The organism is Saccharopolyspora sp. NPDC049426, assembly GCF_040676935.1.
Classification (GTDB): domain Bacteria; phylum Actinomycetota; class Actinomycetes; order Mycobacteriales; family Pseudonocardiaceae; genus Saccharopolyspora.
The window spans coordinates 1-57,671 of sequence record NZ_JBFAPZ010000015.1 but is presented as its reverse complement, the minus strand read 5'-3'; the positions used below and the strand labels follow the sequence as shown (position 1 = coordinate 57,671).

The following is a 57,671-nucleotide window of genomic DNA, read 5'->3' as shown; positions in this document are numbered from 1 at the left end:
CAGCCCGCGGCAGTCCATTCTCCTGAGCAACCACGGCATCGCCAGCTGAGCGAGCACCGTGACCAGCATGAAAACAGCGTTCGTCGCGCCCGCTGCGATCTCGCCGGCGCCTCCGGCCACGGCCCACAACGGCACCACGGGCAGGAGCAGGGCGTACCCGGAGAACCCTCCGACCGTCGCGATCAGCAAGAAGCGGAACGAGCGCTGCCGCAGCGGGGTCCTGGATTCGTTCGAGACGGGTGTTCGCACCTGCTCTTGATAGGCGGTGGACCCTTCACGTGTCCATTCGACGCTTGGCGAGAACCTTCCGAGTTGTCCCCTCTTGGCCGATTGTGCGCTTTCTGTCGATCGACTTGTCTGGTGCCCCGTTTCGGCAACGGCAAGGAGTCCGGCAATGCAGAGATGGCAAGCACTGGCGTTGGCGGGTGTCGTGGTGGGCACCGGATTGGTCCCCGCGACCGCAGGAGCACCACCGACCATGGCCGCACCGCCCCCGTGCAGCGAGGAACCTCGGGAGAACCCGATCACCGAGTTCACCAGCTACGACGAGATGCTGGTGGAGCTCGACCGCATCGAACGCGTCAGCGCCGGCCGGGTGGCCGTTGAAGACGTGGGCGGTTCCAACAAGGGCCGCGACATGATGCTCGCGCGCGTGGGCACCGGGCCCAAGGTCGTTCTCATCACCGCCGAGATTCACGGCAACGAGAAAACGGGCCCTGACGCCCTGCTCGACATCCTCGACTACTTGGGCACGTCGGACTCCACCACCGCGCAGCAGATCCGCGACCAGGTGACGGTGGTCGCGATGCCGAAGATCAACCCGGACGCCGGTTCCCTCGACCGGCGCGGCAACGACATGACCTGGCAGGAAGTTCAGTCCCGGTTCCCCCAGCTGGCCACGTCACCGCCGCCGTGGAACTACATCACCGACCAGCGGCAGGGCGACGACTACTCGCAACGCCCGGGCTTCGACGTCAACCGCGACTACCACCCGAACCTGGCGTACCAGCCGCAGCCGCAGGACTTCCCCGGCAGCAGCGACCGGCCCGGCTGGTTCATCAGCCCGGAGACGCAGACGGTCCGCGACGTCTACACGGGGCTGCAAGCGGAGTTCGGCGCTGTTGACACCTACGTCGACCTTCATCACCAAGGAGCCTGCTACACGGTTCCCGGAACTGACAGGTTCGTGACCATGAGCCTGTCCGGCAAGTTCGTCGCTGACCCGAACACGCCCGAAGGCGCCACCTTCGCCGAGTTCGCCGACAGCTATCGCCCGGAGTACTCCAAGCAGCTCAACGTGGCGGCGTACAACGCGCTTCAAAGCGCTGCGGAGCGCAACCCCGATTTCGGCAACATCACGTTGTACCCGCAGGACATCAACCTGCCCGGTACGGGCTTGGGAGCCTTCCAGCTCAACGGCAGCGGTGCCGTGCTCTTCGAGGTGCGCGGTCAGACCCAGACGCTCGGTGAGCAGCACCGCGAAATGCTCACGCGGACGGTCTACATCGGCTTGGACGGGATCCTTTCGTCCATCGCCTCCGGCGAGGTGACCCAGCTCGACCCGGCCGCCTACGACCAGATTCCGCCGACCGACCGCGGCCAGCGGACCCTGCAGGGGACGACCGACATCGAGGGCTGATTCCCATCAGCGCTGCACTGTCGTTTACCTCCAGGCGCGCGGCCGGAGGGCCTTGGAGCTGGGAGGAGACAGAAAGGTTCCCATGCTCCGCAGGCACTCCACGCGACCTTCAGGCACGGGCGTGATGGGTTCAGGTGAGCGTGTCGTTGTCGTCCCCGCGGGGACGACAACGACTCACTCGTCGAGTTCTTCCAGTGCCGCCTCGGCGGCTTCGAGCTCGGCTCGGAGTTGTTCGACGCGCGCGCGGTGCTGTTCGCGTGCGGCGTCGATCAACGGCTCGACTGCCGCGGCGACGTCGTCGTGCAGCAGTTTCGCCGCCTGGGCCACGGCGTTGGCCGGAACCTGGGTGGGTTTGACCAGTTTCCGCTTGGCGTTGGCGACTTCGACGCTCCACTGACCGTCCTGGCCGGCGGTGAGCGTCACGACGGCACCGCCAACGGGCTGCTTGACCTGGCGCGGTTTGCGTCGTGCCGCGGAGTTGTCGGCGGGTTTGGCCGTGGCCTGGGTGCTCGACTTGGCGGCGGGAGCAGGCGCTGGTTTCGCGGCGGGCTTCTCGGCCGGCTTCGTCTCGGTCGCCCGGCTCGGTGTGCTGGCCGGGGTTTTCGCGGCGGGTTTGGCCGCCGGTTCCGGCGTCGGCTTCTTGCGGGGCGGCTTGACCTGGGTGACTTCTGCGGCGGAGAAGGACAGGACGTCCTTCGAACCGGCCGGGCGGACCTGGATGAAGTCCCCTTCGGCCGGCTCGCCGAGCGCGATCACCTTGCCGGAGCGCCCTTCTTGGACTCCGACGGCAGAGCTGGTGAACCACACCGTCGGCGTGGTTCCAGCGCTGAGCTCCTCGCGGATTGTGCGCAGTTCATCGGACGACAGCGGTGACATCGCCGCCCCTAGCTAGGGTGCGCCCCTGGGGGCTGCTCGACAGTGACTCGATCACTATATCGAACGCCCGTGCGAAGCTTCAACGGGGTTGGGCGATCCGATCACCTCAGCGCGCGGTGACCTCGTAGTCGGACAGGTCCGCCTTCCTCGTGCGCGCCCAGTACTTCCAGGTGAATCCCGGCCACAGCGTGCGGTTCACGCCGTTCTCGTCGAGGTACCAGCTCCGGCACCCGCCGACCGACCACACCCCGTCGCCCAGTTCGGACTGGAGCTCGCGGTTGAAGGCGTCCTGCACCGGCTGACGAACGTCGACCTGGCCGATCTCGCCCTTGTGGATCCGGCGGATGCAGTCGATCACGTAGTTCAGCTGCGACTCGATCATGAACACGACCGAGTTGTGGCCGAGGCCGGTGTTCGGGCCGAGGAGGAAGAACAGGTTGGGGAAGCCGGAGACGGTGATGCCGAGGTAGGTCTCGGCGCCGTCGCGCCAGGTGTCCTGGAGCTTGCGTCCCTCTCGCCCGACGATGGCGAGGTGGTCGTAGGCGTCGGTGACGTGGAAGCCGGTGCCGTAGATGATCGCGTCGACCTCGTACTCCTGGCCATCACCTGTCACCACGGAGCTCTTCCGGACCTCGGTGACGCCGCTGGTGTCGACGTCGACGTTGGACCGGTTGAGCGCGGGGTAGTAGTCGCTGGAGAGCAGGATGCGCTTGCACCCCATCGAGTAGTCCGGCGTGACGGCCTCGCGCAGCTTCGGATCCGAGATCGTCTTGCGGATGTAGCGCTTGGACAGCCATTCAGCGGCCTTGCCCAGGCGCTTGTTGAACACAGCGAAGAAGCGGGCTTCGAGGATCCAGTACATGGCGACGCGCGCCGTGCGCTGCGCCAGCGGAACGGTGCGGAACAGCTTCTTGACCGACTCCGGGATGGCCCGGTCGGGCTTGGGCTGGATCCACGGGGGCGTGCGCTGGAACAGGTGCAGCTTCTGGGCCTGCTCCGCGACGCGGGGGACGAACTGGATCGCGCTCGCGCCCGTCCCGACGACCGCGACGCGCTTTCCTCGCAGGTCGTAGTCGTGGTTCCACTCCGCCGAGTGGAAGATCTCGCCTTCGAAGTCCTGCACACCGGGCAGGTCCGGGTAGCTGGGGATGTGCAGGGCACCGACGCCGGAGACCAGGGCCCGGCCGACGTACTCGGTGCCGTCGCCGGTGGTGACCAGCCAGGTCTTGGCCTGCTCGTCGTATTCGGCGCCGGTGAACTCCACGCCGTGGTGCACGTGGTCGCGGACTTGGTACTTGTCCGCGCAGTGGCTCAGGTATTCGTTGATCTCGCCCTGCTCGGCGAACAACCGCGACCAGTTCGGGTTCTGCTCGAACGAGAACGAGTACATCAGCGAGGGCACGTCGCAGGCGCAGCCCGGGTAGGTGTTGTCCCGCCAGGTCCCGCCCAGGTCGGAGGACTTCTCCAGGACGATGAAGTCGTCGATGCCGGCCTGCTTGAGCTTGATCGCCATGCCGAGACCGGAGAACCCGGTTCCGACGATGACGACCGAGGTTTCGTATCGACGCTGGCCAGGCGACTGCTTCTGCACCATCAGAGCCCCTCCTCGGACACCGGCACCTTATCTACTCTGCAGTAGGCTACTACGAGTAGGTTACCTGCGGTAGGGTTGATTCGTGACGAGGTCTACTGCACCGGCCAGCGGCCGCAAGCGAATGTCCCGGGCCGAGCGCGAGGCGCAGATCCTGGAAGTCGCGGAGCGGGTTTTCGCCCACGCCGGTTACCAGGCGACCTCGATGGACGACATCGCCGGCCAGGTGGGCCTGTCCAAACCGATGCTCTACGAATACTTCGGTTCCAAGGAAGGCCTGCTGCTGGCCTGCCTGCAGCGGTCCAAGGCCGAACTCCTCGAAGCCACCAGCCGCGCCGCCGCCGAGGCCACCAGTCCGGAGCAGAAGCTCCACGACTGCCAGTTGGCCTTCTTCCGCTTCAGCGACGACCACGCGCAGGCGTGGGCGCTGCTGCGCAACGAGTTCTCCATCCCCAGCGCCCCGGTCAACACCGAACTGGAGGCCATCCGCGTCCAGCAGCGCTACTTCACCGCGGACCTGCTGCGAACGGTGTGCGAAGACCTCGACCACCAGCAGGCCGAGGTGTACGCCGAGGCGATCATCGGTGCCAGCGAGCGGCTCGCCGTCTGGCGGGACCACCACCCGGAGGTCACCGCCGAGAAGGCCACCGAGCACATGATCGCGCTGTTCGCTCCGGGCCTGGGTTTCTAGAACCACCACCGGGCGCGGGGCGCGAAGCGGTGCATGGGAACCTCTCTCCCGGTGCCGCACCCGCGCCCACGCACAGATCTTCACTCGTTCGGGCTGCATTCGCCGCTAGCGGCTCAAGATCCTCTAGAACGTCTCCGATGTCGAGTCAGCCGTGCCAACACCTCCGACTCGAGGAGATCCAATCTTGCGCTCCTGGACCACGCGCACAGTCAAGGCGGCCGTCATGGCCGCGGGCCTCGCCACTGTCGGCACCGGTGCCGCGAACGCGGCGGGAACCACCGACATCGAAAAGCCCGATCTGACGTCCGTTCCGGACGAGATCACCGCCGGGATCCCGGCCAACGCCTGCCAGATGCAGGAAGGGCCTTCGTTCAGCCCCACCAAGGCGCCGTGCGCCGACGCGAAGCTGGACGTGAGCTCGCCGAACGTCATCAAGAAGGTCGGCGTGGACATCACCAAGACCGGGCACGGCGTTGCCGGTGAGCTGCAGGACGGACGTCCTGTGCTCGCCCCCGGCAAGCCGAACCGCGTGCTCGGGCACGTCTTCGCCGAGACCACCCGGGTTTCGAAGATGACCAAGACCCGGCCGACCGTCGCCGGCTCGGTGACCCCGGGTCACCTCGGCATGGTGTACGAGCACACGCCCGACGCGGCGCTGCTGGACACCGAGATCGGCCCGCGCAAGCCGAACCACCAGGGCTTCTCCGCGATGGACACGGCGGTGGCGCTGACCGCCGCCCAGGGCTACGAGTCCGAGCCCATCAGCAACCCGGTGGCCCTGGTCGCACCGACCCTGCAGAACAACCCGCTGCAGACCTCCGGTGAGCCGCTGACGCTGGCCAAGCCCAGCGACGTGCTTCCCGCGACGAAGAACACCCCGGTCGTGTCCGAGGCCGACAAGGTCGTCGGCGGAGCCGCGGAAGCTCCGCTGCAGCGTGTCACCGGCGTCCTGCCGCTGAACTGAGAAAAGCGATGCAGCCGGAAATCCACAGTGGAATGTCTGATTCACCGTCACTCCATCGAGGGTATTCGGCTGAAAACGCCCTTCTGAGTTCGACTTGAGCGCGACTCATGTCGCAGACTCTGCCGCGCGACGCAGGAGAAGCGCAGAAATTCCCTGTGCCGCAAGGGTTAACGCCCTGAAGAAAAGTCATCCATAAGGAGAACCACAGTGCGTACCGCTGCACGTATCGCCGGCGTTGCCGGCGCCGCCACCGCCATGCTGGCCCTGGCCGGCCCGGCGTTCGCCGACAGCGCGGACAACGAGGGCGTCAACGGGGCGAACGACAACAACATCAGCGCCGTTCCGGTGCAGGGGTGCGGAGACAACGTCGCCGTCCTCGGCGCAGTTGTCCCGGTTCTGTCGCCGCAGACCCCGGAGTGCGTCAACGCCCCGATTGTGGACCACGCCGAGGGCTGAGCACGCTGAGCGAACGACGAGGCGCCGGGCCCCTTTCGGGTCCGGCGCCTCGTTTTTGTCAGCTCACTCGGCCGCGGTGGCCTTCACGATCTCCGCGTCCGGCTCGCCGTTGTCGAACGGCTCACCGTTGGCAGCACGCTTGACCAGCGACTCCGGAGGCTGGAACCGGTCGCCGTAGCGCTCCGCGAGTTCGCGGGAGCGAGCGACGAAACCGGCCAAGCCACCCGGGTAACCGTTCATGTACTGCACGACGCCGCCGGTCCACGGCGGGAAACCGATGCCCATGATCGAGCCGATGTTGGCGTCCGGCACGGACGTCAGCACGCCCTCGTCGAGGCACTTCACCGTTTCCAGCGCCTCGACGAACATCATCCGCTCGGTCAGGTCCGTCAGGTCGACCGAGGCGGGGTCGGTGTCGGCGGACCCGAAGTGCTCCACCAGGCCCGGCCACAGACCGGTCCGCTTGCCGTCGGCGTAGTCGTAGAAGCCGGCACCGCCGGAGCGACCGGGACGGTCGAACTCCTCCACCATGCGGTCGATGACCTGCTCGGCGGGGTGCGGAACCCACGTGCCACCAGCGGCTTCCACCGCCGCCTTCGACTCGTCGCGGATCTTGCGCGGCAGGGTCAGGGTCAGCTCGTCGAACAGCTGCAGCACCGGAGCCGGGAACCCGGCCTGCGAGGAAGCCTGCTCGATGGAAGCCGGGTGGATCCCCTCGGCCAGCATCGCCACGCCCTCGTTGATGAAGGTGCCGATGACCCGGCTGGTGAAGAACCCGCGACTGTCGTTGACCACGATCGGCGTCTTGTTGATCTGACGCACCACGTCGAACGCGCGGGCCAACGCGCGGTCGCTGGTCTGCTCGCCCGAGATGATCTCCACCAGCGGCATCTTGTCGACCGGCGAGAAGAAGTGCAGCCCGATGAAGTCCTCGCGCTTGCGGACCCCTTCCGCGAGGTCGGTGATCGGCAGCGTCGAGGTGTTCGAGCACAGCAGGGCGTCGTCGTCGATGACGTCCTGGATCTCGCCGAAGACCTGGTGCTTGAGCTTGAGGTTCTCGAAGACCGCCTCGATGACGAGGTCGCAGCCCGACAGCGGCTCGATCTGGTCGGTCGCGGTGATGCGGCCGAGCAGCTCGTCGGCCTTCTCCTGCGTGGAGCGGCCCCTGGCTACGGCCTTCTCCAGGATCTTCGCCGAGTAGTCCTTGCCCTTCTCGGCGTTCTCCAGCGAGACGTCCTTGAGGACGACCTGCATGCCGGCCTTGGCGCAGACGTAGGCGATGCCGGCGCCCATCATGCCGCCACCGAGAACCGCGACCTTCTTCGCGCGGAACTCCGGTTCACCGTCGGGACGGCTCCCACCGGCGTTGATGTGTTGCAGGTCGAAGAAGAACGCCTTGCTCATGTTCTTCGCGGTCTGGCCGCAGACCAGCTCGACGAAGTAGCGGCCCTCGATGTCCAGGGCGGTGTCGAAGTCGACCTGGCTGCCCTCGACCGCGGCGGCCATGATGTTGCGCGGCGCGGGCATGGGGGCGCCCTTGAGCTGCTTTCGCAGGTTGGCCGGGAACGCGGGCAGGTTGGCGGCGAACTTCGGGGACGACGGGGTGCCGCCGGGGATCTTGTGCCCGGGGGTGTCCCACGGCTGAGCGGCCTCCGGATTGGCCTTGATCCACTCCTTGGCCTTGGCCAGCATCTCCTCGGGAGTGTCGACCAGCTCGTGGATCAGGCCGGTCTTGAGGGCCTTGTCCGGTCGCAGCTGCTGCCCCTGCAGCAGCACGTTGAGCAACGCCTCGGCGATGCCCAGCAACCGCACGCTGCGCACCACGCCGCCGGCGCCGGGCAGCAGTCCGAGGCTGACCTCGGGGAACCCGAACCTGGCCTTGGGGTTGTTCAGCGCGACGCGGTGGTGGCAGGCCAGCGCGATCTCCAGGCCGCCGCCGAGGGCGGTGCCGTTGAGCGCGGCGACCACGGGCTTGCCGAGCGTTTCCAGTCGGCGCAGCTGCTTCTTGACGTTGGCCGTGGTCGCGGAAACGGACTCGGCGTCGCCGGCACGGGCTTGGATGAGTTCACGCAGGTCGCCCCCTGCGAAGAAGGTCTTCTTCGCGGAGGTGAGGACGACGCCGGTGATGTTGTCGCGCTCGGTTTCCAGGCGGTGCAGGATCGCGTCCATGCTGGCCTGGTAGCGCAGGTTCATGGTGTTGGCCTGCTGCTGGGGGTCGTCCAGGGTCAGCACGACGATTCCGTCGGCGTCGGACTCCCAGCGGATGGTGTTCTGCTCGCTCATGTCTGATGTGTCCCTCAGCCGATCCGTTCGACGATGGTCGCGATCCCCATGCCGCCACCGATGCACAGCGTTGCCAGGCCGTATCGGAGGTTGCGGCGTTCGAGTTCGTCGATGACGGTGCCCAGGATCATCGCCCCGGTGGCACCCAGCGGGTGGCCCATGGCGATGGCACCGCCGTTGACGTTGACCTTGTCGTGGTCAACGCCGAACTCCTTCATGAACTTCAGCGGAACCGCGGCGAAGGCCTCGTTGATCTCGATCAGATCGATCTGCTCGATGCTCATGTCGGCCTTGCCCAGCGCCTTGCGCACGGCCGGTCCGGGGCCGGTGAGCATGATCGTCGGGTCGGCGCCCGAGAGTGCCGCGGAGACGATGCGGGCGCGCGGCTTGAGCCCGGTGCGTTCACCGAGGCCCGCGCTGCCGATCAGCGCCAGCGCGGCGCCGTCGACGATGCCGGAGGAGTTCCCGGCGGTGTGCACGTGGTCGATGTTCTCGACCCAGTGGTACTTCTGCAGGGCGACGGAGTCGAAACCGCCCATCTCCCCGATGTCGGCGAACGAGGGCTTGAGACCACCGAGGGAGTCGGCCGTGGTGCCGGGGCGGATGTGCTCGTCGCGGTCGAGGACGGTCAGACCGTTGCGGTCCTTGACCGGGATCACGGAGTCGCCGAAGCGGCCGTCGGCCCACGCCTTGGCGGCGCGGTCCTGCGACTCGGCCGCGTAGGCGTCCACCGTGCCGCGGTCGAAGCCTTCGATGGTGGCGATGAGGTCGGCGCCGATGCCCTGCGGCACGAACGACGTGGCGTAGTTGGTCTCCGGGTCCATCGCCCAGGCTCCGCCGTCGGAACCCAGCGAGACACGAGACATGGACTCGACACCGCCGGCGAGGACCGCGTCCTCCCAGCCGGATCGGACCTTCTGCGCAGCGATGTTGACGGCTTCCAGACCCGAAGCGCAGAAGCGGTTCAGCTGGACGCCGGCGACCGTTTCGGGAAGGCCGGCGGCGAGCGCGGCGGTCTTGGCGATGTCGCTGCCCTGATCACCCACTGGCGAGACCACGCCGAGCACGACGTCATCGATCAGCGCGGGAGCGAGCTGCGGATGACGGCGCTGCAGCTCCTCGATCAGGCTCACGGCGAGGGTGATCGGCTTCACCCCGTGCAGCGAACCGTTTTTCTTTCCACGACCCCGCGGTGTGCGGATCGCGTCGTAGACGAACGCCTCGGACATGTGTGGCGTGCCTCCTCATTGCGGCAGGTGCTCCACCCAGAGTGTGACACCAATGCTGTCACAGTCAATGACCATCGCACTGTCGGCCGGACGGAGCAGCGCGGTGTTCCGAGCATGGGAACCTTCCGTTCACCATCCACCCACGAACCGGCCCGAGTTCAGCGATGAAGGTTCCCTTGCTCTCAACGACGAAGCGGGGCCGTCGCAACGACGGCCCCGCTCATCGACACGAACTCATCGCAGCAGTGAGTCCGCTCCCGCGCCGCGGATCGAGGCGTCCAGCACCTGCACCGTGTGCGCCATCGACATGCTCTCCCCACGCCGCTCCAGGGCGGTGCGGATCTGCATCGAGCAGCCGGGGTTGGCCGTCACCAGCAACTCCGCGCCGGTGTCGAGCACGTTCGCGGCCTTGCGGTCACCGAGCTCCCGGGCGGGCTCGGGCTGCAGCAGGTTGTAGACGCCGGCCGAACCGCAGCACAGCTCGGCCCGGTTGATCTCGCTGAGCTGCAGCTCGGGGATGGCGCGCAGCAGGTCGCGCGGTTGCGACCGGATGCCCTGCCCGTGCGCGAGGTGGCACGCGTCGTGGTAGGCGATCTTCACCGGCAGCGGGTGGCGTTCCGCCACGGGACCGAGATCCACCAGCAGTTCGGCGATGTCGCGCACCTTCGAAGAGAACCGCTCGGCCTTCTCCCGGTACTCCGGGTCGTCCTGGAGCAGTCGCGGGTACTCCTTGAGCGTCGACCCGCACCCGGCCGAGTTGATGACCACGTGGTCCACGCCGGACGCTTCGAAGGTGTCCAGCAGCTCACGGGCGAAGCCGACCGCTTCCTCCTCCCGTCCCGAGTGCTCGCTGAGCGCACCGCAGCAGCCCTGCGAGGGCGGAACGACCACGTCGCATCCTTCTGCGGCGAGGATTCGGGCCGTGGCCGCGTTGACGTCGGGGAAGAACGCCGACTGGACGCACCCGGTGATCATGCCGACGGTCGCGCGCCGCTCACCCCTGGCCGGGACCCGCTGCGGGAGCTTCTCGGCGCGACTGATGGGCGGAGCGAGGGATTCCATGACCTGGAGCCCTGCGGGGAGCTTGTCCATCAGCCCGGTGCGCTTGAGCAACCGCCCCAGCCGGGTCCGCTGGTAGAGGGCGAGCGGGCCGCGCATCGCGCGGAGCCGCTTCGGGTAGGGGAACAGCGTGAAGATGGCCGTGCGCAGCAGTTTCTCGAACCGGCTGCGCTCGTGGTGGCGTTCGACCTGCGCACGGGTCTCGGTGATCAGCGTGCCGTACTGCACGCCTGATGGGCAGGCGGTCACGCAGGCCATGCAGCCCAGGCAGGCGTCGAAGTGCTCGACCACGTTGTCGGTGAGCGGTTCGCCTTCGAGTCCTTCCTTCATCAGGTAGATGCGCCCGCGAGGGGAGTCCATCTCCTCGCCCCACAGGTCGTAGGTGGGGCAGCTGGGAAGGCAGAAGCCGCAGTGAACGCAGTCGTCGATGAGTTCGCGCTGCGGCGGGTGGAAAGCGTCGAAGGCGCCTGGGCGGGCCGGGGTCTCGGTCATCAGATTCCTCCCACGAACCGGCCGGGGGCGAGCCGGTGTTGCGGATCGAACTGGTCCTTGGTGCGGCGCATCAGCGCGAGCGGTCCGGCGGCGACGGGACCCCACGGGTCCACGACCTCCAGAACCTCGCGCGGAGCGCGTTCGAGCACCGCGTAGTCGGCGCGGTCCCGCAGTTGTGCGGTCAGCCGGGCGATCGCCGCCGGGTCCACTCCTGCCGGCAGGCCCACGTGCAGCACGCCGAGCCCGATCGCGCCGCGCACGGAAACCGGCAGGTCACCGAGGCTCTCCTCGATGGCGGTCAGCAAGGCGCGCATGGCGGCGGGCTTGGCGCCGACGCGCAGCCCGGTGCCGTCGGCGTCGAACGGGTGCTGCCCCCACCACCGCGGCGGCTGGTCGACGACCTCACCGCCGACCGCGGACGCCAGTTCCAGCGCGCGATCGTGGGTGGCAGAAGGGCGTCCTTCCAACTGCCCGCAGACCGTGAGCGCACCGCCATCCGGCCGGTCGATCTCGATGGCGGTGGGCATCGCCTGCGAATGGCGGATGGTGTCAGCGGCTTCGGCGGCCGCGGCGGGATCGTCGGCGGAGACGGTGATCCACCGGTGTTCGGCGGCCACGGGATGCAGCCGGAACACGGCTTCGGTGATCACGCCGAGGGTGCCGAACGAGCCGGTGTAGAGCTTGCAGAGGTCGTAGCCTGCGACGTTCTTGACGACCTTCCCGCCGGCTGTGGTGACGGTGCCGTCGGCGAGCACCACGGTGATGCCGATCAGCAGGTCACGAACGCCGCCGAAGAGGTGCCTGCACGGCCCGGAGGTGGCTGTGGCGATGACCCCGCCGACCGTGGCGGTGGCGAGGGGCTGGTCGATGGCGAGTTGTTGGCCGCCTTCTCGCACGACGCGGTTGATGTCGGCGATCGGGGTGCCCGCCAGCGCGTGCACGACCAGGTCGCCTGCGGCGTGCTCGACGATCTCGTTGGCCGGGGAGACGTCCAGCAGCAGGTCGACGTCACGGGGCGGGGCGCCCCAGTCGAGCTTGCTGCCCGAGCCCGTGGGCACGACGCGCAGTTGGTGTTCGGCGGCGACCTTCATCGCCGCTGCTGCTTGTTCGGTTTCCTTCACCGCGGCCACCAGCTGGTGGCCGATTCCCTTGGCGTCGTCCGCAGCAGGGCGCACGTTGTGGGCGCCGAGCGCGGCCACCAGTGCGTCGTGGGCGGCGTCGGTGGTCTTCGTGTGCATCAGAACTGCTCCGCCAATCCCGCTTCGGTCAGGGGGTGCACGCCTTTTCGCCGTCCCGGCACTTCCCCGCACAGCCTTGGTGTGGGGAAGACCTTGCCCGGGTTGCAGATCCCGACCGGGTCGAACGCGCAGCGGACCCGCTGCATGGTGTCGAGGTCATCGGCGGTGAACATGCGGCCCATGTACTTGACCTTGTCCGCACCGACTCCGTGCTCGCCGGTGATGGACCCTCCGTGCTCGATGCACAGGTCGAGGATCGCGCCGGAAACGGCCTCGGCGCGTTCACCCGCACCGGGTTCGGCGTCGTCGAAGAGCACGAGCGGATGGAGGTTCCCGTCACCGGCGTGGAAGACGTTGGCCACGCGCACGCCGGATTCGCTGGACAGGCGGGAGATGCGCCCCAGCACCTCGGGCAACGCGGTGCGCGGGATGACCCCGTCCTGAACGATGTAGTCGGGGCTGATGCGGCCCACTGCCGCGAAGGCCGATTTGCGGCCCTTCCAGATCATCGCCCGCTCCGCGTCGTCGGCCGCGACTCGGATCTCGAATGCGCCGTGCGCGCGGCAATGCCGTTCGACCTCGGCGAAGGTGTGCTCGACCTCGGCCGCCGGACCGTCGAGCTCGACGACGAGCACGGCTCCGGCCCCGTCGGGGTAGCCGCACTGCACCGCTTGTTCGGCGGCCTCGATGGCCAGGGCGTCCATCATCTCGATGGCGGCTGGGGTCACGCCGTCGGCGATGATCGCCGACACCGCCGCGCCCGCCTCGTCCGTGGAGGGGAACCCGGCGAGCAGCGTCTGCACCGCTTCCGGTTTGCGCAGGAGGCGCACGGTGATCTTGGTGACGACGCCGAGAGTCCCCTCGCTGCCGACGAAGGCCCCCATGAGGTCGTATCCGGGAACATCGCGCGCATCGGAACCGAGTTCGACGAGTTCGCCGTCAGGGGTGACCACTTCGATGCCGAGTATGTGGTTGACGGTGAAGCCGTACTTCAGGCAGTGCGCGCCTCCGGAGTTCTCGGCCACGTTGCCGCCGACCGAGCAGACCTGCTGGCTCGAGGGGTCAGGGGCGAAGTAGTAGCCCTGCGGCGCAGCGGCTTTGGTGACGTCGAGGTTGATGACGCCGGGTTCGACGACGGCCCGCTCGTTGGCGATGTCGATCTCCACGATGCGGCGCATCTTGGAGGTGACCACCAGGACTCCGGAGGAGTGCGGGAGCGCCCCACCCGACAGGCCTGTTCCAGCACCTCGCGCGACGAAGGGGATCTCGTTCGCGGCGCAGGTTCGCACGATGTCCCGGACCTGCTCGGCGGTCTCGGGGAGCACGACCACCGCCGGCACGACTCGGTGGCTGGCGAGCCCGTCGCATTCGTAGGTCCGCAGTCGCTGCGGGTCGGTGATGACCGCTACGTCCGGCAGCAACGCGCGGAACTCCTGTAGCGCGGTCTCCAGCGCGGCTGGGCTTCCCGCCGCTCGCTCGGTTTCGACACTGGCCGACTGCATTGTTCAGCCTCCCGGGAAACTTCCGCCTAGCAGAATTAAGGTTCCGTGAAAGGAAATCCTAGGTTGCTCACAACATAGATACAAGAGGTGGACAAGGCGGGTTCCTGTCTCCTCGAGTGTGCCTGAATATGCACGTCAAAGACGATCTACGCAGGTCGAGGCCGCGGTGGAACGGTGAACGAAAGGTTCCCTTGCACCACTCGATCGTTCCCAAGCCCCCACCACCACTGCCTGCGGTGAGCGGAAGGTTCCCTCCCTCCGGCCAGGGAGCCGACCTGAAGGGGCCCACCAGGTCATCAACGGCAGGGCGGGGACCGGAGCACCCGGCGAGCGACGCCGCTCGCCGACCACCGGTGCTCAGCCTCCGGTCACCAGCACCGGCACCAGTTGTTCCGCGGCGGTCAGGGAACCGTGGTGTCCCCGCAGCTTCGACTCGCCGGGCTCGACCACCGAACGGATCACCCCGGTGGTGCGCAGGATCGCCAGCACGTCACCGATGCGCGGGCTCACCGCCGCCGACACCGGACCGAAGTAGCCCTCGTCGATGGCCTGTTCCCGGGTGATCACCGCACCGCGCTCGCCGATGGTGTCCCGCCACGCGGCCAGCACGTCGTCCCGCGCGCCGGGGTGGGTGTAGACGTGGCGCACGCGCACCTCGCCACCGAGCAACCGGACGCCGTCGAGCAGTGCGGGGTCGCTGTCGGCGTCGATCGACGCTTCAGGGTCCAGGTCGACCATCCCGTGGTCGGCCACGACGCCGAGCACCACGCCGGGAGGTAGTTGCTCGGCGACCATCTGCACGAACGCGTCGATCTGCCTCAGCTGCATGCGCCACTGGATCGAACCGGGTCCGTGGATGTGTCCGAGCAGGTCAACGCCACCGTGGTAGCCGTAGCAGAGGGTGGGACCGGGACTGTCGGCCGCGTCGAGGAGCTCTGCGGCCAGCTCCCCCAACTCCCGCACTCCGCGGAAGCTCCCGCCGCGCAACGAGGCCCTGGTCAGTCCGCTCCCCTCGAAATGCGGGGGCACCGCGGTGCGGACGTCGACACCGGCGGCCACGGCTCGTTCCAGCACGGTCGTGTTGGGCTGCACCTGCTCCGGGGGCCACTGCTCCATCAGGCTGGCCCGCTCGCCGTCGGCGCCGGTGGGGGCGCTGCGCGCGGTCCAGCTCAGCGGGTGCAGCAGGCCACCGCCCGGTTCCGCGAAGGTGTAGCCGACGAGTCCGTGCTCGCCGGCGCACCGGCCGGTGGCCAGCGAGGTGATGCTGGTGACCGTGGTGGTGGGGAACCCTGCTGTCAGTGGCGGCGAGTGCTGCAGGCTCGCCAGGAACGGCGCATCGGATGCGTGGGCCCGCAGCAACTCGTGTCCGAGGCCGTCGATCAGCAGCACCAGGGCGTTGCGGCAGGGTGGGATGCCGATGGTGTCGGTGTAGCGGTCGACGCCCATCGCGGCCAGCATCGACGGCAGGACGTCGCGCAGCGCGCGACCATCGGGGTCGGGGGCGACGATCCAGTCCACGGCTCGTCTCCTTCACGGCGGGTTGCGGGAACCGGCGGGCGCCGGTTCCCGACGACGCCGTCAGAATCCCATGGATCGGCCGATGATCTCCTTCATGATCTCGGTCGTGCCGCCGTAGATGGTCTGAACCCGCGCGTCCAGGTAGGCCTTGGCGACCGGGTACTCGGTCATGTAGCCGAAGCCGCCGTGCAGCTGCAGGCAGCGGTCGATGACCCGCTTGTTGAGTTCGCTGAGCCACCACTTGGCCATGGCGGCGTGTTCGATGCTGAGCTCACCGCGCACGTGCTCCTGCACGCAGCGGTCTGCGAAGACCCGCCCGATCTGGACCTCGGTGGCCATCTCCGCGAGTTCGAAGCGAGTGTTCTGGAACTTGCCGATCGGACGACCGAAGGCGGTGCGATCACGGCAGTAGTCCTTGGTGAGCTCCAGGATCTTGGCGGCCGAGGCGATCGAGGCCACGCCGATCGACAACCGTTCCTGCGGCAGGTTCTGCATCAGGTAGATGAAGCCCTGGCCTTCCTCGCCGAGGAGGTTGCGGGCGGGCACGCGCACGTCGTTGAAGAACAGCTCGGCGGTGTCCTGGGCCTTCTGGCCGATCTTGTCGAGGTTGCGGCCGCGTTCGAATCCGGGCATGTCGCGCTCGACCACGAGCAGGCTGATCCCCTCGTGTCCCGCGTCCGGGTCGGTGCGGGCCACCACGATCACCAGGTCGGCCATGATGCCGTTGCTGATGAAGGTCTTCTGCCCGTTGATCACGTAGTCGTCGCCGTCGCGGATCGCCGTGGTGCGGATGCCCTGCAGGTCGCTGCCGGCGCCGGGCTCGGTCATGGCGATGGCGGAGATGAGCTCTCCGGAGCAGAACCCGGGCAGCCAGCGCTGCTTCTGCTCGTCGTCGGCCAGCTTCATCAGGTAGGGCGCGACGATGTCGTTGTGCAGCGGTGATCCGAACCCGGAGACACCTGCGGAGACGAGTTCCTCGTCGAAGACGACGTTGAACCGGAAGTCGTCGACGCCGCCGCCCCCGTATTCGTCGTCGACGGCGAAACCGAGCAGGCCCTGCTCACCGGCGGCTCGCCAGGATTCCCGGCTGACCTGCCCTGCGGCCTCCCACTCCTCGATGTGCGGGACGAGTTCCTTGTTGATGAAGGTCCGAGCCGTTTCGCGGAACGCCTCGTGCTCGGCCTCGAACAACTCCCTGCGCATCTTCACGCTTCCTTCCGGTTGGTGGCGGGTGGCGCGAGGAAGGGAACCTTCCTGTCATCGCCGACCTGCGGAGCGGCTGTGTCGGAACGTGCCGGTCGACCGCGCCGTGGATCATCGCGGAGCGGACTGCATCGCCCCCGAGTCGAGCAGGTCTTGGGGAAGTCCCCAGTCGCGCAGCACCTCTTCGGTGTGCGCGCCGGGGGCGGCGATGGCGCCGGGCGCGGGGTTCGGGGTTCGGCTGAACCGGGGCGCGGGCGCCGGCTGCACCCGTCCATCGCGGCGCACCAGGGTCTCGCGGGCGGCCAGGTGCGGGTGCTGTTCCGCTTCGGCCATGGACAGCACCGGTGCGACGCAGGCGTCGGAGCCGTCGAACACCTCGGTCCACTCCTGGCGCGTGCGCTGCTTGAACTTCTCGGCGAAGGCCTCCCGCAGCTCCGGCCAGTTCGTGGCGTCGTCGCGATCTGGGACCTTTCCTGTCAGTTCGAGCTTGTCCAGCAGTTCGGCGTAGAACTTGGGTTCCAGCGCGCCGACGGAGATGTATCCGCCGTCGGAGGTTTCGTAGACGTCGTAGTAGGGCGCTCCGGTGTCGAGCAGGTTCGTGCCGCGTTCCGTGCTCCACCCGCCGGATCCGAAGAAGCCCCACAGCATGGTTCCCAGGTGGGCGGTTCCGTCGACGATCGCGGCGTCGACGACTTGGCCGCGTCCGCTCACGCGGGCTTCCAGCAGTGCGGCGAGGACGCCGACCGCCAGGTACATGGCGCCGCCACCGAAGTCGCCCAGCAGGTTCGCAGGCACCTGCGGGGGTCCGTCCTTGCGGCCGATGAGGTGCAGCATTCCGGTGAGCGAGACGTAGCCGACGTCGTGGCCGGAGGTGTGGGCGAGCGGTCCTTCCTGACCCCACCCGGTCATCCGCCCGTAGACCAGCCGGGGGTTGAGCTCCCAGCACTGGTCGGGCCCGACGCCGAGGCGTTCGGTGACGCCCGGCCGCAGGCCTTCCAGCAGCACGTCGGCCTCCTGGGCCAGTGCGAGCACGGCTTGCGGGCCCTGTTCGTGCTTGAGGTCGACCTGCACCGACCGCTTGCCCCGGTTGAGCAGGTCGTCGGCGCCGCCGGCGCCGGGTCGGTCGACGCGCACGACGTCCGCGCCGAGGTCGGCCAGCAGCATCGCGCAGAAGGGTGCCGGACCGAGGCCGGCGAGCTCGACGACTTTCACTCCGGCCAAGGGGCCGCCCGTTGCGGTCACGACAGATTCCTCTCCACGACGCGCCAAGCCCGAGCCTCGGACAACGCTGTGTCACGCGACACGCGAACCACGACGCAATCAGTGTTACATCGTTGGTGTAACAGCGGTCAAGGAGTAACGTGACCCGCATGCTCCGAACTGCGGACGAAGAGCTCACCATCGACGAACTGGCCGCCCGTGCCGGAGTGACCGTGCGAACGGTCCGCTTCTACTCGTCGCGCGGCCTGCTGCCGGCTCCCCGTCTGCGCGGCCGTCTCGGACTCTACGGCGCTGAACACCTCGCGCGACTGGATCTCATCCGTGAGCTGCAGACCCTGGGTTTCACCCTGTCCGCGATCGAGCGGCACCTGCAGCGCATCCCGGAGGGTTCTTCGCCGGACGAACTCGCCTTGCAGCGCGCGCTGATCGCGCCGTGGACCGACGAGCACGCCGAAGACCTGGACCGCCACGAGCTGGACCGCCGCGCGGGCCGTCACCTCGACGACGAGCTGGTCGCGCACCTGGTGGAACTGGGGATCCTGCAACGCATCGACGATTCCGACGAGCTGCGGTTGCCCAGCCCGGCGATGCTGGGAGTGGGCCTGCAGATCCTCGACCTGGCGCTGCCGCTGGAGATGCTGGTGCAGGCCAAGGGGATCGTCGAACGGCACACCGCGCAGATCGCCACCGAGCTTCGGGAGCTGTTCGCGGAGAACGTGCTGCGGCCGTACATGGAGCACGGGCGCCCGGAGGACGAGCGCGAGCGAGTGCGCGCGGTGACCGACCAGCTCCGGCCCTTGACCATTCAGGTGCTGGTCAACGGCTTTCAGCGCGCCGTCAACGACGTCATCCGCGACCACGTCTGATTCCTCCTGATTTCTCCGGAAAATCAGCGAAGTGAACCGGTTCGTCGGAACGTGATTCCAGCTTTCGGCGCTGGCTTCGACCGGGCCTGATCAGGTTTCATCGCCTCAACGCGCGTCAATCGCAACCGCTGTTCGGGGCGAGGGGAGATCGGCTGCGATGAGCACCTTGGACGACTGGGCCGAGGCAGCACTGGAAACGACGATCCCACGACTGTTCTCCCGCAACACCGCGCAGTTCCCGGACCAGCCCGCGCTGACCGACGACGGCCGGACCCTCACCTGGAAGCAGGCGGGCGAGGAGGTGGCGCTGCTGGCCGCAGCTCTCAGCGAACTCGGTTTGCAGCGGGGCCAGACGATCCTGCTGATGATGTCCAACCGAGCCGAGCATTGGCTCGCAGACGTCGCCGCAACACATCTGGGCGCGGTTCCCAGCACCCTGCACCCGGCGCTGAGCCAGGACCAGGTGCACGCGATCGCCACCCACAGCCGCGCCCGAGTGGTGGTGCTGGAGAGCAACGACCAGCTGCGGCGGTGGGCGAAAGCGCTGCGCAACGACAGCACTGTCGAACACGTCGTGGTGCTCGACGAAGCGGTGATGATCAGCGCGGACCACCGCTTCCGAACGTGGTCCGAACTGCGAAGACACGGCGCGCAACGGCTGATCGACGACCCCGGTCTGCTGCGGCGGGAAAGCGCACCGGTCACCCCTGCGACACCGGCGGCCATCATCTACCCGAGCGAGGACAGCGATCGGCTCAAGGGCGTGGTGCTGACCCACAGCAACATCTGCTTCGCCGCCGCCGCGCTGCACCACCTCACCCGACCCGAACCGCACACCGCGCGCCTGAGCTACCTGCCGCTGAGCCACATCGCCGAACGCGTCGTGGGCGTCTACGCGGCGATCCACGACGCCGCGCACGTGCACTTCTGCGGTGATCGCGACGAGGTTCTCGACGAGCTGCCGAGAGCCCGGCCCGCGCTGTTCTTCGCCTCGCCGCAGGTGTGGTCGCAGCTTGCCGGTCTGCTGCGCAGCGTTCCAGCGGAGCAGCGCCGAACGCCCCGGGACCGCGAGCGGGTGCGGGCCCGCGTCGGGCTGGATCGGACGGTGTGGCCGTCGATCGGTTCCGGACCGCTCGACCCCGAGGTGCTGGAGCTGTTCAACGGCGTCGGGCTGGACGTCTGCGAGCTGTGGGGCCTGATCGAGACGACCGGTTGCGCCACCACGAATCGTCCCGACGCCCGCCGCACGGGCACGGTCGGCCGGGCGATGCCCGGCATGGAGGTGCGCATCGCGTCCGACGGCGAAGTGCTGCTGCGCGGACCGCTGGTGTGCGCGGGTTACCTGGAGGCCGACGGGATGGTCCGTCCCGTCACCGATGCCGAAGGGTGGCTGTCCACGGGCGACGTCGGCGAGCTGGACGCGGACGGGTACCTCACGATCACCGGGCACAAGCCGGAGCTGTTCGGCGGCGACATGCCCTTGGCCTTGTGACCGCGGGTTCCGAGCATGGGAGCCTTCCTGCCATCTCGAGCCGAGCCGTCGCCGGATTCGCGCTTCCCGCAGGGCACCGGCTCGTTGCGCCATTCGGAGGAGATAACGTGAGGCCATGGCGACCGATGGCGAAGGTGAGAGCGCGCGCTGGCCGCGGCGGCTCTACGAGGCGGGCGACGAGCCCGACCCCCGGTTCACGCTCGCCAACGAGCGGACGTTCCTGGCGTGGATCCGCACCGCGTTGGCGCTGATGGCCGGTGGGGTCGGTGTTGAGGCACTCAACGCCGTGTCCGCTGAGCCCAGCGACATCCGCACCGTGCTGGCGGTCGCGTTGCTGCTGGCCGGGGTTCTGTGCAGCGGTACGGCTTTCACCAGGTGGGTGGCCACCGAACGCGCGCTGCGCCGGGGCAAGCCGCTGCCCGCTCCGCGCCTGGCTCCGGTGCTGGGCTACGGCTTGGGTGTGATCGGTGTGGCGGCCTGCGTGCTGCTGTTCGTGACCGGGTTCTGAGGTGGGCGAGCACCAGCCCTGGGATCCGGGGTTGCAGATCGAGCGCACGACCCTCGCCTGGTTGCGCACGGCGTTGGCGTTCACCGTGAGCCTGCTGGTGCTGCTCAAGTTGATCTCGCACCACAGCGCGATGGCCGCGGTCGTGTGCGCGCTGACGACGTTGCCCGTCAGCGGGGTGGTGGCGTGGCTGGTGTGGCGGCGCCACCAGCGCAGCGATCGGCGTCTGCGCGCGAAAGCACCGCTGCCGGGCGGGGCTTTGCCCGCCGCGACAGCGGTGCTGGCGATGCTCGCCGGGGCGACCGGCGCGGTGTACGTACTGTTCGCCTAGGCGACGCGGACTTCGAGGCCGATGTTGCCGCGCACCGCGTTGGAGTACGGGCACACCGCGTCCGCGGCTTCGGCGATCTGCTGAGCCTGTTCCTCGGCAACGCCGGGCAGGTCGACGAGGAGGGAGACGTTGAGGCCGAAGCCTCCGTCACCGTTCTTGCCGATACCGACCTCGGCGGTGACCGAGGAGCCCTCGATGTCGACCTTCTGCTTGCGGGCGACCAGCTGGAGTGCGCTGTGGAAGCAGGCGGAGTAGCCGGCCGCGAACAGCTGCTCGGGGTTGGTGGCCCCGCCGGGGCCGCCCATCTCCTTGGGGATGGCCAGCTCGAGGTCGACCAAGCCGTCCGAGGTGCGCGTGCGTCCGCTGCGACCTTCGCCGGTCGCGGTGGCCTCCGCCGTGTAGAGAACTGTCATGCCTTCGTCTCCCGATTCTCGGTGACCCGGCGTGCCGCGTCGTTCAACGTGGTCGTCAGGTTTTCCAACGTGGACCGCAGCTGCTCGACCTCGCCGAGGTCCATCCCGGTCGCGGAGACCATCCGCTGCGGGATGTCGCGCGCCTGCTGCCGCAACGCGCGCCCCTCGTCGGTGACCTCGACGCGAACGGACCGCTCATCGGTCTCGCTGCGCGTGCGGACGAGCAGCCCACGGGTCTGGAGTCGTTTCAGCAGCGGCGACAACGTTCCCGAATCGAGCCGGAGGAGGCTTCCCAGTTCCTTGACCGTCAGCGACTCGCGCTCCCACAGCACCAGCATCACGAGGTACTGCGGGTAGGTCAGGCCGACCTCGTCGAGGAACGGCCGGTAGAGGTTGGTGAAGGCCCGCGACGCGCTGTGCAGCGCGAAGCAGAGCAGCCGGTCCAGCGTCGATTCCGTCGTCACGAGACAAACCGTAGCGCACAATTAAGTTGTGCACAACTAAATGGTGCGCACGCGTCCCGTCATTGATCGCATGAGATTTCGATGTCGCAGGTCAGCGCAGCAGAGCGGCCCGAGGTGATGACAGGAAGGTTCCCATCCTCACCTCGGGCCGCCGCTCAGCACTCGATGACGTTGACGGCCAATCCGCCGCGTGCGGTCTCCTTGTACTTGACCTTCATGTCGCGTCCGGTCTCCCGCATCGTCTTCATGACCTTGTCGAGGGACACGAAGTGCGTTCCGTCGCCGCGCAACGCCATCCGGGCAGCGGTGATCGCCTTGACCGAGGCCACCGCGTTGCGCTCGATACACGGGATCTGCACCAGACCGCCGATCGGATCGCAGGTGAGCCCCAGGTTGTGCTCCATCGCGATCTCCGCGGCGTTCTCCACCTGGCTCGGCGTGCCACCGAGCACTTCGGCCAAACCTGCTGCGGCCATCGAGCACGCCGAACCGACTTCACCCTGACAGCCGACCTCCGCACCCGAGATCGACGCGTTCTCCTTGAACAGCACCCCGATGGCCCCGGCCGTGAGCAGGAAGCGCACCACGCCGTCTTCGTCGGCACCCGGCACGAACCGCGCGTAGTAGTGCAGCACCGCGGGCACGATGCCCGCCGCGCCGTTGGTCGGCGCGGTCACCACGCGCCCGCCCGCGGCGTTCTCCTCGTTGACCGCCAGCGCGAACAGGGTGACCCACTCCAGCGGATCGTCCTGAGCGGTCAGCTTCGCGGCCAACTCGGCCGCGCGCCTGCGCACCTTCAAGCCGCCGGGCAGCTCACCGGTGTTGCGGCAACCGTTGTCGACGCATTCCCGCATCACCCGCCAGATGTCCAGCAGCCCCGCCCGCACCGCGGGTTCCTCCCGCCAGGACAGCTCGTTGGCGAGCATCACCCCGCTGATCGGCAGACCCGACTCGGCGCTTTGGATCAGCAGATCGGCGCCCGTGCTGAAGGGCATGGGAACCGCTGTGTCATCCGCTTTGATCCGATCGGCGCCGGCCGCGTCCTCATCGACGACGAAGCCGCCGCCCACCGAGTAGTAGACCGCCGACTCCAGCTCGCTCCCGTCGTTGCCGAGGGCGGTGAAGCGCATGCCGTTGGGATGGTCCGGTAGCGATTTGCGCCGGTGCAGCACCAGGTCTCGCGCACTGGTGAACGACAGCACGTGATCACCGCCGAGCCGCAGCAGCCCGCTCTCGTCGATCTCGTCGACGCGCTGCGCGCCGGCCACCGGATCCACCGACTCCGGGCGATGCCCTTCCAGCCCGAGCAGGACCGCGTTCGGACTGCCGTGACCGCGACCGGTCGCGCCAAGGGAACCGAACAACTCCGCATTGACCCTGTTGACCTTGGAGATGGTCCCGTTCGCCCGCAGCTTCGCGGTGAACCGCTGCGCTGCGCGCATGGGCCCCACCGTGTGCGAACTGGACGGGCCGATCCCCACCGAGAACAGGTCGAAGACACTGATCGTCATTGATCGCCTCGCCTCGTTCCGGGCTCCGCGGCTACTCGTTGATCAATTCGGAGTACTGCTCTGCGGTGAGGGTCGCGCCCGTCTCGGTGACGCGCACCTCGATCAGCCAGCCCTCGCCGTAGGGGTCGGAGTTGACCACGGCCGGGTCGTCCACAACGGACTCGTTGATGGCCACGACCTCGCCGGTGACGGGCGCGAACAGGTCGCTGACGGACTTGGTGGACTCCAGCTCACCACACGCCTGGCCGGACTCGATCTGGTCACCGACCTCGGGGAGCTGGACGAAGACGATGTCACCCAGGGCGCTGGCGGCGTGCTCGGTGATGCCGATGCGCGCGACCTCGCCGCGGTCGTCGATCCACTCGTGCTCTTCGGTGTAGGACAGGTTCGTGGGCAGCGTCATGAGGGAGGCTCCATAGCTGTTTCGAAGGGACGTCGGTCCCCGGTTTCGGCTGGGCCTCCCCCTCTGTTGCGGAACCTGAGAGCTTCGCCGCGCGAGCGGCTTGCACCGTGGGTGGCCCGTCGGTGACGACGGACGCTTTCCAGAGTTGCCTCGCCCGAGCGGTCATGGGTGCCTGAGAGTTTGCTGGGGAGTGTTGCTCCTTCGGCGCCCTGCACTGATGGCAGGGTCTCTCCCGCACGGGGTCGATGGCCGGTATGCGATTGTCGGCTTGCTCAGCAACGATAAACGGGCCAGCGAGACTGTCAATGCACATGTGATCTCCGCCGGCACGCCCTTGGTCGAGGAGGACCCTTCGATGCTCGACATCCGGGCACTGGTCGAGAGGGTGGGCCCGGCCCTGCTGCGCACCGTGATCAGCCCGGAGCCCAACACCGTCGCCGGTGACGTGGTGATCGCCGAACCGGATCAGCCCACGACGGCGACCGGCGGCGACCTGGTGCTGGGTGTGGGGATCAGCGACGTCGAGCAGGCGGTGCGGCTGGTGCGCGACTGCGGCGAGCAGGGCGCGGCCGCGGTGCTGCTCAAGCCACCGGTGTCGGCCGAGGCCGCTGTCGTGGAAGCCGTGCGCGGCGCCGACGTGGCACTGGTGGAGGTGCGTCCCGGCACCGCGTGGGCGCAGCTGGTGTGGCTGATCCGCGCGGCCTTGGCGGGCGGGATCAGGCAGGCGGAGGAGAGCGGTATCGGTGTCGCGGACCTGTTCAGGCTCGCCGATGCGGTCGCCGACGTCGTGGACGCGCCGGTGACCATCGAAGACGCCCATTCGCAGGTTCTGGCGTACTCGGCCAGGCAGGACCTGACCGACCCGGCGCGGGTCTCCACGATCATGGGTCGCAAACAACCGGACGACGTGCTCGCGAAGTTCCGCGCACGCGGCACGTTCCGGCAGCTCATCAAGGGCAGTTCGGCGATCTTCGTGCCCGCTCAGCAGGACGGGACGCTGCCGCGTCTGGTGATGCCGATCAGGATGGGCGGCGAGCTGCTGGGCTCGATGTGGGCGGTGGTGCCCGGCCCCGTCTCGGAGGAGCGCGCGACCGCCTTCGCCGACACCGCACCGCTGGTGGCGTTGCAGTTGTTGCGCTGGCGCGCGGTCGCCGACGTGCAGCGGCGGAGGACGGCCGAGCAGGTGCGGCTGCTGCTCGACGGCAGTGACGGCTGGCGGGCGGCGGCCAGCGAACTGGCGGTGCCCAACGAGGAGCACCGCGTGATCGCGATCGAGATGCCCGCCTCCGACGGGCCGGCCGAGGGCCAGCGGCTGGCGATGTGGGAGTGGATCACGCGGGGCATCGGACGACGGCCGCTGGTCACCGAGATCGGCACCGTGCTCTACGCGCTGGTGCCCGACCGGGCTCGTGGCGGCGGCTGGCCGGAGCTGCGACAGGCGCTGCTGTCGCACGACCTGTCCCCTCGTCCGCTCGTCGCGGTGGGAACTTCCGTGGCGGTCACCGACATCCCGGGCTCCCGAGCCCAGGCCGATGAGCTGATCGGGATGCTGCGCACGGGGTTGGTGCGGCAACCCGTCGCGGTCTACGAGGACCTGTGGCACCTGCTGGTCCTCAGCCGGATGGCCGGCGCGGCCACCGACGCCGGTGTTGCCGCGCTGGGCCCCTTGGGGGTGCTGCGGGAGCACGATCGCGGGCAGGGCACCGAATACCAGGCCACCCTGCACGCGTGGCTGCGGCATCCGGGAGACCCCCGGCAGGCGAGCCGTGAACTCCGGGTACACCCCAACACCTTCCGGTACCGGATGAAGCGGATCGGCCAGCTGGTGGAGGTCGATCTCGACGACGCGGACGTCCGGTCCGCGCTGCTGGTGCAGCTGCTGGCCGAGCGCTGGGCGCAGCACGGCTGAGCCGGGGACGGCGGGCGCGGCGATCACGAGCACGGGAACCGATCTGTCACTTCCGCCCTGCCCGCACGCACGGGCGTTGTGCTGGTGGCACAAACACCCCCGCCCAATCTCATGCCGTGGAAATGATGCGCTGCGCGTCACGTCGTCCGATCGTTGTTTCCACACGACGAAAGGACCCACGGTGAAGATCGCAGTGCCTCGCGAGATCAAGAACAACGAGTACCGGGTCGCGATCACCCCAGCCGGTGTGCACGAGTTGACCGCCCGCGGTCACGACGTTTTCGTCGAAGCGGATGCCGGTGCCGGCTCCTCCATTCCCGATGAGGACTACCTCGCCTCCGGCGCGAAGGTGCTGGCCACGGCCGACGACGTGTGGAGCGAAGGCGACCTCGTGCTCAAGGTCAAGGAGCCGATCGCCGAGGAGTACCCGCGGCTGCGCCGGGACCAGGTGCTGTTCACCTACCTGCACCTGGCCGCCTCCGCTGAGCTGACCGACGCGATGCTGGCCTCGGGCATCACCGGCATCGCCTACGAGACCGTGCAGACCGGGGACGGCGGGCTGCCGCTGCTGGCGCCGATGAGCGAGGTCGCCGGGCGGTTGGCGCCGCTGGTGGGGGCACATTCGCTCATGCGGCCCAGCGGTGGTCGGGGTGTGCTGCCCGGCGGAGTTCCCGGGGTTCACCCGGCGCGGGTCGTGGTGATCGGCGGCGGTGTCGCCGGCCTCAACGCGGCGCGGGTGGCCTTGGGCATGGGTGCCGAGGTGGAACTGCTGGACACCAACGTCGACAAGCTGCGCGAGATCGACCGCGACTTCCACGGCCAGATCCGCACGGTCGCGTCCAACCGCTACACGGTCGAGCAGTCGGTTCGGGCTGCCGACCTGGTGATCGGCGCGGTGCTGATCGCGGGCGCGAAGGCCCCCAAACTGGTGTCCAACCACATGGTCTCGGAGATGAAGGCCGGCAGCGTGCTGGTCGACATCGCCATCGACCAGGGCGGTTGCTTCGCCGACTCCCGGCCGACCACGCACGACGCCCCGACCTACCGGGTGCACGACTCGGTCTTCTACTGCGTGGCGAACATGCCGGGCGCGGTGCCCAACACCTCCACGCACGCGCTGACCAACGTGACGCTCCCCTACGTGCTGCGCATCGCCGACGCCGGTTGGCAGCAGGCGTGCCGCGCGGATGCCGCGCTGGCCGGCGGCCTCAACACGCACGCCGGCGACCTGGTCAACCAGGCCGTCGCCGAGGCCCACGGCCGCACCGCGGTGGCGCTGAGCAGCGTCCTGGACTGACGTCTCCCGGTGTCTGGGAGCGGACGGGCTGCGCGGAAGGTTCCCTTCCTCATGGCCCGTCCGCTCCGCTGTGACAGGAAGGTTCCCCTGCTCACATCGACAGCGACGGCCCACTCGGGAATTTGCACCGAGTTCTAATTCGAATTCGTTGGCCGGTAACCGAGTTGGCGAATGCGGTGCAATTCGCCGCTTCCAGGAATCGGATTCGCCGCGAAAAGGCAAATAGGGGCGGCCCGCTCAACCAGCCTGGGGGTCACCGGGAGCAGGCCGCCACTCTCAGTGTAGGGGAAGATCGCCGGTTTGCCGACGACGCGAGCGAGCACTTCGCCGCCAATTGCCAGCCGAATCGATAACCACTCGATGGGGTGAGTCTGGTCGGGTGCCCGTGCAGGCGTGAACCCACGATGCCGATGTCACCCATCGGAGTAACGACGGGTGACTGATCACCCGTTGCTCTCCAGCGGAAACTCCGACGCAGGAAAACGCGCTGACGGGTGGGAGATAAACGTGACGGACACGGCACTGCGCAAGGCGGTTCTCGACCGGCTCGACGCCCTGGACCGAGTGATGGGCGAAGACGCCCACGAAGTGCTGCTACCCATTGCCCGAACCGAGCTGCATCGCTTTACCGGAGCCCTTCGAACCCTGTTAGACGATCACGAGCCGGACTCCGACGGGCGCTGCCCGTCCTGCCGGGGAACGCTGCGCCGCAGACCCTGGCCTTGCAAGGTGTGGCAGGCCGCGCACCACCAGCTGATCACCGAACGTTCCGGATCATCGGAGCGCCGCGCCCGACTGGGCCGCCAAACCCGGTCCCACCTCCCCCGAAATCCCGAACACGCCGTCGCGGTGATCCCCGAGCCGATCGTGTCCGCCACCGGCCCCGGGCCGTCCGACTGGGACACCGACGAGTTCATCCGCCCCGACCTCACGACCGGGCCGACGACCCCACCGCCGCTGGCCGAACGACTGGAAACCGACCACAGCCGGATCTACCGCGCAGCGGTGGTCGAACGGGCCTGACCTGCTGCACGCCCCCGCGTCCGGCATCCGCGACCCGCGGCGGCCACGACACCTCACCTTCACGGCCCGACCTGTCCGGCAGGATGGAGCCATCAGGGGTGACACACTGACGGGTGACCGGACGTGGGAGGGCGTGTGCACGACGGCAGCGGTCGCATCGACGTGCAAGGGCTGAACAAGAGATTCGGCCCCGTGCACGCGGTGCAAGACCTCAGCTTCACGGTGCAGCGCGGCGCGGTCACCGGCTTCCTGGGCCCCAACGGAGCGGGCAAGACCACCGCACTGCGCATGATCCTCGGCCTGGTCACGCCCACGTCGGGCACCGCGACCATCAACGGACTGCCGTTCAACCGGCTGCCGAACCCGGGTGGGGTCGTCGGCGCCGTGCTCGACGCGCACGGATTCCACCCGAGCCGCACCGCGCGCCACCACCTCCGCTGCTACGCGGCCGCCATGAACATCCCCGACGGGCAGGTCGACAGGGCGCTGGAGCTGGTCGGGCTCGCCGCCGCCGGGGACCGCAAGACCGGCGGGTTCTCGCTGGGCATGCGGCAGCGCCTGGCACTGGCCACCGCGCTGCTCGGCGACCCGCAGATCTTGATCCTCGACGAACCCGCGAACGGACTGGACCCCGAGGGCATCGCGTGGCTGCGGGGCTTCCTGCAGGCCTTCGCCGCCGGGGGCCGGACCGTGCTGATGTCCAGCCACTTCCTGCGCGAGATCGAGCACACCGTGGACCGGTTGGTGATCATCAGCCAGGGCCGGTGCGTCTACGACGGGCACATCGAAGAACTCCGCGCCGCTCAGCAGTCACGCGCCCTGGTGCAGGCCGACTCCCCCGAGGTGCTGGTCTCCGAGCTCCAGGCAGCCGGTTACGGGGTCGAATACCTCCCGGACGGGCGGCTGGCCGTCCTCGGGGCCGACTCCCGCGCGGTCGCCGACCTGGCGTTGCAGGCCGGGGTCGCGCTCTACGGGATGCAGGACGAGCGCGTCGATCTGGAGCAGTTGTTCTTCCACCTCACCCAGGGGCAGTTCACGGGACTTCCGCAATACGCCCCGCCGACATCGCAGACGTGGGCTGGGCCGGGCCAGCCGGGCAGTGGCGGGAGCGTGTGATGATCGGGCTGATCAAGGCCGAGTACCGGAAGATCTTCACCACCAGCCTGTGGTGGGCGCTGCTGATCCCCGTGGTGGTTCTGGGGTTCGCCGCCGGTTGGCTGGGCACCGCGTTCGGCGGAATCATCGACATGGTCGAGGAGTTCAGCGCGTCGCTCCCGCTGGGTCTGCTGTCGGTGGCGCTGTCGACGAACTTCGGCACGATCTTCGCGCTGCTGTTCGGCGCGATGGCCTTCGCCAGCGAGTTCCGCGCCAAGACCATCACCACTACGTATCTCACCGCGAACCCGCGCAGCTCCGTGCTGTGGGCGAAGTTGATCGCCTGCGCAAGCATCGGAGTGCTCTACGGGCTGGCGAACGTGCTGTTCGCCAGCCTCGGCGCCCTGCTCGGCGCCGGCCACGACATGAGCAACTTCGGCGGGTTCGGCAGCTGGCTCAGCGTCGGCGGAGCGGGCGTGCTGTCGATGCTGCTGTGGACGCTGCTCGGGGTCGGGTTCGGCGCGCTGATCGCCAACGCCGTGCTGGTGGTCATCCTGCCGCTGGTCTACAAGTTCGTGGTCGAGTTCATCCTGTCGTTCAGCCTGATCGACACCGCCGTGTCCGGAATCGAGCCCTACCTGCCGGGCTCGGCGGGCAACGGAATCGTGTCCAACCTGGCGGTGCCGCTGTTCGTCTCCGCGGTCGCGGGCCCGAACGAACCGAACACACCGCGCACCGCGTTCGAACTCCTGCACCTGTTCTTCGGCGGCAGCTACGGCCACCCGTGGTGGGCCAGTCTGCTGACGTTCCTCGGCTACACCGCGCTGTTCGTGGCCGGTGGCTGGTTCGTGGGCGCGCGGCGCGACGTGGCGTGAGCAAGGGAACCTTTCTGCCACCCCGGGCGCCGCGCCGACCGAAATGGCAGGAAGGTTCCCTTCCTCACCCGTTGGCGCCGGTCACACCGCAGGATCGGCGGTGCTGCGCCGTCGGTGCCGAGGCCTAACCTGGCGGGGTGAGCGACTCCGAGAATCCCCGCCGTTCCTCCGGCGGCTGGATCCGTCGCCTCTTCGCCGCTTGTCGGCGCCACCCGGTCGCACTGGTGTTGGCGATGGGCGCCTCCGTGACCGCGGTGGGGTTGGAGGCGCTGGTCCCGCTGCTGACCAAGCTCGCGGTCGACGACGCCGTGGCGCGCAGCACCGAGCGGCTGTGGTGGATCGTGATCGTGCTGCTGGTGTTGGGCGTGTTCCGGTTCGGCGCCGCCTTCGTCCGCCGCTACAGCGCGGGCCGGCTGGCGCTGGACGTGCAGCACGACCTGCGGCGGGCGGTGTTCGCCGCCATGCAGCGTCTCGACGGGGGCAAGCAGGACGCGCTGCGCACCGGGCAGGTGGTGTCGCGTTCCATCAGCGACCTGCAGCTCGTGCATTCGCTGCTGTCGATGTTGCCGCTGGCGGCCGGCACAGCGGTGCTGGCGGTGTTCGCGATCGCGGCGATGCTGTGGCTGTCGCCGCTGCTGACGGTGGTGGCGCTCATCGTGGCGCCGCTGATCGCCGTGGTCACCGCGCGCAGCAAGAAGAAGCTGTTCCCCGCCACCTGGTCAGCGCAGCAGCGCGCGGCCGACATCGCCCAGCACGTCGAGGAGACCGTCACCGGTGTGCGCGTGGTGAAGGGCTTCGGCCAGGAGAAGCGCGAGATCGGCCGGCTGGAGTCGCGGGCGCGGCGGCTGTTCGCCGAGCGGTTGCGCGCGGCTCGGATGACGTCCCTTCCTGCGGCGAGCCTGGCGACGCTTCCCGCCGCCGGTCAGGTGGGTGTGCTGGGTCTGGGGGGTTGGCTGGTCTTCCAGGGCCAGGTGAGCTTGGGAACCTTCGTCGCATTCGCCGGCTACGTGGCGATGCTGTCCGGACCGGCCCGAATGCTCTCCAGCGTGATGATCCAGGCCCAGTTGGCCAGGGCCGGGGTGGAGCGCATCCACGAGCTCACCGACTCGCAGCCCGAGGTCGAGGAGAAGCCGGACGCCCGCTCACTGCCCGAGGGCCCGCTGGAGGTCCGGCTGGACGAGGTCGGTTTCGGTTACACCCGCGACCAACCGGTGCTCCAGGAGGCGACCTTGCGCGTCAGCCCGGGCGAGACGGTCGCCCTGGTGGGGCCGGCGGGATCGGGCAAGTCAACGGTGTCGCTGCTGCTTCCCCGGTTCTACGACGTCCACTCGGGGCGCATCGCGATCGGCTCCACTGACACCGAGGAGACCTTCGACATCCGCGACCTGCGGCTGGATTCGCTGCGCAGCGCGGTCGGGGTCGTCTTCGAGGAAGCGTTCCTGTTCTCGGACACCATTCGCGGCAACATCGCCTACGGGCGTTCCGACGCGAGCGAGGACGACGTGATCGCCGCCGCCAAGGGCGCGGAGGCCCACGAGTTCATCACCGGCCTGCCCGACGGGTACGACACCGCGGTCGGCGAACGCGGTCTGACCCTGTCCGGGGGCCAGCGGCAGCGCGTGGCGCTGGCGAGGGCGCTGCTGTCCAACCCACGGGTGCTAGTGCTCGACGATGCGACGTCGGCTGTCGATCCGGCGACGGAAGCCGCCATTCACGACACGCTGCGTTCGGTGACCGCGCAGCGCACCACGCTGCTCATCGCGCACCGCCGCTCGACGCTGGCGCTGGCCGACAGGGTCGCCGTGCTCGACGAGGGGCGCGTCGTGGACGTCGGCACCGAGGCTGAGCTGCGGGAGCGGTGTGAGCTGTTCCGCTCGCTGCTGGCGGGGCCGGGGGAAACGATCGACGACCCGCGTGACGAGCACGTCGAGGTCTCCCCCGACGGCATCACCCCGGAGCTGTGGCCGCAGGAGCAGCCGGCCGAGTGGTCGGCCGAAGGTCCCGTGGTGACCTCCGCGGGCCGCCACGGCATGAGCACCGCGTCGGCTCCGCCTACGCCGGAGCTGGTGGAGGGAATCCGCGCTTTGCCGCCGACCCGCGACCTGCCTCGGGTGAGGGGAACCGATCCCACCGCCCCGGACCCGGAGTTCCGGCTGGCGCGGCTGCTCCGGCCGATCCGGTGGGGGCTGCTGCTGACGGTCGCCCTGGTCGCCGGGGACGCGCTGACCTCGGTGCTGCTGCCGTCGCTGGTGCGGCACGGCATCGACAGCGGCGTCGGGACCGCGAACCTCAACGCGTTGTGGCTGGCCACGGGGCTGGCGGGGCTGCTGGTCGCCGGCGGGTGGCTGGTGATCAAGCTGCAGACGGTGATCACCGCTCGCACCGGCGAAACCCTCCTGTACGTGCTGCGGCTGCGCAGCTTCGCGCACCTGCAGCGGCTCGGGCTGGACTTCTACGAGCGGGAGCTGGCCGGGCGGATCATGACCCGCATGACCACCGACGTCGACGCGCTGTCGACGTTCCTGCAGACGGGCCTGGCGACGTTCGTGGTCAGCGTGCTGACGCTGCTGGGCATCGCCGGAGCCCTGCTGATCACCGACCCGTCGCTGGCGTTGGTGGCGATGGCCGTGCTGCCGGTCCTGGTGGTCGCCACGATCGTCTTCCGCAGGGTTTCCTCCACGGCCTACGCCGAAGCCCGGGAACGGGTCAGCACGGTCAACGCCGATCTGCAGGAGAACGTCTCGGGCATGCGGGTGGCCCAGGCGCACCGCCGCGAGGGGCATGCGGCGAAGGTGTTCGCGCAGCGCAGCGACGCCTACCGGCGTTCGCGCCTGCGCGCGCAGCGCTACATCGCCACCTACTTCCCGTTCGTGGCGCTGCTGTCGGAGATCGCGCAGGCGGCGGTGCTGGGGGTCGGCGCTGCCCGGGTCGCTTCGGGTGGGATGACGGCCGGGGTGTTGGTCGCTTTCCTGCTGTACCTGAGCCTGTTCTTCTCGCCCGTGCAGCAGCTGTCCAGCGTCTTCGACGGATACCAGCAGGCCAGGGTGGGATTGCGACGCATCGGCGACCTGCTGCGCACGCCGACGTCGGTGCCTGCCGCCGCCCAGCCGGTGGAGGTGCCCGAGCGGTTCCGCGGGGAGGTGGAGTTGCGAGCGGTGTCGTTCCGCTACCCCGGTACCGAGCAGTACGCGCTGCGGGAGGTGAACCTGCGGGTGCGGCCTGGCGAAACGGTGGCGTTGGTGGGAGCCACGGGCGCGGGCAAGTCGACCTTGATCAAGCTGATCGCCCGGTTCTACGACGTCTCCGAGGGCGCGGTGCTGGTCGATGGGACGGACGTGCGCGGCTACGACCTGGCGGCGTTCCACCAGCGGCTGGCTGTGGTGCCGCAGGAAGGGCACCTGTTCACCGGCGACGTCGCCGACAACATCACCTACGCACGTCCGGACGCCGGCCCGGCGGAGGTGGAGGCGGCTGCTCGCGCGGTGGGAGCCCTTCCGGGGATCTCGATGCTGCCGCACGGCTTCCGCCAGGAGGTCGGTGAGCGCGGCCGGGGGCTGTCGGCCGGTCAACGCCAGCTGGTCGCGCTGGCTCGAGCTCAGCTCGTCGACCCCGACGTGCTGCTGCTGGACGAGGCCACGGCCGCGCTGGATCCGGCGACCGAGTCGATGGTGGTGGCCGCCAGCGATCGGCTCGCCGCGCAGCGCACCACGTTCGTCGTCGCGCACCGGTTGGGCACGGCGGCCCGCGCCGACCGGATCGTGGTGGTCGATGGCGGGCGCATCGTCGAGCAGGGCGGGCACGAGGAGCTGCTGGCTCGTCGCGGGTACTACGCCCGGCTGTGGCGGGCGTCCGACGCCCACGGCGGCACGGTGGACGACACCGCGGAGACGAGCAACATCGCGTGAGGGAGGGGCCCTTCCTCTCATCTCCTCGACCCGGCGGGAACGTTTCTCGCATGTCACCTCGAGGTCGCCGCCTGGTGTGAGGAAGGGAACTTTTCTGTCACGATCGCCACGACCCGTGCCTCCACGTGCACGCAGCGAAGCCGAACGGGCGCTCTCCGGCGTCGTCGGCCAGGCAAAACGGGCGCTGCGGCCGACCGCGCGGGGCGGATCCCGCGATGCGAGCCGATCCGGCTACCAGTTGAGAACACAGCGTGTCGGTGAAACGCCATAATGAACAGGTACGACAACCCGTATGGACTAGTGCCAAGCGGCGCTGATCAGCGAACGAAGCGCACCAGGAGCGGTTGATGTTCGGTCGAATGGCCCGAACGGGGACACATCCCCGCTGGCCGGACGATCCTGATCGATTCTGTGACGAGAGTCGATCAGCCAAACGGCCGTCCTGTGTGTCAACCTCGCGAATCGGGCGGCTAGCCTGGTACCCGAGTGTGTCTGTAAATCACGAGCATATGGATCGAGGCGAACGCCAGCCGTGTCCAGCAGCCCCGCGTCACAGTTCGGCCCCAATGAGTGGTTGATCGAGGAGATGTACGAGAAGTTCCTCCAAGATCCCACTTCCGTAGACTCGGCGTGGCACGAATTCTTCGCCGACTACAAGTCGGGTCAGGCGACAAACGAGAACACCGCTACCGCTGCTGCGGCCGGCACTGCGGCGCCGCCGACACCGACGGCCACGGCGACGCGCGCCAGTGAGACCAACGGTCAGGCGTCCGCGCCGGCGGCCGCCGCACCCGCGGCCAAGCCCGCCGCCGCTCCGAAGCCTTCTCCGCAGCAGGCCGCCAAGGCCGCCCCGGTCAAGCAGCCGCAGGCAGAAGGTGATGTGCAGACCCTGCGCGGCGCTGCGGCCGCGATCGCCAAGAACATGGACCAGTCGCTGACGGTCCCCACCGCGACGAGCGTGCGCGCGGTGCCCGCCAAGCTCCTGTTCGACAACCGCATCGTCATCAACAACCACCTCAAGCGGAACAAGGGCGGGAAGGTCTCCTTCACGCACCTGATCGGCTACGCGCTGATCAGGGCGGTCAAGGACTTCCCGAACATGAACCGCCACTACGGCGAGGACGCCAAGGGCAAGCCCGCAGCGGTCACGCCGGAGCACATCAACCTGGGCCTGGCGATCGACATGCCGGGCAAGGACGGTGCGCGCAACCTCGTGGTCGCCTCCATCAAGGGCTGCGAGGACATGACGTTCTACCAGTTCTGGCAGGCCTACGAGGACATCATCCGCAAGGCGCGCAGCAACGCGCTGACCGCGGACGACTTCTCCGGCACCACGATCTCGCTGACCAACCCGGGCCCGTCGGGCACCAACCACTCGGTGCCGCGGCTGACCAAGGGCCAGAGCGCGATCATCGGTGTCGGCGCGATGGACTACCCCGCCGAGTTCCAGGGCGCCAGCGAGAAGACGCTGGTCGACATGGGCATCAGCAAGATCGTGACGCTGACGTCCACCTACGACCACCGCGTCATCCAGGGCGCCGAGTCCGGCGACTTCCTGCGCCGCGTGCACCAGCTGCTGCTGGGCGAGGACGGGTTCTTCGACGACATCTTCGCGTCGCTGCGCATCCCCTACGAGCCGGTGCGCTGGACGCAGGACATCCCCGAGGGCGCCGTCGACAAGACCGCCCGGGTGCTCGAGCTCATCGACGCCTACCGCACCCGCGGTCACCTGATGGCCGACATCGACCCGCTGAACTACCGGCAGCGCCGCCACGAGGACCTCGACGTCCTGTCGCACAGCCTCACGCTGTGGGACCTGGACCGCGAGTTCGCCGTGGGTGGTTTCGCCGGTCGCGAGAAGATGAAGCTGCGTGACGTGCTGGGCGTGCTGCGCGACTCCTACTGCCGCACGGTCGGCGTGGAGTACATGCACATCCTGGAGCCGGACGAGCGCGAATGGCTGCAGCAGCGGGTCGAGAAGCCGCACACCAAGCCTGACTCGACCGAGCAGAAGTACATCCTGTCGAAGCTCAACGCGGCCGAGGCGTTCGAGACGTTCCTGCAGACCAAGTACGTCGGGCAGAAGCGGTTCTCGTTGGAAGGCGCCGAGACCGTGGTTCCGCTACTGGACGCGGTGCTGGACAACTCCGCTGCGAACGAGCTCGACGAGGTCGTCATCGGCATGCCGCACCGCGGCCGCCTGAACGTGCTGGCCAACATCGTCGGCAAGCCGATCTCGCAGATCTTCCGCGAGTTCGAGGGCAACCTCGACCCGGGGCAGGCCCACGGTTCCGGTGACGTGAAGTACCACCTGGGCGCCGAGGGCAAGTACTTCCGGATGTTCGGTGACGGCGAGACCAAGGTGTCGCTGACCTCGAACCCCTCCCACCTGGAAGCCGTGGACCCCGTGCTGGAAGGCATCGTCCGCGCCAAGCAGGACATCCTGGACAAGGGCCAGGAGGGCTTCACGGTGCTGCCGGTGCTGCTGCACGGCGACGCCGCGTTCGCCGGTCAGGGCGTGGTCGCCGAAACGCTGAACCTGTCGCTGCTGCGCGGCTACCGCACCGGTGGCACCGTCCACGTGATCGTCAACAACCAGGTCGGTTACACGACGGCTCCGGAGCACTCGCGTTCCAGCAAGTACTGCACCGACGTCGCGAAGATGATCGGCGCGCCGGTGTTCCACGTCAACGGTGACGACCCCGAGGCGTGCGTGTGGGTCGCGCGGCTGGCCGTGGAGTACCGCCAGGCGTTCGGCAAGGACGTCGTGATCGACATGGTCTGCTACCGCCGCCGTGGTCACAACGAGGGCGACGACCCGTCGATGACGCAGCCGAAGATGTACGACGCGATCGACAAGATGCGCAGCGTCCGCAAGGTCTACACCGAGTCGCTGATCGGCCGCGGTGACATCACCGTGGACGAGGCGGAGAAGGCGCTCAAGGACTACGCGGCGCAGCTCGAGCACGTGTTCAACGAGGTCCGCGAGCTGGAGAAGCACCCGCCGGCACCGAGTCCGTCGGTCGAGGCCGAGCAGCAGGTGCCGCGTGGCCTGTCCACCGCGATCTCGCAGGAGGCGCTGGAGCGCATCTCCGAGGCGCAGATCAACCTGCCGGACGGCTTCTCCCCGCACCCGCGCGTGAAGCCGGTCCTGGAGCGTCGCGCCAAGATGGGCCGCGAGGGTGGCATCGACTGGGCCTTCGGCGAGCTGCTCGCGTTCGGTTCGCTGGTGATGGAGGGCCGCCAGGTCCGCCTGACCGGTCAGGACAGCCGCCGCGGCACGTTCGGTCAGCGCCACTCGGTGCTCATCGACCGCAAGAACGACTCGGAGTACACGCCGCTGCAGAACCTCTCGGGTGACCAGGGCAAGTTCCTGGTCTACGACTCGGCGCTGTCGGAGTTCGCGGCTCTGGGCTTCGAGTACGGCTACTCGGTGGGCAACCCCGAGTCGCTGGTGCTGTGGGAAGCGCAGTTCGGTGACTTCTTCAACGGCGCCCAGTCGATCATCGACGAGTTCATCTCGTCCGGTGAGGCCAAGTGGGGCCAGCGCTCCGACGTGGTGATGCTGCTGCCGCACGGCCAGGAGGGCCAGGGCCCGGACCACAGCTCGGGTCGCATCGAGCGGTGGCTGCAGCTGTGCGCTGAGGGCTCGATGACGGTCGCGATGCCGTCGACCCCGGCGAACTACTTCCACCTGCTGCGTCGGCACGCATTGGACGGCATCCACCGTCCGCTGGTGGTGTTCACGCCGAAGTCGATGCTGCGCCTGAAGGCCGCGACGAGCCCGGTCGAGGACTTCACCGAGGGCAAGTTCACCTCGGTGATCGACGACCCGGCTCAGCCGGACCCGTCGCAGGTCACCAAGTTGGTGCTGTGCACCGGCAAGCTCTACTACGAGCTGGCGGCCTACCGCGACAAGAACGGCATCACCGACACCGCGGTCGCGCGGCTCGAGCAGCTCTACCCGCTGCCGCACCGCAAGCTGGGCGCCCTGTTCGAGCGGTACCCGAACCTGGAGTCGGTCCGCTGGACGCAGGAGGAGCCGGCCAACCAGGGTGCGTGGCCGTTCCTGGGCTTGGCGCTGAACGAGCAGTTCCCGGAGCTGGTCGGCAAGATCAAGCGGGTTTCGCGTCGTCCGATGGCCGCTCCGGCCACCGGTCTGGCCAAGGTCCACGAGGTCGAGCAGGCCGAGGTCGTGCAGACCGCGTTCGCCTGATCTTCTCGCTGAGGCGGGCCGCCGGTTCCTTCGGGAGCCGGCGGCCCGCTTTTTCGTGCTCGGGTGCCGTCGGCGGAGTGTGCACGGGAACCTTCCGCTCACTTCGACCGGGGCGCATCGCTTGTGGTGAAGGGCCGTTTCGTACTCTGCTGTTCCCAACCACACCGCGTCGAAGATCGACGGAGCACTAGGAGGAAGCGGTGTATTTCACCGACCGCGGCATTGAAGAACTCGAAGAGCGTCGCGGTGACGACGAGGTCACCTTGGCGTGGGTCGCTGACCGGATGCGGGCCTTCGTGGACCTCAACCCGGATTTCGAGGACGCCACTGAGCGTTTGGCGACCTTCCTCGCACGCGACGACGCCGACGACGAGTGAGGTGGCCCCGGCCGCGCACCCCCGGACGCGCGGCCGGGCCCACGTTCACGCCCGCAGCACCGCCCGCCCGACGATCTCGCGCCGCTCGATGGCGGTGTGGGCGTCAGCAGCGCGCTCGAGGCGGAAGGTTCGTCCGATGGCCGGGGTGATGTGTCCGGCTGCGGCCTCTGCCAGCGCCTTGGTGAGCACGTCCTTGCGCTGGTGGCGCGAGAGGTGCTGGATTTCGAGGAGCCCGGTGATGGTCACGTCGCGCCGCCGCGCTTCGTCGGCGTCGATCTCGGCGAAGTCCTCGTCGGAGGCGCCGTAGGTGATGACGCGCGCACCGTTGTCGGCGGACTGGAACGCGGCTCGCCCGTATGCGCCGCCGGCGCCGTCGAAGATGACGTCGACGCCGCCTGTCAGTTCGCGGACCTTCTCGACCCAGTCCGGTGCGCTGTAGTCGACCGGCTCGGCACCGAGTTCGCGCACCAGGCCGAGTTTCTCCTCGCCTCGCGCGGCACCGATGACCTTCGCCCCTGCGGTTGTGGCCAGCTGGACGATGATGGAGGCGGCACCGCCCGCCGCAGCGGTGACGAGCACTCGTTCTCCCGGGCGCACGGCCGCGTGGTCGACCAGCTGCATGGCGGTGGTGGCGTCGTGCAGGAGCACCGCGGCAGCCTGTTCGTCCAGTCCGTCGGGGATCACCACGAGTTCGGTTTCCTCGACGGTGACCAATTCGGCGTAGGTTCCGCTGTTCTCGGTGCTGGCGACCACCTTCTTGCCCAGCCACGCCGGGTCGACGTCCGCGCCCAGCGCGACCACTTCTCCGGCGATGCCGTCTCCGGGGATGTAGGGAGGGTTCATCTCGAAGTACTCCCGCCCCCATCCTTGGCGGAGCCGCGTGTCGAGGAACAGCACGTCCACGGCCTCCATCCGCACCAGGACCTGTCCTGGTCGTGGCGCGGGATCGGCCTTCTCGATCACCGACAGGACCTCCGGTCCCCCGAATTTCGTCACCTGCACCGCACGCATCCTGATCACTCCGCTCTCGATCGGCTCCTGCCCACCCTCTGACTTCGAGTTAGCTGGAAGTCAAGGGCAGCGGGAGGATCAGCAGCAGTGCTCACCGCGCCAGGCTTGCCGGCCTTCGTTGACCGCGACGGCCGCGATCACCAAACCCACCAGCGGGTCGGCCCACCACCAACCGAGAAGGCTGTTGAGGACGAGCCCGAGGAGCAGCACTCCGGACAGGTAGGTGCACAGCAGGGTCTGCTTCGAGTCGGCGACGGCGCTCGCCGATCCGATTTCACGCCCTGCCCTTCGTTGCGCGTAGGACAGCAGCGGCATGATCAGCAGTGAGAGGGAGGCGACCACGATGCCGGCGGTGGAGTGTTCGGCGGCCTCCGCGCCGAGCAGGCTGCGCACGGATTCGACCGCCACGTAGAGCGCCAGCGCGAAGAACGACACGGCGATCACCTTCAGCGCGGTTCGCTCGCGGGCTTCCGGGTCGGAACCGGCGAACTGCCACGCGACCGCAGCCGCGGAGGCGACCTCGATGACCGAATCCAGCCCGAACCCGATCAGCGCGGTGGAGGACGCGGCGGCGCCTGCGCTGATGGCCACGACCGCTTCGATCACGTTGTAGGAGATCGTGGCGCCGACCAGCCACCGCACCCGCCGCTGCAGTGCACGACGTCGCGCGTCCGCGATGACGGTCTCCGTTCGCGCACAGCACCGGTCGCCGCAGGCGTCCGCAGCGGCCTCGTCGACGCGCGCTGGGCGGTGCCGCTGCTCGTCGTCACACATGCCGGGCCTCGTCGTGGAGAGTCTCCGTGCCGTAGTTCGGGCAGAGGGCGACCTTGTTCCCGGTCGCGGCGAGCAGGGTTTCGGCGGCGGTGAGCAGCTCGATCAGTTCCGGCCGGGCAAGCGAGTAGAACACCTGTCGCCCTTGTGGACGGCCGTCGACCAGGCCGCAGTCGCGCAAGCAGGCCACGTGCGCCGACACGGTCGACTGCGCCAGTCCGAGGTGTTCCACGAGATCGGCGACTCGCGCCTCACCTCCGGCGAGACGCCGCACGATGGCCAACCGCGTGCCGTCGGACAGTCCGTGGAACAGCGCCGCAGCGGCGTCCAGCTCCACATGATTGATCGCCATTCGACGATGTTAGCACCATTTGCCGATGAAACCCGAATCAGCCGAAGCGCTTCGCCAGGGCGAGCTGCGTCAGGTAGCGCTTGGTGATCACCCCGCCGTGATCACCATCGATGCGCTGCCCGATGCAGTCCAACAGCCGGTCACGGGCCGGGGACGACATCACCCGGTGCCCCGAGTAGGTCATCAGCAGGCCCAGGTACTGGTCTGTCGTGTAGCGGGCTTCCCACTCGTAGCGGTGGAACTCCGGCGGGCTGAAACGAGCTGAGCGGTGGAACTCCGCCGGGTCCTCCGGGACCTCGTCGGCAACCGGAAGGCGCTGCCCGGGCTCGATGTGGGGATCGAATCGCTCATAGCACTGCTGGACCTGCGCGAAGAACTCATCGCTGCCACCGGCGATGTGGTGCGTGGAGACCAAGGCGAGCGCCCCTCGAGAACGCAGCGCATCGGCGGCCTTGACCATGCGCACCGCGGGGTCGAGCCAGTGGAACGAGGTCGCCGCCACGACCAGGTCGAAGCCCACCCGCGGGAGCGGCCACTCCTCGAACGCGGCGACCACCACCCGCGCGGACACGTAATCGGCGAGGTGACGCCGGGCGATCTCGGCCAGCTCCTCCCCCGGTTCGAGAGCGGTGACCGCGAACCCGCGAGCGGCCAGCGGCACGGTCGCCTGCCCGGTGCCGCAGCCGATCTCGAGCACCCGGGCCCCTTCACCGACAGCCGCGGTGAGCACGTCGAACAGCTGCGCCGGGTAGCCCGGACGGCACCGGTCGTAGAGGTCGGCGTCCTCAGCGAACACCGACCGCATCCGCTCGCGATCGTTCACCGAGGCAGTCTCGAACCGCAGGTCATGAGCGCAGTCTACGAACCAGCGGCCGTGTTGACAGGAAGGTTCCCATGCTCACGACCGGAAGGTGTCAAGGCGAGAAACGCGAAGGGCGCCTCATCGAACGCGGTCGCCTGCGCGCCACACAGCACGGGTCAGGGGAACACCAGGCCGGTACGCGAGCCATGTCGTGCTCGGCGCGTCGAGCACTTGGAGGTCGGCCCGGGCGCCCGGGCGCAGCACGCCGACGGCACCGTCCCCGGTTTCGCGTCGCAGAGCACGCGCCCCGCCCCAGGTGGCCGCGCGGACGGCTTCGGCCACGCTCATCCGCATCTGCAGGACCGCGGTCGTCACGCAGAAGGCCATCGACGAGGTGTAGGACGAGCCCGGGTTGCAGTTGCTGGCGAGCGCCACGGTCGCCCCTGCGTCGAGCAGCGCGCGGGCATCCGGAAGGGGTTGGCGGGTGGACAGGTCGCAGGCCGGCAACAAGGTCGCGACGGTGTCAGAAGCCGCGAGCGCGTCCACGTCGGAAGGCTCCAGGTGGGTGCAGTGGTCGACGCTGGCCGCTCCCACCTCGTCCGCCAACGTCACTCCCGGCCCCGGTCCGAGCTGGTTGCCGTGCACCCGCAGTCCCAGGCCGCGCCGGCGGGCGGCCAGCAGCACTCGACGGGACTGGTCGACGTCGAAGGCCCCTTCCTCGCAGAACACGTCGCACCATCCGACGTGTTCGGCGACCGCGTCGAGCATGTCCCCGCACACCAGCTCCACGTAGTCGGCCGCGTCGGCTCCGGGCGGAACGAGATGGGCCCCGAGGAAGGTGACCTCGTCGGCGACGGCGGCTGCGATCTTCGCTGCGCGCAGCTCGTCCTCGACGGTCAGCCCGTAGCCGGTCTTGGTCTCCACGCAGGTGGTGCCCTGGGCGACTGCTTCCTCGACGTGACGGCGCAGGTTTCCCACGAGTTCGGCGTCGGTGGCTTGCCTGGTGGCGTTGACGGTGGCCGCTATTCCGCCCGCCTGGTAGGGCAGGCCGGACATGCGGGCGGCGAACTCGGCGGTGCGATCGCCGGCGAAGACGAGGTGGGTGTGGCTGTCCACCCAGCCGGGCAGGACCGCCCGCCCCTCGACGTCGACGCGCTCGTCCGCTTCCGGCGCGGATCCGGCGTGACCGACCCAGGCGATCCGGTCGCCGTCGACGACCACGGCCGCGTCGGCGAGGGTGCCGAGCTCGTCGTCGTTGGTCGTGAGTTCACCTATTCCAGTGATAACAGTGGATGACATCGCCGCCTATTTCCTCACGCTCGAAGTGCCGTGATGGATTCGCGCAGTTCGCGCGCGGTGTCGATGGTGGTGTGGGTTCCCTCGGCGACCACGGTCCTGCCGTCGGTGATCACCTCGCGCACGTCCTCGGCGCGGGCCACGGCCGGGATCACCGGGAGCGCGACACCGGCCAAGCGCGGTTTGTCGAGGTCGATCGCGACGAAGTCCGCGCGAGCTCCCGCTTCGAGCCGTCCCGCATCGGGACGCCCGATGGCGGAGTGCGCTGTGGCCATCGCGAGCAGCTCGCCCGGCTCGTGGTGCCCTCGGGTTTCCGTCGCCAACCGCTGGTAGGACTCCACGGCCTGCGCCTCGGCGAGGACGTCGATGACCGAGTGCCCGTCGCTGCCCAGTGATAGAGGACTTCCCGCCACCGCCAGAGCCCCGGCAGGACCGATCCCGTCGGCCAGGTCCGCTTCGGTCGTCGGGCACAGGCACACCCCGGTTCCGCTGCCGCCCAGCAGTGCCACATCTCCGGCCGCGAGGTGCGTGGCGTGCACGGCGGTGACGTCCTCACCGAGAGCACCGCACTCGGCCAGCAGCTGCACCGGTGTTCGACCGTGGGCCGCCAGGCACGCCTCGTTCTCCGCCCGCTGCTCGGACACGTGGAGGTGCAGGGGAACCTTCCTGTCACGCGCCCAGCCGGCGACCTCGCCGATCGCCTCGGCCGGGACCGCGCGAACCGAGTGCACCGCAGCACCCAGCAGCACGTCCTGCGCGGTGAAGGACTCCGCCCTTTCGCCCCACCCGGTCGCGTCGCCGTCGGAGAACCGCTGCTGAACCTCGTCGAGTCCCCGGTCGAAACCACCTGCGAGGTAGCAGGTGTCCAGCAGCGTCAGCCTGATTCCGGCGTCGTGGGCGGCCTGTGCCAGCGCGTGGCTCATCGCGTTCGGGTCGCGGTAGCGGGAACCGCCGGGCGCGTGGTGCAGGTAGTGGAACTCGCCGACACCGGTGATGCCCGCCCGCACCATCTCCGCGTAGACGCCGCGCGCGAGCAGGTAGTAGCTGTCCGGGTCGAGCTTCGCCGCGACCCGGTACATCTGCTCCCGCCAGGTCCAGAACGTGCCACGCGCGGTGTCACCGCGCAGCGCCCGGTGGAAGGCGTGGGAGTGCACGTTGGCCAGGCCGGGCAGCACCAGACCGGGGAGCCTCCGCGCACCACCGGGCGATTCGGCTTGCCGCACCGCGGTGATCCGCCCGGACTCGACCTCGAACAGCACGTCGCGGCAGGGGCCTTCGGGCAGCCACGCCCATTCGCACCAGAACATCCCCTCACCCCGCCAGGTCTGCGAGGACGCGGGCCAGGGCATGGGAACCTTCCGCGCAGTCCTCGGCGGTCGCGTGCTCTTCGGGCGCGTGGCTGATGCCGGTCGGGTTGCGCACGAACAGCATCGCGGTCGGCTTCTCCGCTGCGAGCACGCCCGCGTCGTGGCCGGCCCCGGTGGAGAGGACCGGGACGTCGTCGAGGACGCCGCGCAGCCGGTCGCGCAGCACCGGGTCGAAGTGGACGGTGTCGCCGAAGGATTCCTCGACGACCTCCACCTGGCACCCCTCCTGCGCGGCGAATTCCCTCGCCTGCCCGGCCAGGTCGTCGACCATGGATCGCGCACCGCTGGGAGCGCGCGCGTCGAGGTGGACGTCCACGGTCGAGGCGATGACGTTGGTGCCGCCCGGGGTGGGGACGAGCCTGCCGACCGTCGCACGACCTTCGGGTGTCGCGGCTGCCGCACTGCGGGCGGCGAGGACGAGTTGCGCGGCGGGGAGCATGGGATCTTTTCGGTCATCGATGAGCGTGGCGCCCGCGTGGTTCCCCTGACCGCTGAAGCGGAACCGCCACCTGCCGTGTCCGAGGATCGAGTCGGCGACCGCGACGGGACGATCCAGGTCGATCAGGCCCTTGCCCTGTTCGACGTGCAGTTCCACGAAGGTCCCGATGCGCGCGAGAGCGGTCTCGTCACGGCCGATGCGGGCTGGGTCCGCGCCGAAGGAGCGCATCGCTTCGGCGAGGGTGCCTCCGTCGGGGTCGCGCAGGTCGCGCGCGTGATCCGGGTGGATGGTTCCCGTCATCAGCCGGGACCCGAGGCAGGGCACGCCGAAGCGGCCGCCTTCCTCCTCGGCGAAGACCACCACGGCCAGCGGTGTGCGCGGCTGAAAGCCTCGTTCCCGCAGGAGGTCCACGGCTTCGAGCGCGCTGACCACGCCGAGGGGGCCGTCGAAGGCCCCTCCGCCGGGCACCGAGTCGAGGTGGCTGCCGGTGACGACCGCACCCGGTCCCGGCTCTCCCCACCAGGCCCAGATGTTGGTGTTGGCATCGGTTTCGACCGCGAGGCCGCGGTTCTCGGCCTGCTCGACGAACCATTCGCGCAGGTGCCGCTCGGCGTCGTCGAAGACGTGCCGCGAGTAGCCGCCGCGCCGCCGATCCGCGCCGATCTCGGCGATGGCGTTCAGCCCGCTCATCGGCTCACCAGCGGAGTCCGCACGCCGCGCTCGGCAGCGACTTCTTCGGCGCGTTCGTACCCGGCGTCGACGTGCCGGATCACCCCCATGCCCGGGTCGTTGGTGAGCACCCGCTGGAGCTTCTGCGCAGCGAGCTCGGTGCCGTCGGCGACCGTGACCTGCCCGGCGTGCAGGGAACGTCCCATGCCGACGCCGCCGCCGTGGTGCAGCGACACCCAGGTCGCGCCGGATGCGGTGTTGACCAGGGCGTTGAGCAGCGGCCAGTCGGCGACCGCGTCGGAGGAGTCCGCCATGGCCTCGGTTTCGCGGTAGGGGGAGGCGACCGATCCGCAGTCGAGGTGGTCGCGGCCGAGGACCACGGGTGCGGCGAGCTCGCCGGAGGCGACCATCTCGTTGAACCGCAGGCCGGCAGCGGCGCGCTCGCCGTAGCCGAGCCAGCAGATCCGGGCGGGAAGTCCGTGGAAGGGAACCTTCCTGTCAGCCAACCGAAGCCAGCGGGCGAGGTGCTCGTCGTCGCCGAAGAGTTCCAGGACGGCCTTGTCCGTCTTGGCGATGTCGGCGGGGTCGCCGGACAACGCCGCCCAGCGGAAGGGACCTTTTCCTTCGCAGAACAGCGGGCGGATGTAGGCGGGGACGAAGCCCGGGTAGGCGAAGGCCCGGTCGTATCCGGCGAGCTGGGCTTCGCCGCGCAGCGAGTTGCCGTAGTCGAAGACCTCGGCGCCCGCGTCGAGGAAGCCCACCATCGCCTCGACGTGCCGGGCCATCGATTCCCGTGCGCGCGTGGTGAACTCGTCGGGCTTGCGGGCCGCGTGATCGGCCCAGTCCGACAGCTGCACGTCCAGCGGGAGGTACGACAGCGGGTCGTGCGCCGAGGTCTGGTCGGTGACGATGTCCGCAGGCACTCCGCGCCGCAGCATCTCGGGCAGCAGCTGCGCCGCGTTGCCGATGACGGCCACCGAGTAGGCGCGGCGGTCCCGCTTGGCGGCGACGGCCTTGTCGATGGCTTCGTCGAGCGAGGCGGCGACCTCGTCGAGGTAGCCCTGGCGGGCGCGGCGGTGGGCGCGTTCCGGGTCGCATTCCACGACCAGCGCGACGCCGTCGTTCATGGTGACCGCGAGCGGCTGCGCACCACCCATGCCGCCGAGTCCCGCGGTGATGGTGAGCGTTCCGGCGAGGGTTCCGCCGAATCGCTTGGTGGCGATGGCCCCGAACGTCTCGTAGGTGCCTTGGAGGATCCCTTGTGTCCCGATGTAGATCCAGGATCCGGCCGTCATCTGGCCGTACATCATCAGGCCGAGTTCGTCGAGGCGCCGGAACTCCGACCAGTTCGCCCAGTCGCCGACGAGGTTGGAGTTGGCGATGAGCACGCGCGGTGCCCACTCGTGGGTTCGCAGCACGCCGACGGGTTTGCCGGACTGCACGAGCAGCGTCTCGTCCTGGCCGAGCGTGGTCAGTTCGCGCACGATCGCCTGGTAGCAGGCCCAGTTCCGGGCGGCCTTGCCGGTTCCGCCGTAGACGACGAGGTCTTGCGGGCGTTCGGCGACGTCGGGGTCGAGGTTGTTCTGCAGCATCCGCAGTGGCGCTTCGGTGCTCCAGCTGCGGGCGGTCAGCGTCGTGCCGCGTGGGGCGCGCACGTCGGTCATCGATCCCTCCCTGATTCGGCGGCGGCGAGGACTTCGCCGTTGCGGATGAGTCGTTCTGCGGCTGCGATCTCGGGTGCCACGTGCCGGTCGGGGCCCGGTCCTGGCACGTCGCGGCGCAGCAGGTCGCGGACCGCGCCGGTGGCGGGGCCGGGGTCCAGGGGTGCGCGCAGGTCGAGGGCCCGAGCGGCGGTGAGCAGTTCGATGGCCAGCACCGTGGTGAGGCCGTCGACGGCGCGGCGCAGCTTGCGGGCGGCGGCCCAGCCCATGGACACGTGGTCTTCCTGCATGGCGCTGGTGGGGATGGAGTCCACGGAGGCGGGCACGGCGAGGCGTTTGAGCTCGGAGACGATCCCGGCCTGCGTGTAGTGGGCGATCATGTGTCCGGAGTCGACGCCGGGGTCGTCGGCGAGGAACGCCGGGAGCCCGTGGGAGCGGGCCACGTCGAGCATCCGGTCGGTGCGCCGGTCGCAGATGCTGGCCACGTCGGCCAACGCGATGGCCAGGAAGTCCAGCACGTATCCGAGCGGGGCGCCGTGGAAGTTGCCGTTGGATTCGACGCGGCCGTCGGGCAACACGACGGGGTTGTCGATGGCGGCCGCGAGTTCGCGATCGGCGACGGTCTCGGCGTGGCCGGCGGTGTCGCGGGCGGCGCCGTGGACCTGCGGTGAGCAGCGCAGCGAGTAGGCGTCCTGGACGCGTGGGCAGTCCGGGCCGCGGTGACTGGCCACGATCGGCGAATGTGAGAGAAAGGCGGCCATCCTCGCAGCCGAGACGGCTTGGCCGGGGTGCGGGCGGAGGGCTTGCAGGTCAGCGGCGAAGGGACGGTCGGTGCCGAGCAGCGCTTCGACGCTCATCGCGGCGGTGAGGTCGGCGACGTCGATCAGGGCGGTGATGTCGCTCAGGGCGAGCACCAGCATGCCGAGCATGCCGTCGGTGCCGTTGGTGAGGGCGAGCCCTTCTTTCTCGGCCAGCACGACCGGCTCGATGCCTGCTTCCGAGAGCGCTTCGGCGGCCGGGCGCTGCCGGCCGGTGGCGTCGAGGACCTCGCCTTCGCCGGTGAGCGCCAGGGCGACGGCCGCGAGCGGGGCGAGGTCGCCGGAGCAGCCGAGGGAGCCGTGCTCGTGGACGAGGGGAACGATTCCGGCGTTGAGCGTCGCGGCCAGGGCGTGGGCGGTTCGGGGCCGGACACCGGTGTGGCCGGTGGCGATGGTGTGCAGGCGCAGCAGCATCTGGGCGCGCACGACTTCGGGTTCGACGGTGTCGCCGGCACCGGCCGCGTGGGAGCGGACGAAGGACTGCTGCAAGGCCGCCCTTCGCTCACTGGGGATGTGGCGCACGGCCAGGGCGCCGAAGCCGGTGGAGACCCCGTAGACGGGTCGTTCTTCGGCTGCCAGTTCTTCGATGTGTTTGCGGGTGGCGGCGATGCCTTGTTCGGCGAGCTCGCTGAGCCGCACGGTGCTCCCCCCGCGCGCGACCGAGACGACTTCCGCGCGCGACAGCGGCTGCGGACCGAGGAACAACTCGTTGTGCATGTCCCCATCCCAGCTCGCGGAAGCTCCTGGCAGAAGCCCTGATGGAGGGACTCTGTCTGGGATGCCAGACTCTGGGCGTGGGCGACAGCAGTGACGTGCCCGCGCTGCGGCGCGGGTTGGCGATCTTGCGGGCGCTGGCCGGGCGGGCCGGTCCGGTGTCGGCGGGCGTGCTGGCGCGCGAGCTGGGCTTGCCGAGGTCGACGACGTATCACTTGCTGGCGGAGCTGGTGGCGGGCGGTTTCGTGGTGCACCTGCCGGAGGAGCGCCGCTACGGGCTGGGGGTCGCGGCGTTCGAGTTGGGTTCGGCGTACCTGCGGCACGATCCGCTCGAACGGTTGGCGGGCCCGATCCTGCGGCGGTTGGTGGACCGGGTGGGCCGCGCCGCGCAGCTGGGGGTGCTGCACGGCGCCGAGCTCCTCTACTTGCTCAAGGAGCGGCCTTCACAACCGCAGACGCTGGTCACCGACGTCGGGGTCAGGTTGCCCGCTCAGCTCCCGGCGTCGGGGCGGGCGATGTTGGCGCACCTCCCGGCGGCGCAGGTGCGCGCGATGTTCCCTTCCACCGAGCGCTTCGTGCTGCGCACGGATCGCGGCCCTCGCAACCTGCCGGATCTGCGCCGGTTGCTGTCCGAGGAGCGCCACCGGGGCTGGGCGGTGGAGGACGGTGTCGTCACGCCCGGGTTCGCCTCGGTCGCGTGCCCGGTTTTCGATCACACGGCCCGGCCGATCGCCGCCATCGGGGTCACCTTTCGCCACTCCTGCGAGGGCGCGGGCTGCGGCGAGACCTGGCCTGGGTTGGCGGCCGACGTCGGTGCGGCGGCAGCTGAGCTCACCGGCCGGATCAGCGGCCGCAGCGCTTGACCGGCCGCCGGTGGGGCGGCCGGTCGAGGACGGTCAGAGTCCGGCTGTGGCGATGAATTCCTTGGCGACGTCGGCGGGGTTGGCCTTGTCCACTTCGAGCCGCTTGTTGAGCTCGGTGAGCTTCTCGGTGGTCAGGGCTTTGGAGACCTTGTTGACGACCTCGACCTGCGGCGGGGTCAGCTTGGCCTTGCCCGCGAGGGGGACGACGTTCTGCGCCGGGAACATGTTCTTCGGGTCGTCGAGCTTCACCAGGTTGTTGGTGGTGATCTGCGACGAGGTGGTGAACAGGTTCGCGGCCTGGATCTCGCCCGAGGTCAGGGCGTTGACGGTGATCGTGCCGGCTTCGACGCTGCGGATCTCCTTGAAGGTGCAGCCGTAGTCCTGCGCGATCTTGGCTTCCCACCGCGACTTCCACTCAGCGGGCGCGCCGAGGACGATGTCGCGGCAGCGCGGTCCGAGGTCGGCCATCGAGCGCAGACCGGTGTCGGCCGTGGCCTTGGTGACGGCGAGGACGTCGGAGTCCTCGGCCGGGGACTGGTCGAGGAGTTCCATTTCGGTGCCGACGTTGCCGCGCAGCTGGTCGTAGACCTGCTGCGATTCCGTGGCGCTGGAGGCCGGGTCGAGGAATTCCAGCAGGTTGCCGGTGTACTCGGGCACGAGCGTGAGTTCACCGTTGCGGACGGCGTTGACGTAGAACTCGCGGGCGCCGATGCGGGGTCTCGTCTGCACGTCGGCCCCGGTGGTCTTGAGCGCCTCGGCGTAGACGTGCATCAGCAGCTCGCTCTCGGCGAAGTCCGCCGAGCCGATCACCACTTGGCCGCTCTGGGCCTTGTTGGCTTCGAGCGGGTCTTGCGAGCCGCAGCCGGTCAGCACCAGCGCCGCGGCGGCCAGCGCCAGCATTCGTTTCATCGATCGTTACCTCCTCGTCGGGCGGCCAGGACGAGACCGCGCGGCACCACCAACCGGGTCACACCGGCCAACGTCAGATCGAGCAGGACCGCCAGGGCTGCGATGACGATCGCGGCCGAGGCCATCTGCGCGTAGTCGCTGATCTTCAGGCCGTCGAGCAGGATTCGCCCGAGCCCGCCCAGACCGACGTAGGCTGCGACGGCGGCGGTGGCCACGACCTGCAACATCGCGCTGCGAATGCCGCCGAGCACCAGCGGGAGCGCGGTCGGCAGCTCGACCTGCCAGAGCACCTGGATCGGCCGCATGCCCATTCCCCTGGCCGCGTCGACGGCGTCGGCGGGCGCGTTGCGCACGCCCGCGTAGGCGCCGGAGAGGATCGCCGGGATCGCGAGGATCACCAGTCCGGCGAGCGCGGGTGTGACTCCGAGGCCGAAGCCCAGCACGAGCAGCGTGACCACGCCGAGGGTGGGCAGGGCTCGCATCGCGTTGCTGAATCCCACCACCAGCACCGAACCCCGGCCGGTGTGTCCGATGTAGACGCCGAGCGGGACGGCGATGAGCGCGGCGACGAGGACCGAGAGCACGCAGTAGTAGAGGTGCAGCAGCGTCTGCGCGGGGATCCCGCCGGGTCCGCTCCAGTGCGCGGGGTCGCCGAGCCACGCGATCAGTTCGCCGATCATCGCCGCGCCCACGGGGTCGCGAGCCGCCACAGCAGCACCAGCAACAGGTCCACCACCAGTGCGAGCAGCAGCGTCAGCACGATGCCGATGATGATCTGCTGCGGGTAGTCGCGTTGGAAGCCGTCGGTGAACAGCCTGCCCAGCCCACCGATCCCGACCAGCGCACCCACGCTGACCAGGCTGATGTTGCTCACCGATGCCACTCGCACGGCGGCGGCCAGCACCGGCACCGCCAGGGGGAGTTCGACGGCGAACAGCCGCCGGCCCGGCCGGTATCCGATGGCGGTGGCGGCGGCGACGATGTGGCCGGGCACGGACTCCAGCGCGTCGCGGACCGGTCGCACCAGCAGCGCCGCCGTGTAGAGGGTCAGAGCGATGATGACGTTGAGCGGCGACAGGAGCGGGGTTCCCATCAGGCCGGGCAGGATCACGAACAGCGCCAGGGAAGGAATGGTGTAGAAGACGTTCGCGGTGTTCTGCAGGGCACCGCGCAGCCAGCGGACGCGTTGTGCGAGGCGTCCCAGCGGGAGTGCCAGCAGGACGCCGAGCAGCAGCGGGAGCAACGACAGGTAGAGGTGTTCGGCGAGCTGGGTGGCCACCAGTTCGCGGTTGCTCGGGGAGTCGAAGAAGTCGATCACGTCGCCGCCCGGTGCTCGTCCAGCAGCGACAGCACGTCGTCGGCGGTGACGACGCCGACCGCACCGCCGTCGGCGTTGACGACGACGCCCAGCCCGGACGGTGCGGACAGGGCGGCGTCCAGAGCGCCACGGAGGTTCCCGTGCTCGACGTGCAGCGAGCCGCCGGCCAGGAGGGTGTGCTCGGCGAGGTCGCCGTCGGAGTCGGTGCCCGGGGGCAGCCAGCCGCGTGGACGGTCACCTTCATCCACCGCCAAACGCCACTGGTCGGTGGAGGGGACCTTTTCTCCCAACCGGACCGTCGGGACGGGTTTCGGCCGCAGGCGCACGGAGTCCACGAAGGACAGCCGGCGGTAGCCGCGGTCGCGGCCGACGAAGGAGGTCACGAAGTCGTCGGCCGGTGAGGCCAGCAGGTCGTCGGGCTGCGCGTACTGGGCGAGGTGTCCGCCTTGGCGCAGGACGGCGACCTTCTCGCCGAGCTTGATGGCCTCGTCGATGTCATGGGTGACGAACAGGACGGTCTTGTCCAGCTCGTCCTGCAGGCGCAGCAGCTCATCCTGGAGTCCTTCGCGGACGACCGGATCGACGGCGCTGAAGGGCTCGTCCATCAGCAGCACGGGCGGGTCGGCGGCCAGCGCTCGGGCCACTCCGACTCGTTGCTGCTGACCGCCGGAGAGCTGCGCCGGGTACCGGTTTCCCAGGTCGGCGGGAAGGCCGACGAGGTCCAGCAGGGTGCGGGAGTGCTCGCGCGCGGCGCGGCGGGTCTTGCCGGCCAGCATGGGGACGGTGGCGATGTTGTCCAGCACGGTTCGGTGCGGGAACAGTCCTGCCTGCTGGATGACGTAGCCGATGTTGCGGCGCAGCTGCGCCGGGTCGCGGTCGCGCACGTCGGTGCCGTCGACGGAGACGGTGCCCGAGGAGGGGTCGATCATGCGGTTGACCATCCGCATGAGGGTGGTCTTGCCGCAGCCGGAAGGCCCGACCAGCACGGTGATGGTTCCCGTCTTGACGGACAGGCTGAGTTCCTCCACGGCGACGGTGCCGTTCGGGTACTGCTTGCGGACGGACTGGAACTCGATCAAGCGAGCCCCCTCTCGCGTGGATCCCCCAAACCCGGCCGACCCTAGCCGGACGATTCCCTTCCCGCGATCGACTGAGATCGATGCGTGATCTGCTCCCATAATGCGGGAAATCGCAGGGAGTTGAACCCTCGACGGTGACACGAACGCGACCGTCGACGGTTTCTCGCACCGATTAAGCTGTGCAATCCCATGGACAACGCCCAGCCACCCACTCCGATCGAAGCCGTTCGAGCGCTCCACGCCGAGTACGGCCTCCTCGGCCACCACGTGCGCCGCGTGCTGGCCGAACTCGCCTCAGGCCCGCGCTCGTTGGACGAGCTGATCAGGCGAACCGGGGTGTCGCGCCGGACGGTCGAGCAGGTGCTCACCGCGGTCGGTGATGACCTCGACGAGGGCGACGGTGTCCACCGCATCAAGGACTCCCTGCTCCCGCTCTACCGGCAGGAGTGGTCCCTCGACACCTCGTCCGCAGTGGACACCGAGGCCGGGCTCGACGCCGGGGCGTTGCAGGCGATGCGCGGTTTCGTGACCTCGGGGCCTCGCCCGGAGGCGGCGCTGGACCACGTCACCGCCACTCCGGAGACCGCGCTGCGCCGGGCGATGTGGCTGCGCGACAACTACGACCTCGACGGCAAGAAGGTCCTGTGCCTGGGTGATCACGACCTGACGTCGTTGGCGCTGGCGCTGGTGGTGCCGTCGGCGCAGGTGCGCGTGGTGGACCTGGACGAGCGCATCCTCCGCCACATCGACGCCGTGGCGGCCGAGCGCGGGTTCAGCATCGGCACCACGCACGCCGACCTGCGCTTCGGGTTGCCGCCGGCGGTGGAGGGCTGGGCTGACGCGGTGTTCACCGACCCGCCGTACACGCCGGAGGGCATCGGCCTGTTCTCCACGCGGGCCGCGGAATGCCTGGCGCCGGGTCACAGCCGGGTGTTCCTGGCCTACGGCTACAGCCCGCGCACCCCGGCTCTGGGGTTGAAGGTCCAGCAGGAGCTGCTGCGGCTGGGTTTCGTGTTCGAAGCGATCCTCCCGCAGTTCAACCGGTACTTCGGCGCGCAGGCCATCGGCAGCGCGAGCGACCTGTACGTGTGCCAGCCGACCTCGCACACCCGCAAGCTGGCGCTCCGCCAGGACCAGGCGATCTACACGCACGGCCCGCAATCGGTGGAGGCTTCGGGTGAGGTTCCGGCGGCCTTGCCGGAGGCGGCTGCCGAGCGGCTCGGCGCCCCGGTCGCCGAGTTGCGCCGGGCGGGCTGGACCCGTCCGGTGCGCGAGAGCGCCCCGGTGGCCTTCGACCTCCGCGCGGATCCGGGGCCGTGGCTGTTGCGGATGCTGTTGGCGTGCAGCGCGCAGAAGGTGGCCTTCGTGGTGTCCAACAACCACCCGGACATCACCAGCGAACGCGCCCAGTCCGAGCTGCGGGATCTGGTCGCGGCCAAGTACCGGTTGAAGCTGCACCGCAGCACCCCGGACGGCAAGCACGCGGTCGTGGTCGCCGAACGCGCGGGAACCGAGTCGGCAGCCGATTTCGTGCTGCAGCGCGCTCACGGCAAGCTGGGCAACATCTGGCGGGAAGCTCTCATCGCGCAGAGCGAGGACCTCACCAAGCGCCAGGCGCGGGAGGAGGTCGCCGAACTCGCACCGCACCCCGACGACCTGGAGTTGCGGCTGATCGATCTGCCGCGTCACCGGATCGCCGACGTGCTGCGGGCGATCACGGCACGGTGAGGGGCCCGTTCGCCAGCATTTCGCGGAACTTCGGGGCGGGCACGGCGCCGGAGAACAACCAGCCCTGGTAGGACTCGACGCCGACGCCGCGGAGCAACCGGAACTGGGTGGCGTCCTCGACGCCTTCGGCGACGCACTGCCGGTCCATCGCGTAGGCCATGTCGACGACGGCGCGAGCGACCGCGAAGTCCGACGCGTCGCCGCCCACTCCGGCGACGAACCGCCGGTCGACCTTGATGATCTGCGCGGGCAGGTCCTTGAGCCGGGCCAGCGACGAGTAGCCGGTGCCGAAGTCGTCGACGGCGAACCGCACGCCGCGGGAGACGAGTTCGCCCATCTCGTGCCGGGTGCGGGAGGGCAGGTCGACCAGCGAGGTCTCCACCAGCTCCAGGATCACCCGGTCCCACGAGATGCCGGTTTCGGCGACGATGTCGGCGACGGAGTCGACGAAGTCGGGGCCGCCGGGAACCAGGCCGGCGAGGTTCACGGCGATGCTGACGGGGCGTCCGTTGCGGACCGGCCAGGACGTCGCTTCGCGCAGCGCGGTGCGCAGGACCCAGCGGTCGAGTTCGCGCAGGAGGTCCCCTTGTTCGGCCACCGGGAGGAACGCGTCGGGGGACAGCATCCCGCGTTCCGGGTGCGGCCAGCGGATCAACGCCTCGGCGCTGACGACGGTGCCTTCCGCGTCGACGACGGGCTGGTAGTGCAGGGCGAGGCCGTCGTTGCTGAGCGCTTCGCGGAGCTGTCCTTCCAGGTGCAGCTGGCGGTCGGCGGCGGCCATCAGGGCCGGGCTGGCCAGTGAGACCTTGCCGGTGCCGCGCCGCTTGGCTTCGAACATGGCCGCGTCGGCGAAGCGCAGCAGGTCTTCGCCGCCCGAGCTGGAACCGTTGGGCACGGCCGCGCCGATCGAGGAGGAGACCCGGACCAGCTGGCCGTGCACGGGTACGGCGGTGCGCAGCAGCGCCGAGACGCGGGTGGCGAGCTGGTCGACTCCGCCGCTGGCCTCGACGTCGGAGCAGATGATGACGAACTCGTCGCCGGAGAGCCGTGCCGCGGTGCACTCCACGGGAAGGCCGCCTTCGAGGCGCCGCGCCAGGGCCACCAGCAGTTCGTCGCCCGCGTCGTGCCCGAGCGAGTCGTTGACCCGCTTGAAGTTGTCGATGTCGCAGAACAGCACGGCGATGCCGCGCGAGTCGGCCCGGCCCAGCAGCCTGCCGAGCAGCTCCTTGACGGCGGTGCGGTTGGGCAGCCCGGTCAGGTCGTCGTGGTTGGCCTGGTAGCGCAGGGCTTCCGCGGCGCGTCGGCGTTCGGTGATGTCCTGGAACACCACGAGCCAGAACTCGGTTCCGTCGTCCTGCACCGAGGTGGAGGTGTGCAGTTCGCAGTAGACGGGTTCGCCGTCGGCGCGCACCATGACGCGCTGGGGTGCGCGGCGGCGGATCCCGGCGTGCTCGTCGGGTGCGGGCAGGTTCGGGTCCGCTTCTTCGGGGTGGGTGATGTCGCGGATGCTAAGCCCGCGCATCTGGTCGAGCCGGTATCCGAGCAGGTCGCAGAGGGCTTCGTTGGCGTTGACGATGCGTTCGGAGTGGTCGAACAGCCCGATGCCGACCGGGGTGATGTTGACCAGGTCGGAGAAGCGCTGGCTGGAGCGTTCCATGCGGGTGACGACGGCCCGCTGCTCGGTGACGTCCTGCACGGTGCCGACGAAGAGGTCCCTGCCGTCGGCGTCGACGATCTTGGTGCCGTGGATCCGCAGGATGCGCGTGGAGTCGTTGCGCAGGTAGCGGTGTTCGATCTCGACGGGTGCGCCGCGTTCGACCAGCGGCCGCCACGCTTGGCGGACCCACTTGCGGTCGTCGGGGTGGACGTGGTCGAGGTAGCGGTCGAAGGTGCCGGTGGTGGTGATGGGCTGGCCGAGGATCTCGTAGAGCATGCTCGACAGCCGCATGACGTTGGTGCGCGGATCGACTTCCCAGGTGCCGAGCCGGGCGATGCGTTGCGCGTCCTGCAGCCGCCGGCGCTCGTCGCGCAGCTGGCGTTCGAGGGCTCGGTGTTCGGTGACGTCCTGCACGGTGCCCTGGACTCGCACGATCTGGCCTGCGCGGTCGTACTCGGCGCGTCCGGTGCACAGGAAGACGCGGGTGCCGTGCAGGTTGCGCAGTTCGGCTTCGAGCAGTTCGCCCTCGGCGGCGGTGAGCACGTCGGCGTAGAACTGCGCGGCGCGTTCCCGGTCGTCGGGGTGGGTGGTGGAGATCATCGCCGTGACGTCGTCGGCGTGTTCGGCTCCGCCGGCTCCGAGGAAGTCGGCGAGCAGCGGGCTGCGGTAGATCTCGCCGGTGTCGGGGTAGAAGACCCAGCTGGCGACCTTGGCGAGGCTCTGGGCGTCGATGAGCCAGTAGCGCTCTTCGGAGTCGCGCGGCCCGACCTCGGTGCCGGGTTTGTCCTCGGCGAGGTCGGAGACGTCGACGAGGAGGGTGACCTGCAGCGTCGTGTCGTCGGGGTGCGGCCAGGTCTGGAGCCTGACAGGGACGCGTCGCTGCGGCCCGCGCAGCCAAGTCTCGCGGCCTTCGCGGTCGAGGAGGTCGACGAGCTGGTTGCCGACAAGGGAGCTCGGGTCGGCGTGGCCGGCCAGCTTGGCGGCCTGCTCGGTGGCGGCGACGACCTGGCCGTCCGGGCCGCTCAGCAGTGCGGGGGCGTCCGGAAGCGCTGCTTTCGCGACCTGCGCGCGCGCTGGGGTGCCGGCCAGGCCGAGACTGGTCGGCTCGCTCCGCTCGGTCAACTGCACCCCTCCCGCGTTGCAGCCGCAACGGCCGCCCATTACGGCCCCGATGACGAACCACCTAGTGATGCACACCACAACGGGTTGTGGTGCTGACCCTACCGTTCTGGGCACGGTCGGTATCGCCATGGTGCCGGGCCCCGAGGCCGGTTCCCTGAAGAGGTGACAGCCTTCGCCCGACAAGATGACGCCAACTTTCGAAATCTTCGTGAAGTCGATTTCCGGATGTCACCTACGAGTGGGGCCGGGAGAGCCCCTGAGGACTCTCCCGGCCCCACTCGACGCCGGTGTAGAACCTACCGCCGACCCACCGGCCCGCGACAGGGTTCGTTGATCACGCGGTGGCCACACCTTCAGCACGAGCGGCCTTCGACACCGCCGCGCTGACCTCGGGGGCGACCCGCGGATCCAGCGGCGAGGGGACGATGTAGTCCGCGCTGAGGTCGTCGGC

47 protein-coding genes and 1 riboswitch (1 of these 48 running past the window's edge) are annotated in these 57,671 nt (G+C 69.2%); of the genes, 18 read left to right on the top strand and 29 right to left on the bottom strand.

Annotated features, from left to right (window positions below; genetic code table 11):
• Positions 1-249: the 5' portion of an MFS transporter gene (locus AB0J78_RS27655; RefSeq protein ID WP_363793980.1), read on the bottom strand. The gene continues 885 nt to the left of window position 1, outside the view; only the first 249 of its 1,134 coding nucleotides appear in the window; it begins with the start codon at positions 247-249; its stop codon lies beyond the left edge, outside the window.
• A gap of 145 nt (positions 250-394) precedes the next feature.
• On the opposite strand from AB0J78_RS27655, the gene AB0J78_RS27650 reads away from it, so the two are divergent.
• The gene (locus AB0J78_RS27650) at positions 395-1,639 is read left to right on the top strand and encodes a M14 family zinc carboxypeptidase (protein WP_363793978.1); all 1,245 of its coding nucleotides are present in this window, start codon (positions 395-397) and stop codon (positions 1,637-1,639) included.
• Between the two features lie 174 nt (positions 1,640-1,813).
• Here AB0J78_RS27650 and AB0J78_RS27645 read toward each other — a convergent pair whose 3' ends face one another.
• Together AB0J78_RS27645 and AB0J78_RS27640 are read right to left on the bottom strand one after the other, a co-directional pair.
• The gene (locus AB0J78_RS27645) at positions 1,814-2,515 is read right to left on the bottom strand and encodes a DUF6319 family protein (protein WP_363793976.1); all 702 of its coding nucleotides are present in this window, start codon (positions 2,513-2,515) and stop codon (positions 1,814-1,816) included.
• Positions 2,516-2,621: 106 nt separating this feature from the next.
• A complete protein-coding gene (locus AB0J78_RS27640; protein WP_363793974.1) occupies positions 2,622-4,109 on the bottom strand; it encodes an NAD(P)/FAD-dependent oxidoreductase in 1,488 nt (495 codons plus the stop codon).
• A gap of 82 nt (positions 4,110-4,191) precedes the next feature.
• Here AB0J78_RS27640 and AB0J78_RS27635 point away from each other — a divergent pair, with 82 nt between their 5' ends.
• The 3 genes from AB0J78_RS27635 to AB0J78_RS27625 all read left to right on the top strand — a co-directional run bounded on the left by AB0J78_RS27635 (position 4,192) and on the right by AB0J78_RS27625 (position 6,217).
• Positions 4,192-4,797: a helix-turn-helix domain-containing protein gene (locus AB0J78_RS27635; RefSeq protein WP_363793972.1), complete on the top strand. Its 606-nt coding sequence runs from the start codon at positions 4,192-4,194 to the stop codon at positions 4,795-4,797.
• 184 nt (positions 4,798-4,981) lie between these two features.
• Entirely contained in the window at positions 4,982-5,761 is a 780-nt protein-coding gene (locus AB0J78_RS27630; RefSeq protein WP_363793970.1) for a hypothetical protein, read from the top strand.
• 207 nt (positions 5,762-5,968) lie between these two features.
• Entirely contained in the window at positions 5,969-6,217 is a 249-nt protein-coding gene (locus AB0J78_RS27625; RefSeq protein WP_363793968.1) for a hypothetical protein, read from the top strand.
• A 63-nt stretch (positions 6,218-6,280) separates the two neighbouring features.
• Here AB0J78_RS27625 and AB0J78_RS27620 read toward each other — a convergent pair whose 3' ends face one another.
• From AB0J78_RS27620 to AB0J78_RS27585, 8 genes are all read right to left on the bottom strand, one after another.
• A complete protein-coding gene (locus AB0J78_RS27620) occupies positions 6,281-8,500 on the bottom strand; it encodes a 3-hydroxyacyl-CoA dehydrogenase NAD-binding domain-containing protein (RefSeq protein WP_363793966.1) in 2,220 nt (739 codons plus the stop codon).
• 14 nt (positions 8,501-8,514) lie between these two features.
• Positions 8,515-9,729: an acetyl-CoA C-acetyltransferase gene (locus AB0J78_RS27615; RefSeq protein ID WP_363793964.1), complete on the bottom strand. Its 1,215-nt coding sequence runs from the start codon at positions 9,727-9,729 to the stop codon at positions 8,515-8,517.
• Between the two features lie 234 nt (positions 9,730-9,963).
• The gene (locus AB0J78_RS27610; RefSeq protein WP_363793962.1) at positions 9,964-11,280 is read right to left on the bottom strand and encodes a heterodisulfide reductase-related iron-sulfur binding cluster; all 1,317 of its coding nucleotides are present in this window, start codon (positions 11,278-11,280) and stop codon (positions 9,964-9,966) included.
• Positions 11,280-12,518 carry an FAD-binding oxidoreductase gene (locus AB0J78_RS27605; protein WP_363793960.1) on the bottom strand — a complete coding sequence of 413 codons (1,239 nt, stop codon included), beginning with the start codon at positions 12,516-12,518 and terminating at the stop codon, positions 11,280-11,282. Before AB0J78_RS27605 ends, AB0J78_RS27610 begins: the two co-directional genes overlap by 1 nt.
• Positions 12,518-14,020: an FAD-linked oxidase C-terminal domain-containing protein gene (locus AB0J78_RS27600; protein WP_363793958.1), complete on the bottom strand. Its 1,503-nt coding sequence runs from the start codon at positions 14,018-14,020 to the stop codon at positions 12,518-12,520. The genes AB0J78_RS27605 and AB0J78_RS27600 overlap by 1 nt, the downstream gene beginning before the upstream one ends.
• Before the next feature lie 357 nt (positions 14,021-14,377).
• On the bottom strand, positions 14,378-15,538 hold the full coding sequence (locus tag AB0J78_RS27595) for a nucleotide pyrophosphatase/phosphodiesterase family protein (protein ID WP_363793956.1): 1,161 nt from the start codon (positions 15,536-15,538) through the stop codon (positions 14,378-14,380).
• A 60-nt stretch (positions 15,539-15,598) separates the two neighbouring features.
• On the bottom strand, positions 15,599-16,741 hold the full coding sequence (locus AB0J78_RS27590) for an acyl-CoA dehydrogenase family protein (RefSeq protein WP_363793954.1): 1,143 nt from the start codon (positions 16,739-16,741) through the stop codon (positions 15,599-15,601).
• 111 nt (positions 16,742-16,852) lie between these two features.
• A complete protein-coding gene (locus tag AB0J78_RS27585) occupies positions 16,853-17,983 on the bottom strand; it encodes a CaiB/BaiF CoA-transferase family protein (protein ID WP_363793952.1) in 1,131 nt (376 codons plus the stop codon).
• A gap of 128 nt (positions 17,984-18,111) precedes the next feature.
• Between AB0J78_RS27585 and AB0J78_RS27580 the strand changes: the two genes are divergently transcribed.
• The 4 genes from AB0J78_RS27580 (at position 18,112) to AB0J78_RS27565 (ending at position 21,156) form a co-directional block, all read left to right on the top strand.
• Positions 18,112-18,828, top strand: coding sequence for a MerR family transcriptional regulator (locus AB0J78_RS27580; RefSeq protein WP_363793950.1), 717 nt, complete (start codon positions 18,112-18,114; stop codon positions 18,826-18,828).
• Positions 18,829-18,985: 157 nt separating this feature from the next.
• Positions 18,986-20,320: an AMP-binding protein gene (locus AB0J78_RS27575; RefSeq protein WP_363793948.1), complete on the top strand. Its 1,335-nt coding sequence runs from the start codon at positions 18,986-18,988 to the stop codon at positions 20,318-20,320.
• Positions 20,321-20,435: 115 nt separating this feature from the next.
• On the top strand, positions 20,436-20,828 hold the full coding sequence (locus AB0J78_RS27570; protein ID WP_363793946.1) for a DUF202 domain-containing protein: 393 nt from the start codon (positions 20,436-20,438) through the stop codon (positions 20,826-20,828).
• Between the two features lies 1 nt (position 20,829).
• The gene (locus AB0J78_RS27565) at positions 20,830-21,156 is read left to right on the top strand and encodes a DUF202 domain-containing protein (protein WP_363793944.1); all 327 of its coding nucleotides are present in this window, start codon (positions 20,830-20,832) and stop codon (positions 21,154-21,156) included.
• Here the strand turns inward: AB0J78_RS27565 and AB0J78_RS27560 are convergent.
• The 4 genes from AB0J78_RS27560 to gcvH form a co-directional block, all read right to left on the bottom strand.
• Complete coding sequence (locus AB0J78_RS27560) at positions 21,153-21,569, bottom strand: organic hydroperoxide resistance protein (protein WP_363793942.1); 417 nt, start codon at positions 21,567-21,569, stop codon at positions 21,153-21,155. The two genes, AB0J78_RS27565 and AB0J78_RS27560, sit on opposite strands and share 4 nt — an antisense overlap.
• Positions 21,566-22,033: a MarR family transcriptional regulator gene (locus AB0J78_RS27555; protein ID WP_363793940.1), complete on the bottom strand. Its 468-nt coding sequence runs from the start codon at positions 22,031-22,033 to the stop codon at positions 21,566-21,568. Before AB0J78_RS27555 ends, AB0J78_RS27560 begins: the two co-directional genes overlap by 4 nt.
• Positions 22,034-22,188: 155 nt before the next feature.
• A complete protein-coding gene (locus tag AB0J78_RS27550) occupies positions 22,189-23,544 on the bottom strand; it encodes an L-serine ammonia-lyase (RefSeq protein ID WP_363793938.1) in 1,356 nt (451 codons plus the stop codon).
• A 31-nt stretch (positions 23,545-23,575) separates the two neighbouring features.
• Positions 23,576-23,947, bottom strand: a complete 372-nt coding sequence (gene gcvH / locus AB0J78_RS27545; RefSeq protein WP_363793936.1) for a glycine cleavage system protein GcvH — start codon at positions 23,945-23,947, stop codon at positions 23,576-23,578.
• A 149-nt stretch (positions 23,948-24,096) separates the two neighbouring features.
• Positions 24,097-24,192: riboswitch (glycine riboswitch) on the bottom strand.
• Positions 24,193-24,302: 110 nt separating this feature from the next.
• Here gcvH and AB0J78_RS27540 point away from each other — a divergent pair.
• The 8 genes from AB0J78_RS27540 (at position 24,303) to AB0J78_RS27505 (ending at position 38,644) form a co-directional block, all read left to right on the top strand.
• Entirely contained in the window at positions 24,303-25,856 is a 1,554-nt protein-coding gene (locus AB0J78_RS27540) for a helix-turn-helix domain-containing protein (protein ID WP_363793934.1), read from the top strand.
• Between the two features lie 181 nt (positions 25,857-26,037).
• Positions 26,038-27,153: an alanine dehydrogenase gene (gene ald, locus AB0J78_RS27535; protein ID WP_363793932.1), complete on the top strand. Its 1,116-nt coding sequence runs from the start codon at positions 26,038-26,040 to the stop codon at positions 27,151-27,153.
• Between the two features lie 507 nt (positions 27,154-27,660).
• Positions 27,661-28,176: a hypothetical protein gene (locus tag AB0J78_RS27530; RefSeq protein ID WP_363793930.1), complete on the top strand. Its 516-nt coding sequence runs from the start codon at positions 27,661-27,663 to the stop codon at positions 28,174-28,176.
• A gap of 135 nt (positions 28,177-28,311) precedes the next feature.
• Positions 28,312-29,292 carry an ABC transporter ATP-binding protein gene (locus AB0J78_RS27525; protein ID WP_363793928.1) on the top strand — a complete coding sequence of 327 codons (981 nt, stop codon included), beginning with the start codon at positions 28,312-28,314 and terminating at the stop codon, positions 29,290-29,292.
• Complete coding sequence (locus AB0J78_RS27520) at positions 29,292-30,146, top strand: ABC transporter permease (protein WP_363793926.1); 855 nt, start codon at positions 29,292-29,294, stop codon at positions 30,144-30,146. The genes AB0J78_RS27525 and AB0J78_RS27520 overlap by 1 nt, the downstream gene beginning before the upstream one ends.
• Positions 30,147-30,283: 137 nt before the next feature.
• The gene (locus AB0J78_RS27515) at positions 30,284-34,051 is read left to right on the top strand and encodes an ABC transporter ATP-binding protein (RefSeq protein WP_363793924.1); all 3,768 of its coding nucleotides are present in this window, start codon (positions 30,284-30,286) and stop codon (positions 34,049-34,051) included.
• 532 nt (positions 34,052-34,583) lie between these two features.
• The gene (locus AB0J78_RS27510; RefSeq protein WP_363793922.1) at positions 34,584-38,267 is read left to right on the top strand and encodes a multifunctional oxoglutarate decarboxylase/oxoglutarate dehydrogenase thiamine pyrophosphate-binding subunit/dihydrolipoyllysine-residue succinyltransferase subunit; all 3,684 of its coding nucleotides are present in this window, start codon (positions 34,584-34,586) and stop codon (positions 38,265-38,267) included.
• 200 nt (positions 38,268-38,467) lie between these two features.
• Complete coding sequence (locus AB0J78_RS27505) at positions 38,468-38,644, top strand: DUF6104 family protein (RefSeq protein ID WP_093413728.1); 177 nt, start codon at positions 38,468-38,470, stop codon at positions 38,642-38,644.
• A gap of 45 nt (positions 38,645-38,689) precedes the next feature.
• On the opposite strand, the gene AB0J78_RS27500 is transcribed toward AB0J78_RS27505, so the two are convergent.
• From AB0J78_RS27500 to hutH, 9 genes are all read right to left on the bottom strand, one after another.
• Complete coding sequence (locus AB0J78_RS27500; RefSeq protein ID WP_363793920.1) at positions 38,690-39,646, bottom strand: zinc-binding dehydrogenase; 957 nt, start codon at positions 39,644-39,646, stop codon at positions 38,690-38,692.
• A gap of 87 nt (positions 39,647-39,733) precedes the next feature.
• Complete coding sequence (locus tag AB0J78_RS27495; protein ID WP_363793918.1) at positions 39,734-40,429, bottom strand: cation transporter; 696 nt, start codon at positions 40,427-40,429, stop codon at positions 39,734-39,736.
• Positions 40,422-40,778: a metalloregulator ArsR/SmtB family transcription factor gene (locus AB0J78_RS27490; RefSeq protein WP_363793916.1), complete on the bottom strand. Its 357-nt coding sequence runs from the start codon at positions 40,776-40,778 to the stop codon at positions 40,422-40,424. Before AB0J78_RS27490 ends, AB0J78_RS27495 begins: the two co-directional genes overlap by 8 nt.
• A gap of 37 nt (positions 40,779-40,815) precedes the next feature.
• Entirely contained in the window at positions 40,816-41,601 is a 786-nt protein-coding gene (locus AB0J78_RS27485) for a class I SAM-dependent methyltransferase (protein WP_363793914.1), read from the bottom strand.
• Positions 41,602-41,718: 117 nt separating this feature from the next.
• Positions 41,719-42,879, bottom strand: coding sequence for an imidazolonepropionase (gene hutI, locus AB0J78_RS27480; protein WP_363793912.1), 1,161 nt, complete (start codon positions 42,877-42,879; stop codon positions 41,719-41,721).
• A gap of 14 nt (positions 42,880-42,893) precedes the next feature.
• Positions 42,894-44,225: a formimidoylglutamate deiminase gene (locus AB0J78_RS27475; protein WP_363793910.1), complete on the bottom strand. Its 1,332-nt coding sequence runs from the start codon at positions 44,223-44,225 to the stop codon at positions 42,894-42,896.
• On the bottom strand, positions 44,188-45,372 hold the full coding sequence (locus AB0J78_RS27470) for an allantoate amidohydrolase (protein WP_363793908.1): 1,185 nt from the start codon (positions 45,370-45,372) through the stop codon (positions 44,188-44,190). The genes AB0J78_RS27475 and AB0J78_RS27470 overlap by 38 nt, the downstream gene beginning before the upstream one ends.
• Positions 45,369-47,015 carry a urocanate hydratase gene (gene hutU, locus AB0J78_RS27465; protein ID WP_363793906.1) on the bottom strand — a complete coding sequence of 549 codons (1,647 nt, stop codon included), beginning with the start codon at positions 47,013-47,015 and terminating at the stop codon, positions 45,369-45,371. Before hutU ends, AB0J78_RS27470 begins: the two co-directional genes overlap by 4 nt.
• Positions 47,012-48,547, bottom strand: a complete 1,536-nt coding sequence (hutH, locus tag AB0J78_RS27460) for a histidine ammonia-lyase (protein ID WP_363793904.1) — start codon at positions 48,545-48,547, stop codon at positions 47,012-47,014. The genes hutU and hutH overlap by 4 nt, the downstream gene beginning before the upstream one ends.
• Positions 48,548-48,624: 77 nt before the next feature.
• Between hutH and AB0J78_RS27455 the strand changes: the two genes are divergently transcribed.
• A complete protein-coding gene (locus tag AB0J78_RS27455) occupies positions 48,625-49,407 on the top strand; it encodes an IclR family transcriptional regulator (protein WP_363793902.1) in 783 nt (260 codons plus the stop codon).
• Between the two features lie 33 nt (positions 49,408-49,440).
• Here AB0J78_RS27455 and AB0J78_RS27450 read toward each other — a convergent pair whose 3' ends face one another.
• From AB0J78_RS27450 to AB0J78_RS27435, 4 genes are read right to left on the bottom strand one after another with little or no spacing between them, the layout of a single operon-like run.
• The gene (locus AB0J78_RS27450; protein ID WP_363793900.1) at positions 49,441-50,316 is read right to left on the bottom strand and encodes an ABC transporter substrate-binding protein; all 876 of its coding nucleotides are present in this window, start codon (positions 50,314-50,316) and stop codon (positions 49,441-49,443) included.
• Complete coding sequence (locus AB0J78_RS27445) at positions 50,313-50,996, bottom strand: ABC transporter permease subunit (RefSeq protein WP_363794167.1); 684 nt, start codon at positions 50,994-50,996, stop codon at positions 50,313-50,315. Before AB0J78_RS27445 ends, AB0J78_RS27450 begins: the two co-directional genes overlap by 4 nt.
• Positions 50,993-51,634: an ABC transporter permease subunit gene (locus AB0J78_RS27440; RefSeq protein ID WP_363793898.1), complete on the bottom strand. Its 642-nt coding sequence runs from the start codon at positions 51,632-51,634 to the stop codon at positions 50,993-50,995. Before AB0J78_RS27440 ends, AB0J78_RS27445 begins: the two co-directional genes overlap by 4 nt.
• Positions 51,631-52,713 (bottom strand): ATP-binding cassette domain-containing protein, encoded by a 1,083-nt coding sequence (locus tag AB0J78_RS27435; RefSeq protein WP_363793896.1) that lies wholly within the window; start codon positions 52,711-52,713, stop codon positions 51,631-51,633. Before AB0J78_RS27435 ends, AB0J78_RS27440 begins: the two co-directional genes overlap by 4 nt.
• 189 nt (positions 52,714-52,902) lie before the next feature.
• Between AB0J78_RS27435 and AB0J78_RS27430 the strand changes: the two genes are divergently transcribed.
• A complete protein-coding gene (locus AB0J78_RS27430) occupies positions 52,903-54,441 on the top strand; it encodes a bis-aminopropyl spermidine synthase family protein (RefSeq protein WP_363793894.1) in 1,539 nt (512 codons plus the stop codon).
• Here the strand turns inward: AB0J78_RS27430 and AB0J78_RS27425 are convergent.
• Positions 54,428-57,220 (bottom strand): EAL domain-containing protein, encoded by a 2,793-nt coding sequence (locus tag AB0J78_RS27425; RefSeq protein ID WP_363793892.1) that lies wholly within the window; start codon positions 57,218-57,220, stop codon positions 54,428-54,430. The two genes, AB0J78_RS27430 and AB0J78_RS27425, sit on opposite strands and share 14 nt — an antisense overlap.
• Between the last annotated feature and the right edge of the window lie 451 nt (positions 57,221-57,671).

Bases quoted from the DNA above. Each gene is read 5' to 3' on its own strand.
- AB0J78_RS27650 (WP_363793978.1), top strand. From the start codon at position 395: ATGCAGAGATGGCAAGCACTGGCGTTGGCGGGTGTCGTGGTGGGCACC.
- AB0J78_RS27645 (WP_363793976.1), bottom strand. From the start codon at position 2,515: ATGTCACCGCTGTCGTCCGATGAACTGCGCACAATCCGCGAGGAGCTC.
- AB0J78_RS27640 (WP_363793974.1), bottom strand. From the start codon at position 4,109: ATGGTGCAGAAGCAGTCGCCTGGCCAGCGTCGATACGAAACCTCGGTC.
- AB0J78_RS27620 (WP_363793966.1), bottom strand. From the start codon at position 8,500: ATGAGCGAGCAGAACACCATCCGCTGGGAGTCCGACGCCGACGGAATC.
- AB0J78_RS27615 (WP_363793964.1), bottom strand. From the start codon at position 9,729: ATGTCCGAGGCGTTCGTCTACGACGCGATCCGCACACCGCGGGGTCGT.
- AB0J78_RS27610 (WP_363793962.1), bottom strand. From the start codon at position 11,280: ATGACCGAGACCCCGGCCCGCCCAGGCGCCTTCGACGCTTTCCACCCG.
- AB0J78_RS27605 (WP_363793960.1), bottom strand. From the start codon at position 12,518: ATGCACACGAAGACCACCGACGCCGCCCACGACGCACTGGTGGCCGCG.
- AB0J78_RS27600 (WP_363793958.1), bottom strand. From the start codon at position 14,020: ATGCAGTCGGCCAGTGTCGAAACCGAGCGAGCGGCGGGAAGCCCAGCC.
- AB0J78_RS27590 (WP_363793954.1), bottom strand. From the start codon at position 16,741: ATGCGCAGGGAGTTGTTCGAGGCCGAGCACGAGGCGTTCCGCGAAACG.
- AB0J78_RS27580 (WP_363793950.1), top strand. From the start codon at position 18,112: ATGCTCCGAACTGCGGACGAAGAGCTCACCATCGACGAACTGGCCGCC.
- AB0J78_RS27575 (WP_363793948.1), top strand. From the start codon at position 18,986: ATGAGCACCTTGGACGACTGGGCCGAGGCAGCACTGGAAACGACGATC.
- AB0J78_RS27570 (WP_363793946.1), top strand. From the start codon at position 20,436: ATGGCGACCGATGGCGAAGGTGAGAGCGCGCGCTGGCCGCGGCGGCTC.
- AB0J78_RS27560 (WP_363793942.1), bottom strand. From the start codon at position 21,569: ATGACAGTTCTCTACACGGCGGAGGCCACCGCGACCGGCGAAGGTCGC.
- AB0J78_RS27550 (WP_363793938.1), bottom strand. From the start codon at position 23,544: ATGACGATCAGTGTCTTCGACCTGTTCTCGGTGGGGATCGGCCCGTCC.
- gcvH (WP_363793936.1), bottom strand. From the start codon at position 23,947: ATGACGCTGCCCACGAACCTGTCCTACACCGAAGAGCACGAGTGGATC.
- AB0J78_RS27540 (WP_363793934.1), top strand. From the start codon at position 24,303: ATGCTCGACATCCGGGCACTGGTCGAGAGGGTGGGCCCGGCCCTGCTG.
- AB0J78_RS27520 (WP_363793926.1), top strand. From the start codon at position 29,292: ATGATCGGGCTGATCAAGGCCGAGTACCGGAAGATCTTCACCACCAGC.
- AB0J78_RS27495 (WP_363793918.1), bottom strand. From the start codon at position 40,429: ATGTGTGACGACGAGCAGCGGCACCGCCCAGCGCGCGTCGACGAGGCC.
- AB0J78_RS27490 (WP_363793916.1), bottom strand. From the start codon at position 40,778: ATGGCGATCAATCATGTGGAGCTGGACGCCGCTGCGGCGCTGTTCCAC.
- hutI (WP_363793912.1), bottom strand. From the start codon at position 42,879: ATGTCATCCACTGTTATCACTGGAATAGGTGAACTCACGACCAACGAC.
- AB0J78_RS27475 (WP_363793910.1), bottom strand. From the start codon at position 44,225: ATGCCCTGGCCCGCGTCCTCGCAGACCTGGCGGGGTGAGGGGATGTTC.
- AB0J78_RS27470 (WP_363793908.1), bottom strand. From the start codon at position 45,372: ATGAGCGGGCTGAACGCCATCGCCGAGATCGGCGCGGATCGGCGGCGC.
- hutU (WP_363793906.1), bottom strand. From the start codon at position 47,015: ATGACCGACGTGCGCGCCCCACGCGGCACGACGCTGACCGCCCGCAGC.
- hutH (WP_363793904.1), bottom strand. From the start codon at position 48,547: ATGCACAACGAGTTGTTCCTCGGTCCGCAGCCGCTGTCGCGCGCGGAA.
- AB0J78_RS27450 (WP_363793900.1), bottom strand. From the start codon at position 50,316: ATGAAACGAATGCTGGCGCTGGCCGCCGCGGCGCTGGTGCTGACCGGC.
- AB0J78_RS27445 (WP_363794167.1), bottom strand. From the start codon at position 50,996: ATGATCGGCGAACTGATCGCGTGGCTCGGCGACCCCGCGCACTGGAGC.
- AB0J78_RS27430 (WP_363793894.1), top strand. From the start codon at position 52,903: ATGGACAACGCCCAGCCACCCACTCCGATCGAAGCCGTTCGAGCGCTC.